This window comes from Scytonema sp. HK-05 (assembly GCF_963872035.1).
GTDB lineage: Bacteria > Cyanobacteriota > Cyanobacteriia > Cyanobacteriales > Nostocaceae > Kalymmatonema.
Genome location: NZ_CAWMYC010000144.1, coordinates 1 through 53,070 on the forward strand (window position 1 = coordinate 1; position 53,070 = coordinate 53,070).

Annotated in this window: 45 protein-coding genes and 1 pseudogene; 16 read left to right on the forward strand and 30 right to left on the reverse strand. The window is 43.2% G+C overall.

Translation table 11 applies throughout. The annotated features are described in order from the left end of the window. Positions 1 to 196: 196 nt before the first annotated feature. From pyrR to AACT52_RS32690, 3 genes are all read right to left on the reverse strand, one after another. Complete coding sequence (pyrR, locus tag AACT52_RS32680) at positions 197 to 745, reverse strand: bifunctional pyr operon transcriptional regulator/uracil phosphoribosyltransferase PyrR (RefSeq protein WP_073634776.1); 549 nt, start codon at positions 743 to 745, stop codon at positions 197 to 199. 145 nt (positions 746 to 890) lie between these two features. Continuing rightward, positions 891 to 1,850 carry an adenosylcobinamide-phosphate synthase CbiB gene (cbiB, locus tag AACT52_RS32685; protein ID WP_073634777.1) on the reverse strand — a complete coding sequence of 320 codons (960 nt, stop codon included), beginning with the start codon at positions 1,848 to 1,850 and terminating at the stop codon, positions 891 to 893. A 34-nt stretch (positions 1,851 to 1,884) separates the two neighbouring features. Continuing rightward, positions 1,885 to 2,328: an Rrf2 family transcriptional regulator gene (locus AACT52_RS32690; RefSeq protein WP_073634778.1), complete on the reverse strand. Its 444-nt coding sequence runs from the start codon at positions 2,326 to 2,328 to the stop codon at positions 1,885 to 1,887. Between the two features lie 31 nt (positions 2,329 to 2,359). On the opposite strand from AACT52_RS32690, the gene AACT52_RS32695 reads away from it, so the two are divergent. Next, positions 2,360 to 2,488: a hypothetical protein gene (locus AACT52_RS32695; protein WP_272937128.1), complete on the forward strand. Its 129-nt coding sequence runs from the start codon at positions 2,360 to 2,362 to the stop codon at positions 2,486 to 2,488. A 489-nt stretch (positions 2,489 to 2,977) separates the two neighbouring features. Next, complete coding sequence (locus AACT52_RS32700; protein WP_041038740.1) at positions 2,978 to 3,391, forward strand: AbrB family transcriptional regulator; 414 nt, start codon at positions 2,978 to 2,980, stop codon at positions 3,389 to 3,391. A gap of 209 nt (positions 3,392 to 3,600) precedes the next feature. On the opposite strand, the gene AACT52_RS32705 is transcribed toward AACT52_RS32700, so the two are convergent. After that, positions 3,601 to 5,541 (reverse strand): chloride channel protein, encoded by a 1,941-nt coding sequence (locus tag AACT52_RS32705; protein WP_073634779.1) that lies wholly within the window; start codon positions 5,539 to 5,541, stop codon positions 3,601 to 3,603. A 948-nt stretch (positions 5,542 to 6,489) separates the two neighbouring features. Between AACT52_RS32705 and AACT52_RS32710 the strand changes: the two genes are divergently transcribed. Next, positions 6,490 to 6,858, forward strand: a complete 369-nt coding sequence (locus tag AACT52_RS32710) for a hypothetical protein (protein ID WP_073634781.1) — start codon at positions 6,490 to 6,492, stop codon at positions 6,856 to 6,858. Between the two features lie 86 nt (positions 6,859 to 6,944). On the opposite strand, the gene AACT52_RS32715 is transcribed toward AACT52_RS32710, so the two are convergent. From AACT52_RS32715 to AACT52_RS32725, 3 genes are all read right to left on the reverse strand, one after another. After that, a complete protein-coding gene (locus AACT52_RS32715; protein ID WP_073634782.1) occupies positions 6,945 to 8,558 on the reverse strand; it encodes an ArnT family glycosyltransferase in 1,614 nt (537 codons plus the stop codon). A 1,237-nt stretch (positions 8,559 to 9,795) separates the two neighbouring features. Beyond that, on the reverse strand, positions 9,796 to 10,800 hold the full coding sequence (locus tag AACT52_RS32720; RefSeq protein WP_083630689.1) for a hypothetical protein: 1,005 nt from the start codon (positions 10,798 to 10,800) through the stop codon (positions 9,796 to 9,798). Positions 10,801 to 11,341: 541 nt separating this feature from the next. Then, entirely contained in the window at positions 11,342 to 12,640 is a 1,299-nt protein-coding gene (locus AACT52_RS32725; RefSeq protein WP_073634783.1) for a recombinase family protein, read from the reverse strand. Positions 12,641 to 12,917: 277 nt separating this feature from the next. Here AACT52_RS32725 and AACT52_RS32730 point away from each other — a divergent pair, with 277 nt between their 5' ends. Next, positions 12,918 to 14,138, forward strand: coding sequence for an RNA-guided endonuclease InsQ/TnpB family protein (locus AACT52_RS32730; protein ID WP_073634784.1), 1,221 nt, complete (start codon positions 12,918 to 12,920; stop codon positions 14,136 to 14,138). Here the strand turns inward: AACT52_RS32730 and AACT52_RS32735 are convergent. Next, on the reverse strand, positions 14,121 to 14,525 hold the full coding sequence (locus tag AACT52_RS32735; protein WP_073634811.1) for a VOC family protein: 405 nt from the start codon (positions 14,523 to 14,525) through the stop codon (positions 14,121 to 14,123). The genes AACT52_RS32730 and AACT52_RS32735 overlap by 18 nt on opposite strands. A gap of 232 nt (positions 14,526 to 14,757) precedes the next feature. Here AACT52_RS32735 and AACT52_RS32740 point away from each other — a divergent pair, with 232 nt between their 5' ends. Beyond that, positions 14,758 to 14,979 carry a hypothetical protein gene (locus AACT52_RS32740; RefSeq protein ID WP_073634785.1) on the forward strand — a complete coding sequence of 74 codons (222 nt, stop codon included), beginning with the start codon at positions 14,758 to 14,760 and terminating at the stop codon, positions 14,977 to 14,979. 2 nt (positions 14,980 to 14,981) lie between these two features. On the opposite strand, the gene AACT52_RS32745 is transcribed toward AACT52_RS32740, so the two are convergent. After that, on the reverse strand, positions 14,982 to 15,263 hold the full coding sequence (locus AACT52_RS32745; protein WP_073634786.1) for a DUF7219 family protein: 282 nt from the start codon (positions 15,261 to 15,263) through the stop codon (positions 14,982 to 14,984). 355 nt (positions 15,264 to 15,618) lie between these two features. Here AACT52_RS32745 and AACT52_RS32750 point away from each other — a divergent pair, with 355 nt between their 5' ends. From AACT52_RS32750 to AACT52_RS32760, 3 genes are all read left to right on the forward strand, one after another. After that, positions 15,619 to 15,795 (forward strand): hypothetical protein, encoded by a 177-nt coding sequence (locus AACT52_RS32750; RefSeq protein ID WP_158054869.1) that lies wholly within the window; start codon positions 15,619 to 15,621, stop codon positions 15,793 to 15,795. Between the two features lie 398 nt (positions 15,796 to 16,193). Next, a complete protein-coding gene (locus tag AACT52_RS32755) occupies positions 16,194 to 16,445 on the forward strand; it encodes a hypothetical protein (protein WP_073634787.1) in 252 nt (83 codons plus the stop codon). A gap of 213 nt (positions 16,446 to 16,658) precedes the next feature. Beyond that, on the forward strand, positions 16,659 to 17,573 hold the full coding sequence (locus AACT52_RS32760; protein WP_073634788.1) for an aspartoacylase: 915 nt from the start codon (positions 16,659 to 16,661) through the stop codon (positions 17,571 to 17,573). A gap of 149 nt (positions 17,574 to 17,722) precedes the next feature. Here AACT52_RS32760 and AACT52_RS32765 read toward each other — a convergent pair whose 3' ends face one another. After that, positions 17,723 to 18,361: a histidine phosphatase family protein gene (locus AACT52_RS32765; protein WP_073634812.1), complete on the reverse strand. Its 639-nt coding sequence runs from the start codon at positions 18,359 to 18,361 to the stop codon at positions 17,723 to 17,725. A 208-nt stretch (positions 18,362 to 18,569) separates the two neighbouring features. On the opposite strand from AACT52_RS32765, the gene AACT52_RS32770 reads away from it, so the two are divergent. Beyond that, a complete protein-coding gene (locus AACT52_RS32770; protein WP_073634789.1) occupies positions 18,570 to 19,970 on the forward strand; it encodes a carotenoid oxygenase family protein in 1,401 nt (466 codons plus the stop codon). 363 nt (positions 19,971 to 20,333) lie between these two features. On the opposite strand, the pseudogene AACT52_RS32775 reads toward AACT52_RS32770, so the two are convergent. Further along, positions 20,334 to 20,447, reverse strand: a pseudogene (locus tag AACT52_RS32775) (IS4 family transposase); the annotation flags it as partial. Between the two features lie 924 nt (positions 20,448 to 21,371). Here AACT52_RS32775 and AACT52_RS32780 point away from each other — a divergent pair. Continuing rightward, the gene (locus tag AACT52_RS32780) at positions 21,372 to 23,456 is read left to right on the forward strand and encodes an adenylate/guanylate cyclase domain-containing protein (RefSeq protein WP_233154136.1); all 2,085 of its coding nucleotides are present in this window, start codon (positions 21,372 to 21,374) and stop codon (positions 23,454 to 23,456) included. Between the two features lie 47 nt (positions 23,457 to 23,503). On the opposite strand, the gene AACT52_RS32785 is transcribed toward AACT52_RS32780, so the two are convergent. The 3 genes from AACT52_RS32785 to AACT52_RS32795 form a co-directional block, all read right to left on the reverse strand. Continuing rightward, complete coding sequence (locus AACT52_RS32785; protein ID WP_073634813.1) at positions 23,504 to 24,691, reverse strand: homospermidine biosynthesis protein; 1,188 nt, start codon at positions 24,689 to 24,691, stop codon at positions 23,504 to 23,506. A 158-nt stretch (positions 24,692 to 24,849) separates the two neighbouring features. Next, positions 24,850 to 25,371, reverse strand: a complete 522-nt coding sequence (locus AACT52_RS32790) for an O-acetyl-ADP-ribose deacetylase (RefSeq protein ID WP_073634791.1) — start codon at positions 25,369 to 25,371, stop codon at positions 24,850 to 24,852. A 70-nt stretch (positions 25,372 to 25,441) separates the two neighbouring features. Next, positions 25,442 to 26,299: a glycosyltransferase gene (locus tag AACT52_RS32795; protein WP_073634792.1), complete on the reverse strand. Its 858-nt coding sequence runs from the start codon at positions 26,297 to 26,299 to the stop codon at positions 25,442 to 25,444. A gap of 408 nt (positions 26,300 to 26,707) precedes the next feature. Here AACT52_RS32795 and cobO point away from each other — a divergent pair, with 408 nt between their 5' ends. After that, a complete protein-coding gene (gene cobO, locus AACT52_RS32800) occupies positions 26,708 to 27,370 on the forward strand; it encodes a cob(I)yrinic acid a,c-diamide adenosyltransferase (RefSeq protein WP_073634814.1) in 663 nt (220 codons plus the stop codon). A 48-nt stretch (positions 27,371 to 27,418) separates the two neighbouring features. Here cobO and AACT52_RS32805 read toward each other — a convergent pair whose 3' ends face one another. The 7 genes from AACT52_RS32805 to AACT52_RS32835 form a co-directional block, all read right to left on the reverse strand. Next, the gene (locus AACT52_RS32805) at positions 27,419 to 28,186 is read right to left on the reverse strand and encodes a hypothetical protein (protein ID WP_073634793.1); all 768 of its coding nucleotides are present in this window, start codon (positions 28,184 to 28,186) and stop codon (positions 27,419 to 27,421) included. Positions 28,187 to 28,928: 742 nt separating this feature from the next. Further along, a complete protein-coding gene (locus AACT52_RS32810) occupies positions 28,929 to 29,912 on the reverse strand; it encodes an RNA polymerase sigma factor, RpoD/SigA family (RefSeq protein WP_073634794.1) in 984 nt (327 codons plus the stop codon). Positions 29,913 to 30,454: 542 nt separating this feature from the next. After that, on the reverse strand, positions 30,455 to 30,703 hold the full coding sequence (locus tag AACT52_RS32815) for a hypothetical protein (RefSeq protein ID WP_073634795.1): 249 nt from the start codon (positions 30,701 to 30,703) through the stop codon (positions 30,455 to 30,457). Positions 30,704 to 30,712: 9 nt separating this feature from the next. After that, positions 30,713 to 30,937, reverse strand: coding sequence for a hypothetical protein (locus AACT52_RS32820; protein ID WP_073634796.1), 225 nt, complete (start codon positions 30,935 to 30,937; stop codon positions 30,713 to 30,715). Positions 30,938 to 31,083: 146 nt separating this feature from the next. After that, positions 31,084 to 31,329: a hypothetical protein gene (locus AACT52_RS32825; RefSeq protein ID WP_143172935.1), complete on the reverse strand. Its 246-nt coding sequence runs from the start codon at positions 31,327 to 31,329 to the stop codon at positions 31,084 to 31,086. Positions 31,330 to 31,644: 315 nt separating this feature from the next. Continuing rightward, positions 31,645 to 33,375, reverse strand: coding sequence for a helicase HerA domain-containing protein (locus AACT52_RS32830; RefSeq protein ID WP_073634815.1), 1,731 nt, complete (start codon positions 33,373 to 33,375; stop codon positions 31,645 to 31,647). Between the two features lie 132 nt (positions 33,376 to 33,507). Next, positions 33,508 to 34,305 (reverse strand): glutathione S-transferase family protein, encoded by a 798-nt coding sequence (locus AACT52_RS32835; RefSeq protein ID WP_073634798.1) that lies wholly within the window; start codon positions 34,303 to 34,305, stop codon positions 33,508 to 33,510. Between the two features lie 622 nt (positions 34,306 to 34,927). Between AACT52_RS32835 and AACT52_RS32840 the strand changes: the two genes are divergently transcribed. Then, positions 34,928 to 35,815, forward strand: a complete 888-nt coding sequence (locus tag AACT52_RS32840; RefSeq protein ID WP_073634799.1) for a fasciclin domain-containing protein — start codon at positions 34,928 to 34,930, stop codon at positions 35,813 to 35,815. 197 nt (positions 35,816 to 36,012) lie between these two features. Here AACT52_RS32840 and AACT52_RS32845 read toward each other — a convergent pair whose 3' ends face one another. Then, positions 36,013 to 36,948, reverse strand: a complete 936-nt coding sequence (locus AACT52_RS32845; RefSeq protein ID WP_073634800.1) for an NADP-dependent oxidoreductase — start codon at positions 36,946 to 36,948, stop codon at positions 36,013 to 36,015. Between the two features lie 41 nt (positions 36,949 to 36,989). Continuing rightward, complete coding sequence (locus AACT52_RS32850) at positions 36,990 to 38,252, reverse strand: NAD(P)/FAD-dependent oxidoreductase (RefSeq protein WP_073634801.1); 1,263 nt, start codon at positions 38,250 to 38,252, stop codon at positions 36,990 to 36,992. Positions 38,253 to 39,101: 849 nt separating this feature from the next. Between AACT52_RS32850 and AACT52_RS32855 the strand changes: the two genes are divergently transcribed. Next, complete coding sequence (locus AACT52_RS32855; protein ID WP_073634802.1) at positions 39,102 to 39,992, forward strand: helix-turn-helix domain-containing protein; 891 nt, start codon at positions 39,102 to 39,104, stop codon at positions 39,990 to 39,992. A 243-nt stretch (positions 39,993 to 40,235) separates the two neighbouring features. On the opposite strand, the gene AACT52_RS32860 is transcribed toward AACT52_RS32855, so the two are convergent. The 3 genes from AACT52_RS32860 to AACT52_RS32870 form a co-directional block, all read right to left on the reverse strand. Next, on the reverse strand, positions 40,236 to 41,411 hold the full coding sequence (locus AACT52_RS32860; protein WP_073634803.1) for an MFS transporter: 1,176 nt from the start codon (positions 41,409 to 41,411) through the stop codon (positions 40,236 to 40,238). A 598-nt stretch (positions 41,412 to 42,009) separates the two neighbouring features. Continuing rightward, positions 42,010 to 43,515 (reverse strand): phenylacetate--CoA ligase family protein, encoded by a 1,506-nt coding sequence (locus tag AACT52_RS32865; protein WP_073634804.1) that lies wholly within the window; start codon positions 43,513 to 43,515, stop codon positions 42,010 to 42,012. Positions 43,516 to 43,603: 88 nt separating this feature from the next. Next, the gene (locus AACT52_RS32870) at positions 43,604 to 43,942 is read right to left on the reverse strand and encodes a hypothetical protein (protein WP_073634805.1); all 339 of its coding nucleotides are present in this window, start codon (positions 43,940 to 43,942) and stop codon (positions 43,604 to 43,606) included. Between the two features lie 462 nt (positions 43,943 to 44,404). Here AACT52_RS32870 and AACT52_RS32875 point away from each other — a divergent pair, with 462 nt between their 5' ends. Next, positions 44,405 to 46,171: a serine/threonine-protein kinase gene (locus AACT52_RS32875; protein WP_073634816.1), complete on the forward strand. Its 1,767-nt coding sequence runs from the start codon at positions 44,405 to 44,407 to the stop codon at positions 46,169 to 46,171. A 164-nt stretch (positions 46,172 to 46,335) separates the two neighbouring features. Continuing rightward, positions 46,336 to 48,669 (forward strand): serine/threonine-protein kinase, encoded by a 2,334-nt coding sequence (locus AACT52_RS32880; RefSeq protein ID WP_073634817.1) that lies wholly within the window; start codon positions 46,336 to 46,338, stop codon positions 48,667 to 48,669. Between the two features lie 60 nt (positions 48,670 to 48,729). Here the strand turns inward: AACT52_RS32880 and AACT52_RS32885 are convergent, their stop codons facing one another. The 3 genes from AACT52_RS32885 to AACT52_RS32895 all read right to left on the reverse strand — a co-directional run bounded on the left by AACT52_RS32885 (position 48,730) and on the right by AACT52_RS32895 (position 51,974). Beyond that, entirely contained in the window at positions 48,730 to 49,071 is a 342-nt protein-coding gene (locus tag AACT52_RS32885; protein WP_073634806.1) for a hypothetical protein, read from the reverse strand. A gap of 997 nt (positions 49,072 to 50,068) precedes the next feature. Beyond that, the gene (locus AACT52_RS32890) at positions 50,069 to 50,686 is read right to left on the reverse strand and encodes an NUDIX hydrolase (protein ID WP_073634818.1); all 618 of its coding nucleotides are present in this window, start codon (positions 50,684 to 50,686) and stop codon (positions 50,069 to 50,071) included. An 85-nt stretch (positions 50,687 to 50,771) separates the two neighbouring features. Further along, entirely contained in the window at positions 50,772 to 51,974 is a 1,203-nt protein-coding gene (locus tag AACT52_RS32895) for a phosphoglycerate kinase (protein WP_073634807.1), read from the reverse strand. 89 nt (positions 51,975 to 52,063) lie between these two features. On the opposite strand from AACT52_RS32895, the gene AACT52_RS32900 reads away from it, so the two are divergent. After that, the gene (locus AACT52_RS32900; protein WP_073634808.1) at positions 52,064 to 52,471 is read left to right on the forward strand and encodes a universal stress protein; all 408 of its coding nucleotides are present in this window, start codon (positions 52,064 to 52,066) and stop codon (positions 52,469 to 52,471) included. A gap of 80 nt (positions 52,472 to 52,551) precedes the next feature. Here the strand turns inward: AACT52_RS32900 and AACT52_RS32905 are convergent. Next, a partial coding sequence (locus AACT52_RS32905; protein ID WP_337251744.1) for a type II toxin-antitoxin system VapC family toxin occupies positions 52,552 to 53,070 on the reverse strand: 519 nt, incomplete at its 5' end.

Genomic DNA, 53,070 nt, shown 5'->3' on the forward strand with positions numbered 1-53,070 from the left:
CAGTATTCAAGCCAACATCTATCACTGGTCAGTTATTTTTGCCAGCCTGCACTAGCCCGGTAATGCGGTGAAAAAAATGCGGGAGATGAGGAAGATGAGGGAGATGAGGGAGATGAGGAAGATAAAAAACTCACCTGTGGTCAATACTCGCTTCGTCTACCCTTATCCTCCTGATATCCCTTATGCCTAGTTTGCACTAATCCTCAATCAACTCAACAGCATCTCGTCCATCCCAATTATGTAAATGAACTTTGACAATTTCTTCTTTGGCGGTGGGCAACTGTTTCCCAACAAAATCTGGATGAATTGGCAACTCACGATGACCTCTATCTACCAGCACGGCTAAACGAATCACTTCTGGTCTGCCATACTCGTTCACAGCATTCAAAGCAGCACGAACTGTGCGTCCTTTGTAAATGACATCATCGACAAGCACAACAGTTTTCCCTGTCAAATCAAAAGGGATGTCGGTTTTTGCAGGAGTCCGCAACCCAATTTGGTCGAGGTCATCACGATAAAATGTGATATCCAAGGCTCCCATTGCTATAGGTATACCTTCAAGCGTTTCTATCTGACGCGCCAGTAACTGGGCTAGAGGCACACCTCGGGTATAAACACCTATTAGTACCAGTTGGGACAAATCACGCGTTTTTTCTACGATTTGAGAGGCAAGACGATTCACAGTACGACGGAGTTCTTCTGGTGAGAGAATCTCAACCACTTTGGTTTTGACAGACACAGTCATAGACCGATACCCTGAATAATGTAAACCATAGTTAAATCGGGAATAAGGAGAGTAGGCAGAGTAGGCACAGAAATGACTCCTTTATCCTCCTCATTTTCCTTATCTTTTTCATCTTCCCAATTCCCTACTTCCATGATGACTTGTTTCAGGCAAGTAGTAATAGAGGTATAGCAATCCCTAACCAGAGAAAAAAGCAATATCGAGTTAGTTGCAAAGCTTGATCAATGCAAGTTGGGGTGATAGGATGTGTCGCGTTTCCCAGCAGTGGTTTCTGTTTTGCTACCCCACGATACCAATTTGTACCTCCCACCTGCACACCCAAAATAGCAGCATAAGCGCACTCACTCCAGCCAGAGTTAGGACTTGGGTCAGTAACAGCATCTCGACGGCAAATTCGCCAAACGTGCCAAGGTTTGCCCGACAACAGTGCCAGAGTGATCACGGTTAACCGACAAGGAATCCAAGTCAAACAATCTTCCAACCGCGCACTAAACCATCCTAAATATGTATAGGGCTTTTCACGGTAGCCTACCATTGAATCCAAAGTACTGCTAGCTTTGTATGCTAAAGCTAGGGGAGTTGGACCGATAACAGGAATAAACGCACCAAGAATTGCATAAAAAAGAGGAGCCATAACTCCATCGGTGGCATTTTCTGTTACTGTTTCTAGAACGGCTCGTAAAATTTCTGGTTCTGATAAATTTTCTGTATCTCGCCCAACGTAGTTACTTAAAGTAGAACGGGCATCTAAAAGATGTCCTGCTGTTAATGGTTGTAAAACTGTTTGGGCGGCTAGTCTCAAACTTCTAAGAGCAAAACAACTAGCTAAGAGAATAATTTCTAATGTTACTCCCAAAAACGGATGCACCAATCTGGCACTTTGAATGAGTAGGTAGCCGATAAAGCCGCTACCAATTATTAGGATAATGCCTAACGCAATTCCAGCTAAGCGCTGTGTTAGGGAATTATGACAATATGTGAGAGCAAATTTGCTAAAGCGAGAAATGACCCACCCCATAACTTGCACTGGATGAAGCCAACCCCACGGATCGCCAATTAAGTAATCTAAAGTGGCAGCAATGATCAAGACAACAGCAGAGGTCATGTGTCTTAAGCTAATAATGACTAATGACTAATGACTAAACAATAAAACTTGCTTCTTCCCCAAGAGAAGCTTGCCAACTACGAGCATCGTAATAAAGATCTGCCAAGGTAATACTGTATAAAGCTTCTTTAAGCTTTTGGTGCAGCCTCTGCCAAAGGCTAAATGTTACCCAATCTTCTGCTTGTGTTGGGGAAGCTTGGTGATGGGGTAAAGGTTCAATACTTTCTCCAACTGCTTCTAATATTTCTCCTAGAGAGATTTCTGCAGGTTTTCGTGCCAGCTGATATCCGCCGATGCTACCGCGAATTGATTTGACTAACCCAGCACGACGCATTTCTATTAGCAGTTTTTCTAGGTAAGGAGCTGGAATATCTTGACGAGAGGCTATTGCCTTGGTGGACGCAGGACCGTACTCTGGCTGTAAACTCAAATCGAGCAACGCTTTCACACTGTAGTGTCCTCTAGTTGTTAGTTTCATTTTGCTCCCGCTTTGTCTTTTGTAATGACAAATGACCCTTTGGCTATCTCCTCCGGAGACACTGCGCTTTGGCGGAGCCTGCGCTTTGCGCTTACACCAGTCGCCGTGGCAGTTGGAAACACTCCTTGGCTGCGCTGGCTCACAAATGACAAATGATTAAGGATCAGTTTTGCTTATCATTTTGTATGCCAATGATCAAATTCAGCAAGTAGGTAACGTTTTTAGGTATGCTTTATGAAACTTAAACAAATAAAGTGTACCAGTCACCACCAAGCCAGAAGTGCCAAGTATGAAGTACCCAGTCAGATGAATTTGAGGGATTCAAATTCATCTGACTGCGCTGTTTGATTTTCTCCACGGTTCCATTGAGGACTTGTTTTCTCTTACTTCATGCATCATCCTTTATCATTCATCCTTTTTTTGGTCATTCATGTTCGTTACAAACTATAGTTATCACCATTGCCTGTCTTCTTTAAAATATATTCTATTGGCAATATTGCTAATCCGAGTCAAAATTCTGCTCTCTGGGTGTAATATACTTGCCAATAACACGCCTATAAAAAATAAATGATGGCGTTCGCACTTGCATAACCTCAGCTAAAATAAAATCGATTCATTGTATTCGACCATTCGTTTTTGAATTAAGTTGATGGCTAAACTGAAAAAAATTGAACCCCTAGTCGGTGAAGATCTGCTCAAAAAAGTCAAAGAGCTAGAAAACCTAAGCAAAGAAGAAAAAGCCAAACAGTGTGGCTACTACACCGTAACCAAAAACGGTATAGAGCGCGTCAACATGATGAAATTTTTAAATGCTCTCATTGATGCTGAGGGCATTCAGTTAGACAGCGCTCCTAGTGCAAATGGGCGGGGTGGACGCAGTGCAAGCTATAGAATTAGCGTGCAGTCAAATGGTAACTTACTGATAGGTTCAGCGTATACCAAACAAATGAACCTCAAACCAGGAGATGAGTTTATCATTACTTTAGGCAAAAAGCACATTCGTTTGAGACAAATAGACTCAGACGAAAGAGAAGATGCTGAGCTAGCGGAAGCTGCTGTGTAGAAAGTCATTAGTCATTAGTCATTAGTCATTAGTTATTAGTCATGAGACTGCTTTGGTTATTGACTAATGACTTTTGACTGCTGGCTATTGCAAAATGCTTACACCTGTTTTGCAAGCCATTAAACAAGAGTGCACTCACTTTTGCACTCAATCTTATTGCTTGTGAGGGAAGAACACAGAACACAGAACCCAGAACACAGGAGAAATTCTCAATTCTGAATTTTGAGTTCTGAGTTCTGACTACTTTCCTTGTGGATAGATGACTTTGGCAAGAAGTCCATTGGTAAATAGTGGCGAATTGCCCTGCGCGTCACAGCTATGTTGCAGGTTAAGGCAATTTGCTCCCTTTCTAGTAAACCTAAAATATGTTCTTGGTTGTCTCGCGCGACGACTGGTAACTGATGCAAACCTCTAAGTGCCATCCGATCTAAAGCCTCAGCTAGAGGTTCATCTTGGAATGCATAAAGAATATCACTGGTACAAACGTCCATCAGTGTTTGATTGGGTATATTAGCTTGGATTTCACTTGACGAATTTGGGTATTTTTCTTTAAGAGAAAGGGCGCGGTTGATATCTTCTAAAGAAACGATACCGATTAATCGTCCTGCTTCATCAATAACTAAAGCACTGCGGCAAAGATTTGCTGTCATTTCCAAAGCTGCTTCTATCACCTTCATGGTTGCTGGCAGCTTTTTCGGAGCAGAGTACATGGCATCTTCTACCAAGATTTGCTGCAAAATTTCAGCTTGCTCGTCTTTCAACTCAGAAAGACCGATTTGTTGTAGGTTTGAATTAGAGTTAGAAGTTGGCTTGATTCGTTCTATGAGCCAAACACTCAAACCTACCGCTGTCATCAACGGTAAAACAATCCGGTAGTCCCGTGTTAATTCAAATAGCAACAAAATTGCTGTTAATGGAGCTCTAACACTTGCAGCTAAAACTGCTGCCATTCCTACCATTGCGTAAGCTGGAGGTGCTGCCATAAACTCTGTGAACGCAGGTGCTATGCCCGCCAAAATTTTTGCATATGCTGATCCAAAAGAAGCACCTAAAAACATGGCTGGTGCAAATACACCACCAACAAAACCACTACCAGCACTGATAGCAGTCATAAATAGCTTCACGAAGAGCAGCACAAGCAACAAGTGTAAAGAAAACTTTACATCTTGAAGCATCGCTTCCACAGTTCCATACCCGATGCCCAAAATTTGGGGGAAGAATAAAGCAACAATCCCAACGATAGTTCCGCCAATAATTGGATGAATAGGCTCTGGTATTTGACCTAACCATTGTAAATAAGGTATTTGCCCTTTAAAACAGGCTTTCGCTAAACGAATCAATTGAGTATAAGCCAGAGACACTAAACTTGCTCCCAAACCCAAGCCCACATAAAGCGGTAATTCCAGAAGACTGCGGACTTGGTAAACGGGTAAGGCAAAGGCAGGCTGTGCGCCCAAACCAATTTGAGCAATTAATGCCGCGACGACCGCTGCAAGCAGCACCACACTCACCGCAGAAGTGGCAAAGGATGTAGCACCTAACACCACCTCTAAGGCAAAGAAAACTCCGGCGATGGGGGCATTAAATCCAGCAGCCAAACCAGCAGCAGCACCAGCAGCTAAAAGTAACCGCCGTCGTTCTTGAGAGACTTGTAAAACAACAGACAGCAGTGTACCAAAATTTGCGCCAATTTCTACACTTGGTCCCTCTGGTCCTAAAGAAGCACCACTCCCCAAAGACACTGATGCTGCCAGCATCTTGGTAACTGGTCGTAATGGTCGCTTGATCTCTCCTCCTTGAGAAGCAGCGATTAGAGATGAAAGTTCTGGACCAAAGTCTTGGGTGCGCCAGCGCATCAGCCCGACGATTAATCCACCAAGGATGGGCACACAGGCTAGAGTCCAAGCGCCCCAACCACCAATCGCACCCATAAAATTTTCCAGCATCAGGTGGTGAATCAGCTCGATCAAGTAGTGAAAAGTAACCACACCCATTCCACTGCCACCGCCTATAAGGACGGCTAAAAGCAGCACAACGGTTTCTGGGGATGGTTGAAAACGGTTAAGCAGATGGGTCAATCGGGCGGAAGGAGTGCTAAAAGCAGGTTGTTCCAACACCTTCCTCAGTTCAGTTGCAGGCACAAGCGTCATTGACTGGAGGATTAAATCTAATAAAAAATTTAAATTTTTATGTCTTACATTTCATTGTGAGTGATCATTTAGCAACCAGACAAGTGCATTGCATATGCTAGCTTTACAAAGCTTTGGTAAAAATATTCCCATTGCTCACAATTTTTGTAGGGACAATGCTTAAATGGGAAAGAATTGATGGTTAATGGTCTTTATTGAGCAGTCATCTAGAGTAGCGAGGAGCCCATTGAAGGTTAAAGAGTGTAGACGCCCGTTCGTCAGGTTGCCGGAGGTGATGATCAAGTATGAACCCAAGGCAAAAGTACATATACGCCTTGAGGGTGAATTCCCGGTAGGTGGTATGAACTATATACTGAAGTATGGAGTCATTCATCCTTTATCCTTTCTTGGTTATTCTCACAAAAATCTAGCTATACTCGTGTTGCAACCATTGAGCCATGCTTGTAGCACAGGCTGTTGCCTGTCTAAACATGAACACTGTATGCGTCAGGGTTCTCTAGTTGAGAAGCAACCCCATGCCTAAAAGCATAGGGTCTGCGTTTCGCTCTACCTGACCAGCCTAAGTCCTTAACTGGACTACGTTCAAGAGGAGTGTTAAAGTCTCACCTACGAATGCTTGCCAGTTTGTAGCTCTGAAACCTCACATATTAAACAGCCTTACGGAGAATAAAGCAGTGTATGTAGGAAAGTACCGCTCTTGAACTTTGGCGCTTGCTAACTTTACCCGAAAGGGGTTTCCCGGCAACGGGAGTTTACGGATAAGTCTTACGGGCTACCTTTCCCGTCGGCTTCATCCCTATAAATAATAATTTAAGGGCTTCCGCCCTTCGATATCGGTGATTCATGGCTGATTTCAGACTACACCGGTAATCTACATGGGTGCCCTCTTTGGAAATTCTCTGTAGCTATTGAGATAGAGCAAGTAAGTGGACTAGGCGGACGAGGTAGATGAATACACACACCTTTGATAATCATTATGTGACTTGCCCAATTTGCCAAAGAAATGCTACACCAAAGCCAGTAAAGGCGTGCATTGGGTTGTTTACCTGTCCGTATTGTCAGGAAAGGTTAGTCGTTTGTCAAAGCGGTCATTACGTCCGCGATCCGGTAACCTACAAACAGATAATAATATCGTCGGCACTCCGTCGTCAAAGCCGACCTTTAGCTAGGATTCTACGGGATTTCGTCATCCTCAAGCGCCCTGTAGTCGCTCTGGTTGTAGGAGGTGCTATTGTCTTAAGTATGATTGGTATAACCCAACAAGCTACAGATTACGACGATTATCCAAGCTTGCCAAAAATAGAGAAGCAACGTTAAGAATTGGAAATTGGGAATTGTTAGTGATTAGTTGTTGGTTGTTTACCTAACCACTAACTACTAACTGATTCCTTCTATGTGTAGAATTACTTAGTTTTTTTTGTAACTAGTGACCAATCCAAAGCATGGTCAAGTAACTTCACCGACTCCAGGTTAAGGTTTTTGAGTGCAGGTTCATCAAGCAGGAAGTACGGTTGTCCGTCAGATAGCCAAGAATGCTGTAGTTCAGTCAAAGAAGCGGGAACAATGGTGCGATCGCTATAAAAATCCAACGACGGACGATGGTAGTGAAAAGACGTGTAAATCTTGGTTACTGTTGGGTTTGCCCGGTGGATCATCTCTGCAACTGGTTTGACTGGATAAGCTTCGTTGAGTTCCCAAACCCAGTAATGAGATTTCATCAACAACAGTAGCGAAACATAACTACCCCAAAATAGAACTTTGAGGAATTGCCCGTCACCTCGCTGTGCCAAAACAGCGGCTAAACCCATTGTCGTCGCTACTGCTGCAAAAATCAGTTGTAAGTCAGATTTTGCTGTACTGACTAAACTGTAGTAAATGCTTCCAGCAGTTGCCACTATAGACAGGAATGCAAAAGATACTACCAAAGAGCGAGGATAAGATGACAGTAAGGGCATTTTTTCGATTTCTGCAACCTTGGCACCACAAGCTAAGGCTATGCCTGGGTAAATTGGGAATACATACCAAGGAAGTTTGGTTCCCATTAAGGAAATAGCAACCAGATAAACCAAACACCACACCAGCACAAGTTTTGCCCAACTCAGGTTGCGATTTTCCCAACACAGGCGCATTCCTGACGGCAAAAAAATCAACCAGGGCCATGTGTATTTGAGAATCTCCAGCAGATAATACCACACTGGTCCAGAATGACCCTCAACTGAATTCCAAACACGGCTAACCGATTGATCCATCATGCCGATTTTGGTAAAGGTAAAGCCATAGTGAATCCACTGAGCACCATACCAAAAAGTAACAGGTGTAATGCCAAGCAGCATTCCTGTCCACATATATCGACTGGTGAGGAGTCGCGGTGTGTCCCAAAACAGAAAAACAAGGGCGATCGCACCCAACAATAAGCCCAATATCCCCTTAGTCAGGCAAATCAATCCAAAACCGATGCCAACACCAAGGCAGTAACGTAAATTGCGGCGCGATCGCAACAAACACAATATCATAACCATGAAAAAACACACCGCTGCTCCATCCAACATTGCTAACCGCCCGTGACGCACCACGGGTAGCATTGTCAGGTAAATCAACGAGCTGTAAATTGCTGCCCAACGTTGGCGAAATATTTCTCGTCCAATGTAATACAGTAAAGGCACACAGATAGCTGTGAGCATTGCTCCGGGTAAGCGTGTTGTCCACTCATGCACTCCCCCCAAAGAGTAAGCCCAAGCAATCAGCAAGTGTATGAGCGGTGGCTTATTGTAATATGGTTCACCCCCTAGCGTCGGATACAGCCAATGCATTGAACCAGCTGGGGCACGCCATATTTCTCGTGCAACTTGTGCCACAGTACCTTCATCCCAATCTCGCAGCGGCAATTCTCCAAGATTGATGGTAAAGAGTAAAACTGCTGCCAAAAGCAGCACTATCACCCATACCCAATCAATCCATTTATCAACCGTGCGATACTGTTTTTCTAGACGACCCCAAATAAAGCTTCCTTCTTGCATATTCGGTGGATATTTGTTCTGCTAGCTGGTTCGATTAAACTCCAGACGCTCTGGAGTCTCGAATGTTGCCACTTGTAACAAGGAATCTTTTAAACAATCCCTTCATTTTAAATTAACTTACATTTTCTCGTAAAGGAATAATTTTTTTTCACATATTTTTCCTCTTTTTTTGCTCAAACTGCTAAAACTATTACTTATTAAAATCTTCAATTAAGTTACCACAGGATAAGATTTTCATGAATCTAGCTAATATCTTACATGTATAGCAATCCTAAATGATAAGCCCTTGGGCAGCCGTAGGCTATGTGAAATTCTCTGTTGTCTCTTTTCTTGGTGTTCTAGCCTGCCTCACCGCTGCTTTGTCTAAGCGTCTTAACAGTTAATAATTCTCATACAGCACATTCCAAGTAAATGAAGTACAATGCTCTTGTCTCAAAGCCAGACCAAAGCCCTTTTTACTTCTGACGAATGACGAATGACGACTGAATTCCTGCTTTAAGAAGAACACAGAATGTAGAACGCAGAACACAGTTGGGTCCCCACAAATAAAATATGTTCTATTTGGCAAGGAAAGAATTCTTTTTTTATCTATGAAGAAATATATATCCATGAAGAAATATAGCAATTTGGTTTTATTTTTGAAAAAATCTAAGTATCTTTCGGGTGGGCAATGCTCACCAAAACCGAGATATAACCCAGATAGGTAGGCATTGCCCACCCTACGTGTCTTTCAAAAATAAAATAGGAATTCTATACATATTTCCTTATACCAATACTCTCCACCCAGTTGTAGAGAACTTATACTGAAGGGCGCATGCGCGTTTTTTATTTTGAGTTCTGACAACTGTGTTCTGAGTTCTTTTTTTGGTAAATCAGATAGGACTGCTATAGTACTTTGGTTAATATTTATTTAAGCTTAATTTTATTCTTAAAAATAACTTAATCAAGACTAGAAAATTTTAAAACACAACGATTAGCGGAAATAAAAAAATCAGTCAATTGCAACAGTCGTCCACTCCAGATGAAATTTCTCGTACATTCATCAATAAAAATTCGAGTTATTTTAAACAATGAGAACAAGAATCTAGCCAAGTCGTTAATAGTTTTAAATGCGACAAAATTCTCTTAGAGAAAAGTAGGGTCTGTTAATCTGTAATGCACTATTGTTATGCGGTGCTTCGTAGTGCAAATTGAGTAGGGAATTCTTCAATAGCATAAAATGGGATTTTTGAGACAGTTAGAAACATCTTTTTAGTGCCGATGGTTCTACCAAATCGTTATGGTTTCCATAATCCTTTAGGGCAAATTGTATTTGTAACATCAAACGGTCTTTACGAGTTGGTATCATTGCCTTATGAAAACAAAAAGTATCTTCTGCGAATCCAAAACCAGCTTCTCCACAGATAGGTAGTACATTTTCAGCACCATAATAGTCAGCAATCTCTTCATCGGAACTTCGTCTAAAAAATGACAGCAGATGAGCAAGCTTCTTCTTTTTGTGGCTGCCACGAACACAAACGTGAGCACCACTATATACATCTACATCTGTCAGGTAAAAGAAAAATTTTAAAAATTGATAGTCATCAAGGTCGTAATGAAAAAAATAAGCTCCTTCTCTGGTACTTCCTTGTAATGAAAGAAACCTCATTTTCTCTAAAAGAAGGTGCTGCTCTTGTTCTTTCAGCGAAAACAACCACCAAAGACGACTTCCGGTATGCACGGGAGTACCGCCTAAATATTTAGCGGCAATCTCCAATAACTTTGGGTCACTTCCAAGTTTTTTGATAGCTGGACAAAGCAAATTACTATTGAAATAGTCACCACGTTTAAAAGTTCTCCCACACTTAGATTCTGCTTTTTCTTTTTCAGTGTAATAAAAGCCAAGGTGGTGTTCGCCATCACCATAACAATTTGTAGTGCTTGCAAATTGTAGTATTTCTTGTAGAATGCTTTGCGGCAAATTCAGCCCAAGGGAAAAACTATCTTTTTTCAAAGATTCAACGACATCATCTACTTCAATATCAAATAAAGAACGTGTTGCCTGATTTATTTCAATTCTCTGGGGTTGAACAAAGAAGCTTTTCAAAAGCGGCACAGCCTTAAATCGACTCATTATAACCATCAAAAACCATTCCGGATTTTCTAGCCGTTTCTTTAAGTATTGATAAGTGATGAAAAAATATTTTGCCCAAAAATTTTGGGAAACTAAAGTAGCCGCGATATTTATTTCATTATTTACCATTGCGATCTCCTGATAACTGACATCTTGCACCAATCTTAAAAAGCAGATTTTTACACAAAAAGAAAAACCTAGAAACAAAGGGTGCAGAGAAAAATTAAGTATAACTCATGAACCATGTTTTTCATCAGCATTTACACTTAATTAGTCTACAGTATTTTGTATTTTATACAAGCCTTAATATCAAAAATCAAAAAATTAGATAAGTCATATGAAATCTATTTGTTTACTTATCGTATCCGCGAAACTTTACCCCTACCCCTGTCCTTACAAAGGAGGGGTAGCGCAACCTCCGTGAGGTATGGATTATAGCGATTTACAACCCGTTGTAAAATACACCAAAGAAATAATGAACCACAGATAGACACAGATGGACACAGATGAAACAGATAAAACAGATAAATAATTACTTCATTTAAATGAGAAGCGCTATAGTAAGTACCAGATTTGATATCACCACTAAAAAAGGTGGTTTCTTCAAGTCAGCAGCTAACCCTGGCTACATATTGAGTTAAAGCCTGTCGTTCAAGTTCGTTTTAAAATTTTAAAAAATAAAAATAACTCGCAATTCCCACTCTTTATCCTGACGAATAATCTCAATTTGCCTAATAAATTCTCGAAAGTAAAATCGTCGCTCTGCTTCAGACAAGTCTAACCAAAATTGCGGAATGGAAACAGCTTGGGCAACAGAACGCAAATTAACTGGTGGTAAAGTTGCTAGTTTTGCTTGGAGTGCAGACATTTCTGTGCGGATTTTGTATGCTCTTAACTTTGCTGTTTCCACATCCAACACTCCAGTTTCCAACAAAGAGGGTAACTGATTGAGTACCTCTTGCTGGCGGGAAATAGCTTCATTTAAGCTATTTTTGACTGCATCCAACTGAGGGAAATTCATAAGCGCCACAGCAAGGGGTAAGTCACGGCAAACCGTTTGGATTGTCTGTTCTAAAACTTCTTGATAGGGAAGGGCGCGACACTTGGGGTGTTTGGGGCAGCTAATAGGACGTAAATAAAGATACTCTTTCTCTTGCTTGCGCATAGTCACACGAGTCACGCTCATGTGAGATTGGCACTCGTTACAGACAACCAACCCAGCCAGAGAACGCGGTGCGCTAGCTGTCCGAGGTGGTAAACGCCTGTTGCGGCGCAACAGTCTATCAACTTGGGCAGCTTCTTCCCTGGTAATAATAGGAGCATGAGTATTGGAAATGATTTCTCCGTTTTGATAAGCTGTATCACCGCGATAGACGGGATTTGTCAACCAACGACGTCCGGTGGTGACAGAAATTTTCTTGCCGTATTTTTTCACTAGGTGACGGACAGATCCTCGCAGAGAACCATAGAGTAAGAAGTGTTCAAAAAAATCTTTGACGACTGGGGAAGTCGTGCGATCGATGATATATTTTCCTTTGCCTCGACGGTAGCCGTAGGGCGCTTTACCAGGTGGTGGTGCAGCATCCAAACGGTTACGGGCATGTCCTTGGCGGATGCGGCGGCTACGTTGTTGATGCTGAATTTCGTACAGTAATTTCAGCAATTCGGCGCGGAGGTTGGGACTATCTTGGGAAGAATTGTAGTCTTGCTCAACAGCAATGAGTGTTATTCCCATGACTTCCAGTTCTGCAAGGCGCGAACTCACTTCCTCTAGAGTATCCCCCAATTCTTCTAAGCGGCGGATGAGGAGACAATTTGGTGGTTCGGTTTTACAGTCGTTGAATAATTTTTGTAGTTGAGAGCGTTTGCCTAAGTCTTGGTAAATACCGTCTAACTCCCATTCCCAAGTTGTGGGATCAGGAGTGGGTTCTAGTAGGGGATCGCTGTAGGTGTAGGCGAAGATTTTCATTAACGAACCGCCAAGACGCGAAGAACGCAAAGGTAAGATTTGAGAGGAGTGTAACGCACTTGTTTTGGAATTTGAACCGCAAGAGGCAATAAAGAAAGCAGAGTTAGGAAAAAATTTATCTTTCTACCTCATCTGCCTCATCTGGGCTTCTCATTGCTGACCGGAAATAATGGGATACAAGCCCCGCCCTTTAACGATAGTGGAGGGCGGCTTTTTCTTTGTTCTAAAAATTATGAATAAATGCAGCAGCGTTTGTTCATTATGTTATAGTAACTCCATGAGTATAACAGTAAACTACGAGTACAAACTTAAACCAACAGCGCAACAAGTTAAGACTTTCGAGGCATGGTTATCCGTGTGCAAGAAGGTCTACAACTTTGCTTTGCGAGAACGTAAGGATTGGGTCAATTCTCGCAAGTCTGCTGTTAATGCTTGTAGTCTAGTTTCCGAATATATACTTCCAGCGGATGCATCGCGACCAACCTATTACAGTCAATGTAAATCTTTAACGGCAGCGAAGAAAAATATCGAGGAACTCACAGAGCCACATATTCACGTTTTGCAGCAGACTTTAAGACAATTAGAAGCTGCTTTCGTATCAATGTGGGAACGTGGACATGGCTTTCCTAGATTCAAAAAGAAAATGCGCTCTTTTGTCTATCCAGATGTTAAACAGAGTGCTGTTGAATCAGGAAGAGTCAAGCTACCAAAGATTGGTTGGGTAAAGATGAAAATGTCTCGTCCACTGCCTCTTGGCTTTATCTTCAAGCAGATTAGGGTAGTCAAGAGAGCAAGTGGCTATTTTGTTATGCTCACTTATCAACTAGGTGTACAAGTACCTGATGTGCCATTCTCAGGACACCCGCTAGGAGTAGATATCGGACTAGACAAATACTTGGCTACTTCAGATGGGGAATTAGTTTCTAGACCGCGATTTTTTAACGCACTTCACCGCAAGTTGAAATTACTGCAACGAAGACTAAAGCACAAGAAAAAAGGTTCTAGTAATTGGCTAAAACTCCAGAGGAAAATAGCTAGAGTTCATCAAAGAATTAATGATACCCGAAAAGATTGGCATTTCAAATTAGCCCATCGTTTATGCGATAATGCCGGAGCAATATTTGTTGAAGACATCAACTTTAAAGCTTGGGCAAAAGGGCTATTTGGAAAGCACACACTTGATGCTGCCTACGGACAATTTTTCAATATTTTGTCTTATATCTGTTGGAAGCGCGATGTCTTTTTTCTTAAAGTCAATAAAGACTACACAAGTCAAATTTGTCCTAACTGCGGTACGCATACAGGCAAAAAAGACTTGAGTGAAAGAATCCATCGCTGCAATGTGTGTAACTACACCACCTATAGGGATGTCGCCGCAGCACAAGTAATTAGAAATCGTGGTGTCCTCGCTGTCGGACAGCCAGTGGGGTTGCAAATTGCTTCTGGAGGAGTTCTGTCGGGGGCTAGTAGCAATGCTAGTCTAGATAAGATCCCGTGAGAGAAGAATCCTCATGCCTTCAGGCTGAGGAGTGTCAATCAGTTCTATAACATTGCCATCTGGGTCTTTGGTGAAGAGGGCTGGGCGTCCGGAGGCGCTGGGTTGAATAAGGCAATTATGATCTAGGAGTTGTTGTTTGGCTGCGTCTAAGTCAGCAACGCACAAGGCGATGTGGGGGTTGCGTCCCCATTTTTCGTTTTGGTCTTCGGTAGGAACTCGAACGGCGGCTATCAGGTGAATTTGATAGTTTCCAACTTGATACCAAGCGCCAGGGTATTTCAGGGAGCGTTGTATTTTCGGCAATCCTAGCACCTTTCCATAGAAATGTTCGGCGCGTTCTAGGTCAGTGACAAGAATGGCTGTGTGGAGACACTGAGTAATCTGCATTGGTCTTGGTTCGTTGGGTATGATATCAATATCATGCACCTGCATTGACAAAGCTAGGAAAGAAATTTCCACTTCTTGTTAGCGAAAGTCCTGTTCAAAGGACAAGGACAAAGCTTTTGAGTCCATTCTAAATCCGTCCATGAGAAAATAGACGCGTTTTTGGCTAAGATTAAGAGCAGGTTATAAATTACCTCGGATTTCACTTACGTAGTTTCATTCTTGAAAGTTTCGGTTGAGGAGCGCTATTGACCCCAAAGTAGGAGACAAAGTTTTAATTCTTCGTCCAGCATACGTAGCTGGAAAAGTTGGAGTTATTTGTGGTCGAGAACTACTCTCTAGTGGTCAGTCTAGCGATCGCTGGTTGATTCGAGTAGATTCTAAAAATGATTCTGAAAGTATAGTGGTATCGCTAACTCCAAAAGAGTTTGAAGTACTCCTATTGGACTCTGATTAAGCTTAAGTTGCATCCGGTGGTGGCTCTGGTTCGTTTGGCGGCTCATCGCCAATCCCTAGTTCCTTTTTGCTACGTTTTAACTGTTTCCAGAGCGCCTTAATTTGCTCATAGGCTTGTTCAGGAGAGATTTTTCCAGAAGTTTCTAAATTGGTGATATAGCCAACTTTTTGAGCAAATTCTTGCAGATTGGCGTTAAACAACAGGTTTTGTGGCTTAACTTGACCGTAATAGCGACTATGAGGGTACAAAAAGCTGTCTTTGTCTCCCTGATCTGGCTGGCTCATAACTCACCCCTAATAAAGAATTTTTTGTTAAAGATATTTAATCTAACCTTAATTAAAGTATGTTTTTTTACAAAAAATTTTCAAAATTACGTATAATTGTCATCAAAGCATATTTTACCAAAATTTTTGGTAAAAATAACTTCTTAGACATTTGAAAGGTCATATATGAGGCAGGGTTCGTGCCATGAAATGCATACTTCGTACAACTTTTGCCTCTGGTAACACGAAACGTAACACTACCTCTTGTTGACAGAGAATTTGAGCATACGGAACTATTTATTGTTAACTTTAATTTAATTTTAACTTATAGTTAATTTTTAGTAAGCAGCCCGATTTACCGTAGTTTAAGTAGCTTATGGTCAACACTCACGATCGCACTAGCGTTTTGCTGCTGCTTTTCGGTGGTGTGATGCTACTTCTGTATGGTGTGCGGTTAACTAGCTCAAGTTTAACTTTTCGCCGTAATTCCCCATCCGTCAACGGGCGTGGGGATGTAAGGCTATGTTTGCTGAAAGTCTGGCGAAATTTGTAGCGAGTCAAGCCTAGTTTATCAGCACATCTGAGCGGATGTAGGGAGGGAACCTCATAAAAATTTGATTTGTATACATGATTACTTACAAACTTAACTTTAATTCATTCCTTTTGTACTGCAAGCTTAAGCTTAATTCATCCCTAAGGTGAAAACGATGCGCCTGTTAACAACGGTAAAGTCTGAAATACAACACTAACATCAAATCTTGAGTCTAAGAATAAAGTAAAAAGTTTTTTCTTAAAATTATTGCAAGGTTCTTTTGGAATGAGAATAACACCATATTATTTGTATACATCTGTCTAGAGGCGTTATGCCTTTTTTGTGTCAAATGCGGAGTATGCGCCGCTTGGCTAAAGCGGTTTACAGGTGCGCTTGAAAACAGCAACTCAGGAGGAATTATGAGAGAACTTAGTGAGAACGTTTCACCCTACGGTGACACTTTTGTTACCCATCGAAAATACAAAATTTTTTATAACTACCATAAAAAACATAATGAATGGTTTTTCATTGTGTATGGCACTAATAAAGCAGTACGGTATGGCTATCCCTGCCTTGGTAGTGACTGGCACAAAACCAAAGAGAAAGGAATCGACTGGGCGAAAGCATTAATTGATCATGTTCTCGAAACGCCGAAAGCTCAAAAAAAATAGAGGTTCAAACTAAATCTTTTAAATTTAATCTATAGCAGTCCTATTTGATTTGTGAGAAATGGAGGACCTAGAGGAGGAGACTTGTGTGCGGGGGTTCCCTCCATTGTAGAAAGTGTCCGTGAGAAGAAGGTCAATCAGCAGCAGGTAACTGGCAATCTGGAGGTGTTTAGTGCCTACCATCAATTTCCGTGTTACCTTGTAAGGAGTTATCATATGAACCAAATCAATCGGGTTGCGATCGTTGGCGGAACCCACGGAAATGAGTTCACAGGAACATACCTGATTAAAAAATTTGACCAGTTTCCCCATCAGATTCAGCGCTCTAGCTTTGAAACTTTGACGTTATTAGCCAATCCCAAAGCCTTTGAGGAAAAGAGGCGCTACATTGACAAGGACTTGAATCGTTGCTTCAAAAGTCAAGATCTGCTCGATCCAACACTCTGTGGCTATGAACAGATGAGGGCAAAAGCGATCGACCAAATACTCGGACCGAAAGGCAAATCCCAAGTGGATGTGATTTTGGATTTGCATACCACAACTGCAAACATGGGGTTGAGTATCATGCTGGAGAACCAGCATCCCTTCAGTCTGCGATTAGCTGCGTATCTAAGCTCGATGAATCCCTTGATAAAGATTTGTTCGACACCACCCGACCAAGAAAGCGCCCTTCTGAGATCCCTATGCGAATTAGGTTTTGTCATTGAAGTGGGTCCTGTGGCTCAGGGTGTCTTGAATGCAGACTTGTTTGCGAAAACGGAGAAACTGGTTTCTGTCATCTTGGACTACATAGAAGGATACAACAAAGGTTCAGTTCCACAGACTAACAGCACACTCACCTTGTATGAATATGTGGGAACTCTCGATTACCCCAGAAATGAGAAGGGAGAGATTCAGGCGATGATTCACCAACAGCTTCAGTTTAGGGACTATGAGCCTCTCAATCCAGGTGATCCAATTTTCCTAACCTTTGATGGTAAGGAGATTGCTTATGAAGGAGAATCAACAGTCTATCCAGTTTTCATTAACGAAGCAGCTTACTACGAGAAAGGCATCGCCATGTGTTTAACCAAGAAACAACAGGTACTATTGAGAGATTCAGGCGTTGGTAATCAAACAAAAACGTTCTGAGTCGCTCTCCATTGTTGCAATAGCATGCGTACTTGCCTCTACGCGGTATCTTGATGATTGGCGTTACAGTGTTGAGAGCAGAAAGCCCATCCCCTTTCAGGGGTGGGGACGCCTCTTGTGGGGCAGGCAAGATGCCTGCAATATCTCACTTAAGTTCCTGGTAAATTACGCAACCGCTCATTAAAATGAGTACGGTCAGCCAACGCCTTGAGTAGAGGACCATGTGAGCCAAATTCTACAATACTTACAGACCCTACTGGGCATCCCAATCGGTAGCGAAAGCGTCCCACATCAATTCCCAACAAACTGCATAGCATAATCCTGATGGTTGCTTTGTGGGAAACAATTAAAACATTCCCACTACTGTAAAGTTGCTTGATTTCTTCAATCACCTGCGTAGCACGAGATGCGATCGCAATTGCCATTTCCCCACCCGTAGGCGCATACCAAGCCGGATCTGCCAACCAGCGAATATAATCATCATGAAATTCCAGGTTCACCGTCTCTGGTGTTTTGCCTTCCCATTTGCCATAGTTGATTTCCTTCAAGCCATCCCGGAGTTCTGGTTGCATCCCGATTGCTTCATACAAAGGTTTTGCTGTGGCGATCGTTCGCTTCATTGGACTGCAAAAAATTGCACTCCAGGGGGTAGAACTGTATGCAGCAGCAAAAGCCTTAGCCATCTCCAAACCATCTGGCGTAAGTTCTGGATCTATCGAACCACAGAAGAAATTATTACGGCTGTATTGTGTCTGTCCATGACGGAGGAAATAAAGAGTTAGACTCATATCAATTAGGATTTTTGATTGGTCACTAGTCATTGTAGAGACGCGCTAGAGATGAAAGCGTCTGTACATCAGTCTCCCACGCCCGTCGCGCTTGTACTCCCATGTACTATTCCTAGTTCAAATTCCTGTAATTGTTATCTATAGTAAGGGCTATGGCTAATATAACGAAGTGCCGATAATATAGTCATTTCAGCTTCGGACAGGAATCATGGCAACAACAAAAGTCAATCCTTATCTCGATGGTAACTTTGCGCCAGTGCGTGAAGAAAGCACCGTTAACACTCTGGAAGTCATAGGTGAACTACCTCCCGACTTATCAGGAATGTTCGTGCGCAATGGTCCTAATCCGCAATGGACACCCATCGGAAAGTATCATTGGTTTGATGGCGATGGGATGTTGCATGGGGTACGAATTAGCAACGGCAAAGCTACCTATCGCAATCGGTATGTGCGGACAAAAGCTTGGAAAATCGAGAACGAAGTAAGTAAAGCTGTTTGGACTGGCTTACTAGAACCGCCCCAAAAAAACAGTCTTCCTAAACCAATGAAGAATCCGGCTAACACAGCTCTTGTATGGCATGCAGGTCAACTCTTAGCGCTGTGGGAGGGGGGTGCACCTCACGCAATTAGGGTTCCTGAGTTAAAGACTATTGGTGAATATACCTACAATGGCAAGCTCATTTCGGCGGTGACTGCTCATCCCAAGGTAGACCCAGTGACGGGTGAGATGATGTTCTTCGGTTACGGTTTCGCACCACCATACGTGCAATACAGCGTGGTTTCACCAGAAGGCGAACTTTTGCAGACGGAACCTATTGATATACCAATGGCGGTGATGATGCACGATTTTGCCATCACTGAAGACTACACAATTTTTATGGATTTGCCGCTGACTTTCAGTAAGGAAAGGATGAAACGGGGCGAACCAATGATGAAGTTTGAGCGCGACAAACCCAGTCGCTTTGGTATTGTTCCCCGTTACGGTAATAACAGTAACATTCGCTGGTTTGAGAGCCCCGCTTGCTATATCTTCCACACTCTCAATGCCTACGAAGAAGGAGACGAGGTCGTGCTGATTGCTTGTCGCATGAATTCTACCACTGTCTTGGATGTGCCGCAAGACACACACATCGATTCGCAAGCAGATATCCCCCGCCTGCATCGTTGGCGGTTTAACGTGAAAACGGGCAAAGTCAGCGAAGAGATGCTGGATGATATCGCCTCTGAATTTCCCCGTATCAATGAAAATCTGTTAGGGCAAAAAACCCGATACGGATACACTGCCAAAGCGGCGAAAGGTTCCATGCCTTTGTTCGAGGGTATCATCAAGTACGACCTCAGCGCTGGCAAGTCCGAAACTCATGCATTTGGAAGAGGGCGCTATGGCGGTGAAGCTGTATTTGTACCGCGTCCTGGTGCTAAGGATGAAGATGATGGCTGGCTGGTGACTTTCGTTTACGATACTGTAGAGGAGACTTCTGAACTCGTAGTCGTGAATGCTCAGGATATCACAGGTGAACCAGTAGCGCGGGTGTTAATTCCCCAGCGAGTACCATATGGGTTCCACGGTGCTTGGGTTTCTGAGGAACAGTTGAAAGCTTCTGTTTAGATTTATACTCAACTGCCTTCACGCGTATCACCTCACCCCCATCCCCTCTCCAAGGCATCGGCTATGCATTGCCCGGATCTTTCTTAACATTGCTGTAAGTTTGACAACACAATAATAGTCGATATTGGTAAAATTAAACGCCTTGACAGAAAAGCAAAAACGTGTTTAAGGGGAGATTGTCACAGGCTCGCCTCCTAAAGCAACGAGCTAAGTCGCGATCGCGACACGCTGCGCGATGCCTAGTGGGTACGGCCACGGCTACCGCCGTATGCGCAAAGCGCACGCCTTACGGCTAACGCGAAGCGTCTCCGGAGGAGATACGGCACGCTTTGTGCTTACGCTAACGTTAACACTAAAAGCTGATGGGGAATCACACTCGAGTAGTTTCCAGGTTAAGGCGATATCATGTAATCGTCGTAAACCTCTCCAAATGGTCTTGACTCCGGGTTCTCCATCAGATTTTCTGCCCAAGAAACCCCTGGACTGAGGAAAGCTCACTCTTGACCTGCAACTGACCTATCTACTCATAGAAAACCCCCTGGGAGCTTGGTTGCGGTAAACCATGACAAAACAGGACAACATCCCCCACAAGTACAATTACGGCACCCACAGATATCTGTGATGGGGGCAAAAAAGGCAGTAATTCTTAATTAACAAAAAGAACTCAGAACTCAGGAGTCAGAAGTCAGAATGAACTTCTGTACGACTGGGTGACTCCAGAAAGGGGTTTAAATAACGACAGTTAACACGGTGTCTACAATTGGTTAGGTGCTGCACCGATTCAATTGATTCTGAGTTCTGCGTTCTGACCTATGTGTTCTTCTTCAATAGTCCTTATTGACAGAAAAACCCGCCTTTAAAGCCAAGGAAGTCCTGTTTTGGAGAGGATTAATGTAGCGGCGGTCGTGTTTGAGTAATTTTCGTGAAACCCTGAGACAGGTAATTATAGTGATTTTTGAAAAAGGTAAATCCTTCACAAGAGATATTTTTAAATAAACATTTATGAGTGAATATATATTTAGTGGTACAAATTGTCGATAACAGCAGTCAAACCCTAAAATCATGTTCACGAGTTCTGAAAAATCGCAGATGTTCTGAATTTAGAGTCATCAACACCAATCTAATTCATCGTTTGCCAATAGGTAATTATTGACCGAAGAGCCAGGAGAGCAGGGGGCAGACGAGCAGGGGCGAAAGAGTTAAACCTAAGTTTTCCTGAATTTATAGGAATTGAAGATATCCTTAAATCTATAAAGGAGAGCAACAAATATTTAGATTCAAAGCAATTGGACGAGATTCTGGAAACCAATGCTATTTATATTTTTATCTATATTATTAAAGACTTCAGGGGAAAAATCTGACAAGAGATGAATGGTTATTTTTGAGAATGTAGCAAAAAAGATGATTTTAAAGCAAAGATTATCTCAGAGAATAAATGATGCGAAGTTACTATATAGTGTTTTAGCAGCATATAAAAACTACATCGAAAAAGTTATTAGCTCAATGGCAGATGCCTTACTAATAACGACTAAGTTAGGCGAAATAAAGAAAGTCAATACTGCAGCATTAGAATTATTTGGTTATAGTGAAGAAGAATTAATAAATCAACCGATTGATTTAATATTTGAACAGAATAAAATTTGGGAACCAGCTTTCCAACAGGTTTCTTTATATAAAAAAAGTTTTCAAAAGAGAGAAATTGTTTGTTGCAAGAAAACAAAAGAAAAAATACTGATTGCTTTTTCTTGTTTAGTTATTAAGAAAAAAATAGATGGGTTAGAAGATATTGTATACATTGGTCGAGATATTACCGCCAGACAGCGCAGACAACAACGTAACAATGCACAATATGCTATAACCCGTATCTTATCAAAGTCTCAAAGTGTTAAGCAGGCGATTCCGAAGATTATACAAGCAATTTGTGAAAACCTGGCATGGGATTTAGGAGAACTTTGGACATCAAATCAATATATAGAAGCATCGGTGCAGCGATGCAGTGTCAATCCAGTTCTCAGGTGTGTGGAAATTTGGTCGAGTCGAACACTTGCTGCGCAAGAGTTCAAAGCAATCACTTGGCAAACGACTTATACCCCTAGTGTAGGGTTACCTGGTCAAATTTGGGTGACGCGATCGCCCGTTTGGATGAGTCATATATCACATCATACTAATCATACTAATATTGAGCGATTGGGCAAGGAACAGGGCGCTGACGGGCGATGCTTCAACGAAGCCGCCTCAGAGAGGCGATCGCAAGCCGCTGTTGAAGCGGGATTGCATACAGCATTTGGCTTTCCCATCTTGGCTGACAATGAAATGTTAGGCGTGATGATTTTCTTGAGCCGGGATGTACAATCAAAAGATGCAGACCTGCTGCAAATGATGGTTTCTATAGGTAGCCAAATTGCTCAATTTATCAAACGCAAACAAGCAGAGTCAGCGCTACTGGAAAGCGAAGAACGGTATCGAGATTTGTTTGAAAACGCTAACGACTTGATTCAGTCTGTGACTCCCTATGGTCGTTTGGAATATGTTAATCGAGCGTGGCTTAAAACTTTAGGATATACTCAAGCTGAAATTCACAAGATAAATTTGTTTGACATCATCCATCCCGATTTTCAAGAAGAATCTCGGGAACTATTTTGTCGCGTGATGTCAGGGGAAAAACTCGAACAACTGACAACTGTATTCGTTTCTAAAGATGGTCAAAAAATCTTTGTCGAAGGGAATATTAATTGTAAATTTGTAGAAGGAAAACCAGTTGCCACTCGCGGCATTTTTCGTAACATCACTGACTCCATTGTAGCAGAGGAAGCACTACGCCATCAACAGCAAGAAACCGAACGCGTTTTGTTGGATATTTTACCAGAAGCAATCTTCAACCGCCAGAAAGAAGAAGCAGGTACAATTGCAGAAGACTTTGCTAATGTCACAGTTCTGTTTGCAGATATTGTAGGTCTTACTGAAATCGCCTCTCAAATAACAGCGGTTCAATTAGTCAACATACTCAACAAAATTTTTTCAGTTTTCGACCAACTTACCGAGCGATATGGTTTGGAGAAGATTAAGACTACCGGTGATGCTTATATGGTAGTTGGTGGTCTGCCTAGGGGATACCCAAACCACGCCCAAGCGATCGCCCTTGAGGACACTGGCACCTTTGCGATCGCCCAGATGGCGTTAGATATGCAAACAGCGATCGCCCAGTTCAATACTGAAAATAACAAAAACTTTAGCATCCGTATCGGCATTCATAGCGGTCCGGTGGCGGCGGAAGCCATTAGCATGAAAAAGTTTACCTACGACCTCTGGGGAGACACAGTAAAAATTGCCAGCTGTATGCAATCTCAGGGCTTGGCTGGCAAAATTCAAGTCACAGAAATTACCTACAAATGTTTACGTGATGAATTCCTATTTGAAAAACGTGGTGAAATCGAAATCAAAGGCAAAGGGAAGATGACGACTTATGTGTTAGTCAGTCGCAAGTGATGAGGAGAATATTGCTCCCTTATCTCCCTTATCTCCCTCATCTTCCCCTACTCCCCACCTCCGGTATTAGGAATCAACCTGCCTACAGGATAAGTTGCGACTTCTTGGGGAGAACCGCCATCAGTCACAGCAGCTGGTATTTCATCTACTGATTGGGTTTTAGCTGCTAAATAATCTGTCCGCAGCTTTTCTAGCATCTGTTCGCGCTTGTCATACAGCCGCTTCAAAGAACGAGGCTGACTTTGGTTTAAAACGTAAGCTGTGACTAACGGCAGTGCAATTGTGCTATCAGTATAACAAACGATGGTGCTGGGTAACTCATCTGGGTCAATCTTACCCCAACTTACAGCTTCCGAGGGTGTTGCTCCAGATAACCCTCCAGTATCTGGACGGGCATCGGTGAACTGGACAAAGTAATCGTGTCCTCGTTCTTCTAGTCCCAAAACTTCATGAATTTGCGGTTGTGTTTGTAGCAAAAAGTTTTTCGGACTGCCACCACCAATAATAACAGCTGCACTCTTGCCTCCTGTCTCCCGCGCAGAGTAGGCAATAGCTGCCGTCTCGTTGACATCTATCGAAGGGTCTAAGATTAGCTTGGAACCTTCCAACGACAATGCGGCAACGTTCATACCAATGGAACTATCACCCGGCGATGATGTATAAATCGGGACTCCACACTCATAAGCCGTAGCGATCAGGCAGGAATGCTTAACCCCCAGTTGCTTTTCTACTTCCCGGACATACTTGCCTAGTAGATGATGAAATTCCGCAGTTCCCATCCGTTTTTGGAATGGTTCTGCTTGCAAAACTTTACGGATGAAAGCATCTGTTTCCAACAGCACATCATAGCCAAAGATAATGTCATAAATACGGATAGTACTTTGCTGGCGGAGCTTCACATCATCCAAAAACGGATTGCCAGCGAACAGTTCAAAACCTAGCCCATAGTGCATATCATGGTAAAGGTTAGCACCAGTGCTGATGATCCAGTCAATAAATCCGTTGCGGATTAACGGTGCCAGTGCAGAAACTCCGTATCCTGCTGGTGTCATCGCACCAGAAAGGCTGACTCCTACCGTCACGCCTTCCTTAAAGACATCTCGACTAAGGAGATGACATATCTCCCGTAACCGTGCTGAATTGTAGGCGGTGAAGTAATTATCAATCAAATCGACGACGCCGATATCAGTTGGCATCGGTGCAGGTGAGATTTTTTTACCCAGCTGTTTTGACATTTTTTGGTAGCCCCCAAAGAAATAACTGATAAGTTTACTAGACATCCGTCACTGCTTGCAGTGAGCGCTGAGAGCATCACTTTCTAGTTAGCCCCAGACTTGTATTCTATGGACGACTAGATGTCAAATCTGAATAAACAGACAGGATACAATCGTATCTACCTTTGAGTGATTTCTTGCATCACCTGCAAGTAGCAATTGTAAGCGTTTTGCCCAAAACAAACGAAAATGGCTTGTTCTAGGGAATCATTGCTCTGTAAAAACTTATTAACTTCACTAACAGCAATTTTAGTAGCCCGGTGAAGCGGAAAACCATAAGCGCCTGTGCTAATGGCTGGAAAAGCAATGGTTTTTATGCCATTTTGCACTGCTAACGCTAGACTGTTGCGATAACACTGTGCCAATAGCTCATCTTCACCAGAATTCCCACCTTCCCATACAGGACCAACGGTGTGAATGACCCACTTTGCCGGAAGTTTATAACCAAAAGTTATCTTTGCTTGCCCAGTATCGCATCCGTGTAACTTGCGACACTCTTCCAAAAGTTCTGGTCCGGCGGCACGATGTATCGCGCCATCTACACCGCCTCCTCCTAACAGGGTGCTGTTGGCAGCATTCACAATAGCATCTACCTGTAGTTGAGTAATATCGTCTTGGATAACGGAAGCTCTATTTTCCATAAATCAGCCGTCGTTGCATTCTTAAGTGTTTTGGTTGATCATATCTCCTAGACCAGAGATGGTAGGTTGATTAGGGAAGATACTTATACTTTATGCAACCGTGCAAATGTCCTGCAAACCAGGCAAAATTTAATAACCACCTCACTAAACTTTCTCTATCACGAACTCTCAGCATAAATTTCAAAGCAAGAATGACTGCGTCTTTGACAAACCCCTGCCATTTGATCAACTTAGGCATACCCACTTGTTGATGCTTTTTATGTAGCAAAACGTCGTAACAAGCTAATTTCCAAGATCGACGGTACAAACCTTCAATGGTGTTGCGAAACCGGAAATGAACGAGTGCATCTTTTGCAGAGTCAAGTGTTTTCCCTGCCTCTTGAATCCTCCAGCAGTAGTCAACGTCTTGGAGTGAGAGCATTGTTTCATCGAAACCACCGACCATTTCATGGACTGAACGCTTGACACCAAGATTACTGGCACCTGCATATGGAAAATATGGATGTTTGTTAACTCCATTGCCCTCTGCGTATGCACAGCACTCAATGACCCACGGTTGATTCAGTTTCGAGTACTCGTTGCAACCTGCAACTAAGTCGTGTTTGGAGAGTGCTTCAATCATAGCTGCTACCCATCCTGGGGCAACTTCGTCGTCAGCATCGCAGAATGCAAAGGCAACACCCTTGGCAACATTTGCACCAACGTTGCGCGCGTGGGCAGAACCTCTGCGAGCAGATGCTTCGACAAAACGAAGATGAGGTATGCGGTGCTGATATTGTTTGATGATCGCCACTGTGTCATCAGTTGAGCCGTTGTCGGCAACAACAATCTCCCATGGATCGGAGCATTGCTGCTTAGCCAACGCCTCCAATTGAAAAGCGATGGTATCCGCAGCATTGAAACAGGGTACGATCACACTTAATTTCATAAAAATTTGATATTCCCTTCAATTCGTGCTTTTTCAGCACCTGACGTTGTTTATCAAAATTTTTTATATATATTTTTTCTGATACTACTGAGGTTGCTGTGTGACAAATTTTTCACTGGTCATAGTACCAAATTTTGAGATTTTTTTGTTATATAATTAACATTTCTATCAGTGAATTTAAGGGAATGCCTTGGGTAGTGTAACGGAAGCTGCAATCAAATGTAAACTAAACTAAACTGTTTAGTTTAGTTTTTCCTGTAGCGATTGTTCACAATAGCATCTACCTGTAGCTAAGTCATATCGCCTTGAATAACAGAAATTCTGTTTCGCGCAATTGAGTTCGCTTGCTTCAAATTGACTGTTTTGGTTCATCCTAGTAGTAATGACACTGAATTCAATGCCAGCGCCATGCAAACCGATGAAACTTGGGCAACCACTAGTGATGTAGCTGTTGGGGAGAATTCCTCCCTGACGTCAGAACAGTACCGCAAAAAGATGGAGCGACGCAAACAAGTGCAGGAGGTGCGAGTTACTAATGCCTCTACTGAAAAAGGGTTAATTATCGTAAATACTGGTAATGGCAAGGGAAAAACCACGGCGGCGCTAGGAATGGTGTTGCGTGCGCTTGGTCATGGTTATAAAGTCGCGATTATTCAATTTATCAAAGGAGCTTGGGAACCTGCGGAAAAAAGAGTTTTCAGTATTTGGCAAGATGATTTATTAGAATTTCATGCTATGGGCGAAGGCTTCACTTGGGAAACCCAAGACCGCGATCGCGATATTGAAAAAGCTGTCGAAGCTTGGCAAAAAGGATTAGAATATATCCGCAACCCAGATTTCAAGCTGGTGCTGTTGGATGAAATTAATATAGCTCTTAAACTTGGTTATTTAGGAGTTGAAGAAGTTTTAGCCGGGTTGGCTCAAAAGCCACCTGACAATCATGTTATTCTCACGGGCAGAGGTGCTCCCACGGCATTGATTGAACAAGCCGACTTGGTGACAGAAATGTCTCTCATTAAGCATCCGTTCCGCGATCAAGGCATTAAGGCGCAACCAGGAATTGAATATTGACAAACGTGTCAATTTGTGTATTGCAAATTGTCGGTTATTTTTGATTTCCTACTGACTGATACCGCTTTGACACATTTGTAAAACTTGGCGATCGCTGCTAGCGATTCCATTGACCGGATAATAATCTTGCAGCGTGACAGAGTGGGCATAATTACTGGACTCATCATCCATAACCCGAGGCAATGTATTGTTTGTCGCTACCTGAGTAGGGCTTTTATCACCAGGATAACCTGTTACCGTCATTGCCAACTGTCCTGAAGACTGGAGTGTCCCATTAAAACAACTAAACTCAGAGCTTGGCATATAGAGCGCACCAATCACTTTGCTCTGCCGTTTCTCAAATATGATATAGCCCTGCCCGAGTTCACCTGATTTTGGCGATTGACCATAAAGGTAAACACCATCTTGTTGGGGAAATTTAGCTCCTGTAGCCGCAGCTGTGGCTTTTTTGGCAGATGTTTGGGGTTCTACAACCTTTGCTGTGGTTGTTGTAGAGACCATTTCTAAATTATTTGGTTGAGTGATATTTGGTTGAGTGACATGACCTAGAACACTCACTGATTTTGTCAGTGCTTTGCGCAAACGGGCTTGCTTGTCCCCACTGAATTCTGAAGCAGGCGAAGGATGACTTTGCAACCAAGTGTAAGTTGGTAACTGAGAATCTGTAGAGGACACCGTGGATGGATCAACGTATGCAGTTTGGTTACTGAGTACTGGTTTCGGAAAATTAGCAACAAAACCAAGGATGAGAAGTCCGCCTACAAAGGGGATTCCTAATAAACTTGAGGAAACAAACTTTTTGATGTTGTTAGCCACCCTACTACTCCTGTAAAAAAATTATCTGGGTTTTCTACAACTTACTTACAACTTACTGAAGTATTGATATATAAAGGCTCCGTCAATGGTTTGATTTATATTGTCTGGAGAAATCTTTGCCAACAAATAAATTTTTCATTGAATTTTCGGCGATGATCTTAACCTACCATTATTCGGTCTATTCGCGCTTCACCCATTAGGTTCACCCCATAGGATGATTGTTTGGAAAAATGAAAAATAAAAAATGAAAATCTAATTTTTAGTATTTTTCTTTTTCATTATTTAATTTCAAAAACAATTGACACCTTTTTCCTAGAGTCATCTCTCTAATGTATGAACAAGCTAAACTACACAAGCAATTCTGTTCATTCCGGATTTCGTCCAGAAATTTTGGCAAAGATCACGTGAATATAGGGAAGTAGGGGAAAATGGTAACGCATGACCAAGAAAGCACTTCAATACTCAGCTGGTTTAACTTTAAGCTGCAATTGTGAAGAACTTGGGAATTTTTAAAGATAACCCTCAAAAATTCTCTTGTCTTAAGTTCAGACTTAACGAGCGTCCCACTGTACCAGGCTTGATATAAGCTCACACAGCAAGTGGATTCATCTGTGGAGGTCATTGTTAAGTTCTGTGTTCTGAGTTCTGTGTTCTGTGTTCTCCTCATAAAAAAATCGCCCCCTGAATTCAGGAGGCGCGTTGCCATGATTCATTCAAGAGGTAGCAATGCTACGTCTTTCGATTAGCTAGCAACGTATTCTTTAACATTGGCACGACGACGACGCAGATGAGCAAGGGCTTGATGCTCTAACTGACGGACGCGTTCGCGGCTGAGGTTCAACCGTTCGCCAACTTTCGCCAAAGACATTTCGTTTCCATCCAGTAAACCAAAGCGGAGGGCTAAAACTTCTCGCTGTTGCGGGGTGAGTTCTGCCAGCATATTGTTTAAGTCTTGGCGCAAGAATTCCTGGGTGGTGTAATACTCTGGTGATGGTCCTTCATCTTCGAGCATTTCTTGCAGTTCGGTATCTTGGTTATCGCCAACTTTTACATCCAAAGATACTGGCTGACGCGCCATGTTCAGGTACTCGCGGATCTGGGCTGGTTCTAACTCAAGTTCTTTGCCAATTTCCGCAGGAGTTGGCGATCGCCCCAACTTCTGAGCCAGTTCACGCTGCACTTTTTTGATTTTGTTCAGCTTTTCGGTAATGTGGATCGGTAAACGAATTGTACGACCTTGCTGAGCGATCGCCCGTGTAATCGCTTGACGAATCCACCAGTAAGCGTAGGTTGAGAACTTATAACCACGCGTTGGGTCAAATTTCTCCACACCCCGCTCTAATCCTAGTGTTCCTTCCTGGATCAGATCCAGAAACTCCATGTTCCGCTTCTGGTACTTCTTGGCAATGGCAACAACTAAGCGCAAATTCGCTTCAATCATCTTCTGCTTTGCCCGCTTGCCTTGGTGTACTATCTGTTTGACCTCAGTCTCAGATTTGCGAACATGAGCAGCCCATTCTTCTAAGCTAGGTTCCTGGCGCAATTTCTTCGTCAAAGCCTCCTTAGCATCCAGGAGCGTCATCATTTGTTGTACCTGCTTCCCAAAGACAATCTCTTGCTCACGGGTTAGCAGCGGTACACGACCAATCTCGCGCAGATAGGTTCGCACCATATCAGCCGTGAATTTGGCGTTAAGGTTTTCGGTTTGGGTGTCAACAGTAGGCATTGGTGCGTTTTCCTCTACTCCGTAAACAAAAATTAATACTTAATAACTAGGGCGGATTGGGAAAGTTAGTACACGTAATACGCATCCAGGGGAACTATCAGGAGAAAATTGATTTCTACAGAATTTGTCAAGACGGTTACTCTTTTCGATAGGTTCCCCTACCTTCCCTAAATTTTGAAATCGTTTATAACCATACTGGTTTGTCTTCAATAATTCTTTTAATCCTTAAAATCCCTGATGGCGAGAATCATAATCCGAAGTCAGTATGACTTCTAGATCTTCTATAGTACGATATATCATGTTAATCGTAAAGTACTTTAGTTAAATCTTTCTATTATAATGCAAATCAATCTTATTGTACGAATAGTCTAATACTCATTTTGAAAAGTTACACTATCTATAGTGACTCTAAAATCCCGTAATCATTCCTCCATCCATAGCCGGATAACCGAACTGAAATGGTTCTCATCATGGAGGGATGTCACGAAATCTAGAAATCGGGAATTGGAAATTGAGAATTGGTAGTTGAGATGTTTTCTCCCTTAACCTGGGTTTAGAGCTATCACTTTTTTCACCAAAGACTCAATAGCCGAAAAGGGCGCTCCAGGCTTGAGAGCCACTTCAAAAGCCATGTAACTATCTCTTTCGTAAGTTTTGAGCCAGTTCCAACTCTCCTTTGAACCGAGATACCACTTCTGACGTAAGGCAAAATAGTCTTCAAGCACCGTATATAGCAGCCACACACGACGGTAATCAGCTTCAATGTCTCGTTGGGAGATGCGCTTTAACATCTTGTAGCACTAAGTGCGCCGCAGTTGAATTTCGTTTGCTGATAGCGCCGCAGGACCAGTGGCAAAGAACTCGTCTACTTGCTTGAGCAAGTTTTGCCCGAAACCTTCCCGTTGCAATACTACGCCCCCGAGAATCCGCAGGAAGGAACTATCTACGATTATAACATCTTTCTCGTTATAGATGAAAATATCTAGATAGTTATTATCCCAGAAACGGGTATCCCGCAGACTCAAAGCCAGTTTGTCTCACAGCAATCAAGTCGTAGTCACTCTTGGGGTGTCACTAATCCCTTGTGTTGGCACGTCCAAAGTCTCAGAGTTAGGAGGAATGGGAACAGGAGTGTTGAAGGTATAAATCTTAGGTGGTACCAGTAACTTGTTCAGGGCGAGGCGGGACTGGGCGCGAGCTGGGTTGCTTTGGCGTTCAATCCTAATGGAAAAGTTCCGCCCTTTTCCACATCCAAACCAGTATTAAAGACAAGTCCTTTTGGAAAAGTTCGACTGCCTATCTTTATATCTTTCTGGAGAATGATGGATAAGTTACTGGTTGGTTGTCCACCTAAGGTAGCGATCGCACTTTGAAGTTCCTCTTGGAGGATCGCAACACCTGCGCGAAAACCAAACACTTTTTGAAAGCCAAATGTGTCTCCTATTTTGCGTTGAAAAAATATATTTTCACCTTTTTTGAGCAAATGCGGAGGCAGGTTTTGTCTGTATAGCCGCGATTTCTAATCGCCTGGATACATAAAAATAAGCTTTTCAAACATCCTCTTAAACAGCCCAAATGTTCCTTACTACATAATTGCCATCGCGAAAACTTAAACCGAGACTCAGCGCTCCTTTGCGTTTACCTCAGCGCTCCTCTGCGTTTCAAAACATTACGAATTCATGAAATACTGTACTTAGCGACTACCAATTGTCAAATTTCAAATCGAAAATTTCTAAAACCCGAGATCCGCTTTAGCTAGTTCAGCAGCAGCGAAGACTTCTTCATCTGGTTTTTCGTCCCAAGCAGTTTCGCCAATTTCTTCGTAGAATTTGATATCGTAGGGACGGGTACGCACAACCACCGGCATGGGAACGGCGTGACCTAAAATCAAGGCTTGTTGCTTAGAGTCCAATTTTGCCAACACAGACCGTAAGGCACCTCCACCAGACACCCCTGTAAAAATCGCTTCAATGTCTTTTTCATCGTTGAGTAAGGCGGTGATGCGAGTGCCAATCTGGGACATAACTTCATTATCTATCCCTGATGGACGTTGATCAACTACCAAGAGCGTTACGAAATATTTCCGCATCTCCCGGGCAATAGTACCAAAGATTGTACTTTGTACCGTCGCTGGGTCGAGGAAACGGTGCGCCTCCTCAATCGTAATCATCAGTTGCGTTGGTTTATCGTTCGGATTTTTTGTTTGTAAAAACTTTTCTGCCTTACTGACATAGTGTTGGTGAATCCGCCGGGTAATCATGTTGGTCACCAACATATAAGAAAGCATATTCGATTGAGAGCCAAACTCTACAACAATATTCTTCCCAGCTTCTAGGGAACGCAACATTTGATTGACGTAATTTTGGGGACACGCCGCACGCATATACTTTAAATTCTCCAATCGCAGGAGTTTGCGCTGCAGTGCTGTAATCGAACCTTGGTGTCCTCGCTTCTCTTCACAAAAGAGCTTGATTTCCTCGTTGGTCATATTTATGAGTTGGAGAATCCAAGACTTGCCAAACTCAGCGAACAAAATATTGGCGTTATCCAAACTCGCTTCCGAAAGTCCTAAATCTCGACTACATAACTTAATATCTTCTACTTCAATTTGGTCGTAACTTAAGTAGAGTTCTTGAGCGTGAGAAACGCCTCGGCGCTTGGTGGATTCGGGATCGAGAGTGTAGACTTCAACAAGACTAGGAAAGAGCTGTTTTAAACCTTTAACAGTGCTAAATTGTTTGCCTTCTGAAACAGCTTCCCAGCCATATTCTGAGTGCATATCAAAAATCAAATTTACCGCAGCATTTTTGCGGATTGTCCCAGCTAAGAGTAACCTTGTTAAAAACGATTTGCCAGTTCCTGATTTCCCAAAAACGCCGTTGCTTCTTTCTACAAAGCGGTTTAAATCGAGGCAAACTGGTACCTCCATATCCAGTGGTTGACCAATGGAAAAATTTTTCCTTTGAGGATCGTCTTCCCAACCAAAGACTCTACGAAAATCTTCAACGGATGCTTCATAAACTTGGCTAAAGTGGCTGGGAATCGTTTTCACTGGGAGCAGTTCCATTGTCGTGCTGGTTTGCGGCTGAAATGATGCCAAACCTGTCGTCGATGGAACAAAGGGATTTGCAGATTTGCCGTTTGTTGGTGAAAAAGATTCTTGAGATTCCGGGGTAAACATCAACATAGGCGCGAGGTTGATGGTACCGTATGTCCCGCCTCCTGCTAAAATCTCTCGCAAAAAAGTGTCTTCCCAATTAGGAGGATTAGCAATAATTCTTTGGTTGGCAATTCCCAACGCTACGTCTGTGAGCATGCAGAAAAAACGCGATCGCACCCCTTGGACAACTAAAAACTTACCCACCCGCATATCTTCTACCGAAACATCGGGGTGCAATCTAACTTCTAATCCCCCTGTGAGAGAGCCTTGTATAACCGAACCTAATGGAGCGTCCAAATTCATTTCATTAATCACATAGTGATGAGCTTTCTCATATGTTGCATTGTAATTGTACAAGACAAAATTGGCGACAAAAGTTTTGTCATTTGTCATTTGTTAAGAACCAATAACTAATGACTAATGACTATTGACTCATTACTCAATTTGAATTGAAGTAGGCGCATTTGGACTTGCTGTGGTGGTACCACCTATGAGTGGTTTGCGATATTGCGCGTAGAGGCGATCGCGCCAAGCAAAGAACGGTTGGTAAGCTGGATTTTCAGCCAATACGGGGACTCCTTTGCCTCTGATGGTTTCTGGTAAATTTAGATAGGGACCATCCGGGAACTTCAACAATATCGACATACCCGCCACGGTAAAGTCAGCTAAGGTCGGTTCATCTCCTACTAAATAAGGACTATCCGCCAACAATAACACGAGCGCTTCCAAGTCTTGTTTCAAGTCGGCGATCGCGCTACGTATCGCATCTGGGCTATAACCCACCCCTAAACCCAAAACTGTCAGTACGTCGCTGGGTACTCCTTCTACCAGATTTTTGAGCACATCTGGTGTGTTGCTTGGGAGTAAGGACTTGCGAAAATTCTGGTTTTGACTAATGGCAGAAAACAGTGCTTTGCGACCTTTAATGCCAATTGATTCATCCGCCCATTCTTCTATTAATAAACATACACCCCGCTTCTTTGGATCGGTTGGTATCAAAGGGCGTTCTGGATACTGTGAGTCTAAATACTTGGCTATCTCCGTTGAATCCGCTATATATCTACTACCGTCCTTCAAAACTGGTACTTGACGCTGACCAGTCAACCGGAATAGTTCTACCTGTCCAATCCCTGGCGTCACCTCGATTTTGCGGTACTCCAGCCCTTTATAATCAAGGATCAGACGCACTTTTTCTGAGTATTGAGATAATTCAAACTGGTATAATTCCAGCATTCTTCAGTTCCTGTAGGTGGTTCCCTTATAAATTTTACAATGATGAAAGCAGAAAGCGCACTCCAACGAGCGTGTGGGACGCAACTCGCCTGCACTGGCTTCTTTGTCGGAGAGCGCACCACGAGTGAATGCGTAGCACATGCGCGGTGCTGCTCATATGTTTTCTAATCAATTGCTCAATATATTCACTTGCGCTTATTCCTTTTTCTTTTGGCTGGAATTATGCAATTATGCCGGGATTTTCATTTTCAGGGAACGCAATAAGTAATTCAATAGTCTATAAATGTTTTTTCCATTCAACTATATTTGATATAGACTTTGATGCGGGTGGGAAATTATAGCGATTTTCAATTTCATAGAATACGTTTTGAAAGAACAAGAGAACACAGAATTCATTTTCATTACCTAGCTGATGAGTTGAGGAATTTTATTTGCCCTAGATCCACTTCATTCATGCCTTGAACGGCTATAAACTCATCAATAGGAAAATGTTCAAATTTTTCCATAATAATTTATGGCTTATTTGTGACAAAAAATCTTACTTCTTTAGTTAGATTTTCTGTCTACCAAGATGATATAAATCATTATGGTAATGTGTGGAAATTAAAGCCAAACAAAGTTTATGAAGGTTGAACACAGCAATTTGCTGACCAAGTTGGCTGGCATAGTAGGAGTAACGGGCATTAGTCTCCTTATGGGTCTACCTACTGGAGCAAGCGAGATATTAAATTCTAATCCTGGTATTTTCAAGGAAGCAGCGTATAGTGATGCTCAACGCCTATTAGTAAATGCAGGTTATTCTACACCTAGTGAACCTGTACTACAAGCTACATCCAAAAAAAACCCAGCTAAAAACACAACAGTGGCACAAGGACGACGAGGAGTAAACCCCAGTCCTAGTATTTTACAGGAGTGTCCTTATAACCGTGCTGCTTGTCCTGGTGGAGCTGGGACGACGAGTCCTTCTACACCTCCCACATCTCCCCCTGGAAGCACACCCACGCCGCCTGGAACAGAAGTACCTACAACACCAGGTACACCCACAACACCAAGTACACCCACCACGCCTGGTGCACCTGGAGCAGATACAGGCAGCAAAAATTTGGTAGCAGTTGCAGAGTCCAACGGCTCCTTTACGTTTCTAACCAAAGCTTTAAGGGCAGCTGGACTAGCAGAAACCTTGCAAGGTAAAGGTCCTTTCACAGTCTTCGCACCTACTGATGCAGCATTTGCCAAACTGCCACAAGATGCGGTACAAGATTTGTTAAAGCCAGAAAATAAAGAAGTCCTGGTGAAGATTTTGCAATATCATGTGGTGAAAGGTTCAGTATCGTCCGGTGATTTGAAATCTGGAGAAGTCAAAAGCATTGAAGGTGGTCCGATTAACGTCAAGGTTGATCCGAGCGCTGGGGTAACAGTGAATGATGCTAAGGTAGTTCAGCCTGACATCAAAGCCAGCAATGGCATTATTCATGTGATTGATAACGTGATTTTGCCTCCTGATTTGTAAGTTGTTGGCAGATGTAAACTTTGTAACATAAGTCAGTTGTAATAAGTTTTTAGGAAATGGGTAATAGGTAATCGGTAATGGGTCTTCCCCCTACCAATTACTTGTTACCCATTCCCGTATTGTTCTGTTTGTCAATTAAAGTGTATTAGTGAATATATACAGAAATAAATTGAATTTTGTAACATAACAATATCTAATTAACACTCATTGTCTACTTGCAACACGATTTTGCCGTGGGTGCCGCTTTGAATCAGTTCGTGTGCCCTGCGGGCTTGCGTAAGCGGTAGAACAGTTCCAACTCGTGCTTTTACCCGCCCAGAATCAATCAGACTGCCAATTTCACTGAGATGAGTTCCACTGGGGTGAACCATCACCATTTTGCCCTGAACCCCGTAGAATGCTGTGGCGTCTCGTGATGGAGGGCTAATTGTTGATACCAAAGTGGCTTTCTCCTTCATCACTTCCAAAGAGCGTTCCTGTACATCGTTACCTATAGTGTCTAGAACAAAGTCAATCTCCTCAATCAGATCCTCAAACGGAGTAGCTTTGTAGTCAATGACTTGATCAACCCCTAGCTTAAGTAGGTAATCTCTATCTTTAGCTGAGGCGGTTCCAATCACCTGCGCCCCTTGCAATTTGGCAAACTGTACCGCAAAAGAACCAACACCGCCTGCTGCACCGTGAATCAGTGCAGTCTGCCCAGGAGACAGTTTACCCGTGTGAAACAGCGCTTGCCAGGCCGTTAGTCCAGTCATGGGAACGCATGCTGCTTGCACCGGATCGAGGGAAGTTGGTTTGGGGGCAACATCTGCTGCACGAACAGCGATAAATTCAGCGTAGGCACCATCTCGCATCATGTCTGCCAATGCGTAGACTGCATCAGCAATGTGGAAATTAGAAACTTGTGAGCCAACCTCAACAATCTCACCCGCCACATCCCAGCCTAAGATGAGAGGCAGTTTGTGAGGCATGACTCCTTTAAGATAACCTGCTCGAATTTTGCAATCGAGTGGGTTGACAGCAGCAGCCTGAACGCGGATGAGAACTTCATCTGCTGCAATATTGGGTCGTACTGCATCTTCGTCTAGGAGAACGTCTGGTTCACCGTAGGAGTGAATACGAACTGCTTTCATTGTTTCTGTTAGTATTCTGGTCAACTTAAATGCTTAAAGGATTACCCCGCAATCTGTCGAAACATCTCTTCTGTGAGCCATTCTGTTCCGGCGACAAAATTACGTCCTGGCGTAGGGAGTAACTCTAAATAAGCGCCTTGACGAATCAGATGACCGAGTTTGCCTTTCACCTCAAAGCGATCAAAGATTTCAGCAGCACTCTCGTCCAAACCCAACTTGAGCAGTGTTCCACGTAAATGCACCTGGGCGGGAAGAGGTTGTTTACCTTCAAGCAAAGCTTTGATGTTGTGGGCGATCGCTCTTCCCTGCTGATAAGCAACTTGAGCCGTAGCAGGCTGGGGGTTTTGGGGATCTATAGAACAATCTCCCCCAGCAAAGACTTCTGGGAAATCTGGCAGTTGCAGAGTTGAGTGTACTATGAGGCGACCTCGCTTGTCTCGATGCTCAGCTGCAATAGGTAATGCTTCAATTAAAGGATGAGTTGCTGTGCCAGCTGTCCAAACAATTGTGGCAGTTTCCAGTACATGAGTTTGTCCATTTTGCTCAAATTCCACTGCATCGGGCTGAACTCCACGGACTCCAGCGCCCAATAATAACTCAACATGCGCAGTCCGCCGACTTAGTGCTGAGTGTGCCGTTTTGCGCAGACGTTCGTTGACAGCGTCTTTAAGAATCTCAGTCCCGCGTTGTAGAATAACGATGCGAATATCCTGAGCATTACCGCCGAAAGGCGTGTACCAAGTAGGCAACAAATCTGCCAAAGTTGCAGCAAGCTCAACACCAGCAGGACCTGCACCAATGATGGCGATAGTAAGTAGCTTGCGGCGCTGTTCTGGGTCTTCAGTTTGGCTTGCCCGTTGAAGACAGCTTCGTAAATGTTTACCTAAGGCAAAGACATCTTGATCAGTACGAAACGGTAAGGAATATTCTTTTGCGCCTGGAGTCCCAAAATAGCCTGTAGTACTGCCCAACGCTAAGACAAGATAGCGGTAATTGTAACTTAAACCAGAGTTGAACCTGACCTGTCGCTGTTGTAAATCAATCGCTTGAACGGTATCTAGAAGGAACGTGATACCGCTTTTGTGGAGTAACTCATCGTAGCGGGGCAAAACCAACTCTAGATTGATTTCGCTGCTGAGAAGTTCATAAAGCAGGGGTTTGAAAACGAAGCGCCATGATTGGTCTACCAAGATGACAGGACAAGAGCATTGTAAATGCCTCAAGTACAGTGCTGTGAACAATCCAGTAAAGCCGCCACCCAAAATCAAAATGGGGAGATTCGTGTTGCTAGTTTGGACTTGCATCAGTTGCTCAACTCCTCTGCTCAAAGGTTTTGCTGAAGGTTCTGAGGTAATGGAAAAAAGCAGCAGTGGGTAGGATTGCCGTTGACATAATCAATCAGGCTGTCTACCAATAGCTGCTGTTGTTAAGGTTCAATGGGGAAGATATCCAGTTGTGCAAAGACAGGTTTGTTTTTGGACACTGTAAGCATTTTGATACCTTGTTATTCGTCAAAAGTGCATGAAGAAAATTGAGATAGGGCGGATAGCGGCTAAACTTGCTAATCTCATCGCTACTCTTCCAAAGGGCGCATGAGAGTGAGTTGAGATTGAGTTTAGGGGTTGCTCCTCACCGGTGTCTTATCTTTTCTTGCGAAAAATATCCTGATATTGCAAACTTCTGCAAAAGGTTCTGATTTTTCTATGACTTTCGATACTTGATTTCAATCAAGGAATTTTTAGGAGTTTTCATTCTAAGATACCTAAAGATTCGGAGAAAATTTTTAACAAAATTAAATTTTCTTAGTAAAACATGAGAGTAAAGTTATCTACTGAGTAACTGAGGTAATAACTACTTTTAAGTATATTTGCTGTTACAACTAGGAAAAAAGGCTATGGAAGCAATTACGCGGCTCATAGCTTAAGTAAGTTAACGTTTACTGAGTAAAGATTTAAACCCTTTTTCAGGGTTTGAGCTTGAAGCTTGTAGGAATCTACAAGGCAGCTTCCCGAAGAGTATTTTAGTTCAAGGCTCACTGCAAGAATTGCTGAAGTTGCTTGTCAATATAGGTTTATCAGCCAAAGCCACTTCACCAAGTAAGTTCAAAATTTGACACAAATCACACTTAAAACCTAGGCACAGAGGCAAGAACCATGCCAAATGAGCAGGTCAAACTGATTGATTTTCGGCAGGAAGGAGCATCAAATCTACTGTTTCCTAAGCCAGCAATCTTGTCGAGTAATAATGCGAACTGGACAAATATCCATTTTGAGTATCACCAACAGCCTGGACATGATATAACTTCTTCACACACAATGCATGTAATCGTTACTGCACTTTCTTCTACTACAGTAGAGCGATGGATAGATGGATGCTTCCAAAAGGAATTCCTAAATAAAGGAGATACTGCTGTTATCCCTGCTAGCACTCTGCATAGAAGCACATGGCGGCAACAGATTCAGTTCATGTTTGTGGCGTTTGAACCAACTCTCATGAGACAGGTAGGACAGGAGTTGGTCAATCCTGATTGCATAGAATTGATTCCCCATTTTGCTACGGTGCAAGACCCACTGATTCAAGGCATACTGTTGAATCTCAAAGAGGAACTCGTATCGGGAGGCATTGGTGGTAGGTTGTATGTGGATCAGCTCAAAACTACGCTAGCGCTTCATCTGCTGCGAAAGTACTGCACCTGCACACCTCGGATTGCAACTTACTCGGATGGGCTACCAAAGTATAAGTTACAACAGGCACTTGAGTATATCAACGCCCATCTTGAACAGGATATCCAACTGGCTGACCTTGCCGAATTACTGGGTATGAGCCGGTATTACTTTGTGCGTTTGTTTAAGCAATCAATGGGGGTAACGCCATATCAGTATGTACTTCAGCAACGGGTGGAACGGGCAAAGGTGCTGTTGAGGCATCGGGAGAGGGCGATTTCTGATATTGCGCTTGAATGTGGTTTTGCAAATCAAAGTCACTTTACCAAGCACTTTCGACAATTTACGGGAAGGACTCCAAAAGCTTATCAAAACAGGTAAAAGCCATGTCAGAAGCAAAACCTTTTTCCCCCTGCTCCCTGCCCCCTGCCCCCTTGCAGTCTTAATGATAAGTCTTTAACCGGACACGATATAACCCCCCAGCCCCCTTCTACTGCATCCAAGGATGATCATAAAACCCCACCCCTAACCCCTCCCCGCAAGCGGGGAGGGGAACTTTAGCGTAGCTAAAAGTGGGGTGGGGTTTTCTAGATATGGGGAATTGAGGCTTTTGATTTGCGTGTGTTACTTCCAGCGCGTCATCACCCCAAAGGTCATGACAGCCAAAACCAGCATTAATCCCCCAGCCAAGCCATAAGCGGTGCCTAAGCCAACCGATTGACTTAAGGGTTGACTGATGATAGGTGAAATGAACTGACCGAGGAAAAAACAAGTCGTCAATCCGCCCAACACTCGACCCCGCGAGACAGCAGGAATGACGGAGGTTAAACAAACATTCAGGTTTGGCATCAACAGTCCTAGTCCGAAACCACCAACTGCTAACCCAACAAGAACGATTCCATATGCCGGGGCAAAGCCTATTATCATATAGCCAATGCCCATGAACAAAAAGGCGATCGCGTAAATATTAATGAACGACAGACGTGCTTTGATGCCCTGATATCCAAAAGCAGTCGCAGAATTGAAGAGCGTGCATAAGGCGATCGCTAATCCACTCTGAGATGCATTAGCATTGCCCAACTGTTGCAGATAGAAAGGTAATTGTACTGGTATCATGTAGAACACTACCTGGGTGACAAAAGCAATTCCGTAAGTCAGCACCAGCAACACCCACGGAAAATCACTTGGTTCTGGCGGTGTATCTTTGAGTTGAGTAGAGGAATTACCTGTGCGACTAGGTTCCGGCAAAAGCAAGATAAACGGCAAAAGCACTAGAGCAACTAGGTAAATTAAAAACGGCATCCGCCAAGAGATATCTGCCACAAAACCGCCGACAGTGAGGAAAATCACGCCTCCCAAACCCATAAATGCTGCCTGGAATCCTAGAAACTGGGCGCGGGTTGCACCAATGTAGTAGTCTGCAATCAGAGTTGTAGCTGTGGTCATAATCCCCGCTACACTCAAGCCCAGCAGTGCCCGTCCTACTAGAATAACTCCTAGGGAGTTCAATACAAAGCCTGAGCTACCAGCCAAACCATACACAACCACAGCTATGCTCAGCAATGGTTTTCGTCCAAAGCGATCGATGATTAGGCCTGCAAAGGGAGCGCCTATTGCAATGCAGAGTGCTGGAAACGTCAAAACCAACCTCACCCAGTAGTCCACATTTGCGACACTGGCAAAATGCTCGCGCATTGCAGGTAGTGAAGGTGCGATCGTTGCCCCTGCCATAATAGTCAGGGTGCTTGTCACGAGCAGAGTTGCTTTGACCAAGAAGGAATCAGTTTTTGCCTGCCGCATAATGTAATGACATAATGGTGAGGTTTTTGTGTTATTGCAAGCCTAGTTTTCTTCAGCGCTTATGGTCAGGGACTCCCAGTTGAGTGCAAACCCCACGAATAAATTCGTTGGCTCTGCGGTTAACGCGACCTGACCATAAGCGCGTCCATTAACTGGACTACGAAAGCGAGGAAGTGCTAAAAGTCCTACCTACGAATGCTTGCCAGTTCTGCGCTTGAGACCAAGGGATTAAACAAGTTTATGGGAGTTAAGCTAGTGTCTCTTGGATACGCCGACTCTAAACATTGGCGTTAGCGAAGCGGAACCTTTTAGGTTCGGCAAACTTTACCCAGAAATGGGGTATCTCGGAAACGAGAATCAGGGATAAGTGTGAAGGGAAATAAATTTCCCTTCGGGCTTCATCCCCATAAATAGAATTTATTTGCTCTGCGCCCTTTGATTTTGGTGAAGATGCCATAACCTGGCTGATAGTTTTTGTCTCTACTTAATGTGAAAGTTGAAATTGAGTTTAGGTGATACCCCTCACCATTGTCTTTTCTTTTCTTGCAAAAAGTATCCAAATATTGCGAAGTTACTGCAATTGTGCTAAATAACCCCACTACTTACGGGTATAACGATGCTTCACCCCAACAGGGAAATATTCTGGATCGCCTGTTGGAGCTAATGCAACTTGTGGTATTTGGTATTCTGGGGGAACGTAGTTCGCAAATTCGCTGTTGAGGCGCTTGAGTTGGGTAAGAATCGAGGATGTTATGGCTTCCCTTTTATCTTCACTATCTTCCACGCCTGGTGCTAACTCCACAACCACAGATAAAAATCGGTTCTTGTCTGCATCTTCTTGCACTTGCAACACGAATTTACCCGTCACCCATTCTCTAATGACTGGTTGCTCTAATCCCACTGTCACATTTTCTGGGTAAATATTTGCCCCAAAGTAAGAAACTGTAAAATTAGAACGTCCAAAAACGTAAACGAAAGGTAGCGGACGAACGCCTCTTCCACCCTGATTTTGTAACTCTGCCACTGGGTCGAAGCCATATTTTGCCAAAAACTGGAGCATGGCATCGTAACTCACTATTCCCCCAGTATCTAAGATGTTGTATCGCAGTAGGGGAATGCCATTGTCTCCAGAAAATAGCAATGTGCCATCTATCACTTCAAAAAAGCGACTTACGGGGTCATACTGTACCAGCGTAGGTAAACGAGATTCCCCAAACAAAGCACGCGCTGCCTCTGGGTTATTTGCTAAAAACCGCCGAATGCAGATACTTAAAGGTGTTTCGTTACCCAATACACCTGCATCCGCTGTGCCGTAGAGTGATACTGAGTCGTAGCAGGAATGTTGGGAACCAACTCTTTCACCCACCAAACTACGCCATTCTTCACTGAACACTTCTCCCGCCATCACCAACTTTATCTGATATCGCTGCCACTCGATACCACGGGCAATTCCAGTATCAATAATATCTTTAAGAAACGGAGGATATCCTAACAGCACAACCTGTTCAAAATCCGAACCAAGTTCCTGCACGACTCGAAAGATTTCTTCTTTATTGTTGCCGGGAGTCACCACAGTGATAGGATAACCTTTGCTGCCAAGATAGCGACAGCAATTGGTGGTGTACATTCCGCCTACCCAGGTTCCTAGACTGAAACAAATCACAGCTAGAGTACGTTTAGTATCTGCATAAAAACTGTCATGAAATACCTGCTCAAAACGGGTGGCAATTTGCATTTCATCTGCAAAAAAACGCGGCCAAAATGTGGGTTTTCCTGTGGAACCAGAGGAAACAGCTATCATGTCGCAGGTTTGTAACTCTCCGTGGCGGCACAATTGGGCTAAAGGATAACGTAGCAGGTAATTTTCTTTGGTGAGTTGCGGTAGTCTTTGGAAATCCTGGAAGTTTTGGTATTGATCAGGATTTACCCCATGATGTGCTAAGAAATCTTTGTAAGCGGGTACAGTAGCAGCCATCTCATGAAATAACGCCAAAGCGGCTCTTGAAGTATCTGTGTTGAGATGCTGTTGTAGTAGTGTTTCTAGGGGTGTAGTTAAAAACTCTTGAAATGCCGTAATTGCACGCTGCTGTTTTTCTGCTTTCATTTGCAAAAATCTGAGTATTTTTCTCTATTTTCTCCTTATTTATGAGGATTGCGACGTAAAATTTGCGAAGTGACCTGGAAATACTCATTTAGTCGCTATGAGTAGATTTAGCAACTGTTATGTCTTTGTCCACCTTACCATTTTCGTTTTGCGTGGTGGTGTGTTGTTGAGCTACAGAGGAAGTTCCGTCCTGAGTTCCATTGTTTCGGGGTGCTTGAGCGATACCCGCTCCTGCTGTTATTGCACTACTTACGACTCCCAGTATGGCAGTCCATTTCTCACCACTTAATTTTGAATTTGGAATCGCTGAAGCTACCGTTGCCACCACCATTATTATGCCTGCTAATCCAAAGCATACTATAGGGTAAGAAGCTTTTGTTAATTCAACTTTTGCTTTCGTTAATTGGATTTTTTCATGCTCACTCATTGGAAAACCTCTATTATTGTTCACAAACTATCAGACTCAGTTCATATGTTTTTGTTTTGAGAAAAGCTAATTAAAGTAAGTTTCTAAAACTTTTACTTTATTGTTGATAGCTTAAAAAAATGTTAATGAGCTTCTCAATAATGTTGAGACATTGATTTTGATGAACTCAGTTCTAACACTTTCTTCAAATCGATAAAAGGTATTTCCAGAAATCTCCCATTTTTTTTTTCAGCTAAACAAAACAGGGAAAGTATTCTTGAATTAAATTAAGTATAAAATATTCTCAGTACCAAGCCAAAGATCTTGATTATTCTTCAATGCTATAAAAATCAAATATCAAGTTTTGGCTCACCCATAAAAAAAGGAGGGCAAAATAATAAGGATAAAGGGCGAGATATGCGTAATCGCGGCTTTCCACTTTGTAGCAACTTAATAAAAACTTTTTATTCATCCTTCAGCGCTATGGATGTTTATTGCAGCAAACAACACGTAAACAATGAGAAGAACCGCTTTTGCACTCAATGCGGTGAGCCGTTACCTCTTCCGGTAGGGCAAATTATCAATACTAAGTATCGGATTATACGTTATTTGGGTCAGGGAGGCTTTGGACGTACTTATTTAGCTGAGGATTTAAATCAATCGCAACTACAGTGCGTGCTGAAGGAATTTGCACCCCAAGTTGAAGAACAGCAAGATTTAGAAAAAGCTAAAGAACTGTTTGAACGAGAAGCAAGTGTGTTGAAAAAACTTCAGCATCCTCAAATTCCACGGTTCCACGCCTCGCTACAAGTACAGTTGAGCAACAAAGATTTTTTCTTTTTAGTGCAAGACTATGTGGAGGGTGAGAACTACTGGGATTTATTAGAAACCCGCAAAACTCAGGGGCAAACTTTTAGTGAGGAGGAAGTTGTCAAACTGCTACAACAGATGTTGCCCGTTTTGTCTTACATCCACTCTCTCAATGTTATTCACCGCGATATTTCTGCTGATAATGTGATTTTGCGTACCCCCCAAGAGGGGGGTTTGCCTGTGCTGATTGACTTTGGTGGTGTAAAACAATTGCCAGCCTCTCAGGGTTTTTGGTTTACCCAACTCGGTGGAATTCGTACTCTTTTAGGTAAAAAAGGATATGCACCAGAAGAACAATTACGGCAGGGAAAAGCATTTCCCAGTAGCGATTTGTACTCTTTAGCAGTGACGGCGCTGGTGTTGTTAACTGGACAGGAACCGCAAAAACTCTACGACAGCTTTGAGGGAACTTGGCGTTGGGGAGAAGAAATCAAAGTCAGCCCCAAACTAGAAGCTGTGTTAAAAAAGATGTTGGCTTATAAACCAAGCGATCGCTATCAAAAAGCCGATGACGTTCTCAAAGATTTACAGTCTTACACTCCTGCAGCCGAACCTGTAAATACCAAACCTGTAAATACCAAACCTGTAAATGCCAAACCTGTAAATGCCAAACCTGTAAATACTTATATGACAAAGCTCAAGACAATGGTAGTTGCTCCTGGGCGAAAACGTGTCAATACCGTTGTCAGCAAGCTTCATAACAAAACTCAAATGGTTGCTCAAGCGCTCCCTTTACCCGTTTGGCTTCGTCCTTTTGCTTTCAGTCTTGTCAGTACAAGCGTCATTGTTTTAACTTTGGCTGGGACTTGGGCGATAGTAAATGTCGTTGTTCAAGCTGTATCATCTATTTCTATACCAACAATATCATTACCTAAAATTCCGGGAGGATCAGATTCTCCGGAAAAACCAACTGCTAGCAAAGAAACAAGTCGCAGCAACCAAATTATCCGTCGCCGTCAACAGCTAGAAATTCCACAAGTATTTTTTATACAAATGGTAGATAAAATTTTTTATACTAAAAATCCTGGAGCAAAAGGACGGACTCTTACAGGTAATTCAGAAGATACTGCTTTACGAAATCAATGGTACGCGATCGCCGACGACTTGTTGAATAACTTAGAACGGGCTAATCTGAGCACCTCAGCGCGTCGCAACCTGGGAAACTACAGTGCGCGAGACTACGACAATTGGAGACGTCAAGCACAAGCAGGACAATTGGGTAACTATACCATCGACCAACTCAACAAAGACACAAACAAAAAATTTGATAGATTGTTTCCGGGGCAACGACGTGAGAATGAGAAACTGGATAAACAAACATTTGGTCAAATATGGTATGCGCTTGCTGCGGAGCAAGTCAGTAAACTAGATGGCAACTAGGAGTAGGAGGAGATGAGGAGATGCGGTAGAGAGCGAAGCGAGTATTGGGGAGATGGGAAATGGTTGGTTCTTAGTAGTAGTACTTTTTAACAACTAACTAATGACTGATGTACAGACGCTTCAAACAGCGCGTCTCTACAATTATTGACTATTGACTAATGACTATGAATTCTGCTTATTGCTCCAAAGGACATGAAAATCCAACTGGTAGTCGCTTTTGTCTACATTGCGGCGAAAAGTTAGATTACCCGGTGAGTCAAGGTATTCAAGGCGGGCAAACTTTGGGCGATGGCGCACATCGCCCGTCTGTTTGGGGCGATCGCTATCTTATTTTGCGTCAACTCGGACAAGGAGGTTTTGGACGTACATATTTAGCTGAGGATGTTAACCGCTTCCGCGAACTTTGTGTTTTAAAAGAATTCTCCCCTCAAGTTCAAACGCCTTACGTTCTCCAAAAAGCTGAAGAATTGTTTCAGCGAGAAGCCAGTGTTCTCTACAAGCTGCAACACCCCCAGATTCCTCGGTTCCGCGAACTTTTCCGCATGAACTTGGCTGGTAAGGAATATTTATTTCTGGTGCAAGATTATGTACAAGGGGAAACTTACCGCTCTTTATTAGATGCGAGAAAACAGCAAGGTTTGCTGTTCACAGAGGCAGAAGTACGTCTGCTATTGCAACAAATTCTCCCTGTTTTGGAGTATATCCATTCTATGGGGGTCATTCACCGCGATATTTCTCCAGATAACTTAATTTTACGCACCCCCCAAGCCTCCCCTTACCAAGGCGAGACAGGCAGAGCGGCGGCTTCCGCCGATCTGAACTGGCGTGAGATTGAGGCGGGTATGCCAGTGTTAATTGATTTTGGCGGTGTCAAACAAGTTGCTGCAACAGTCGTCTCGCAATATTACCAACCCGGTGCTGCTGCTTCCCCACTTCCAACGTTATTGGGTAAAGCAGGTTACTCTCCCCCAGAACAAATGCAAACGGGGTTAGTTGAGCCTCATAGCGATTTGTATGCTTTAGCAGCAACGGTACTCGTTCTGCTGACAGGCAAACAGCCTCAAGAACTTATAGATAATTATACCCTTACCTGGCAATGGCGACGGGAAGTTAACTTGAGTCCAACTTTCGGGATGATGTTGGATAAAATGCTATCGCCAACACCAGCACACCGCTACCAAAGCGCTCATCAAGTTCTACAAGCACTGACTGTATCACCTGTGGGCTATCCTCCACCACAGCAGATTCCCCCTCCAACACCGCCACCGCCACAAACAGAACAAACCCTAGCGGTAGCCTCATCCCCGACTCCCCCTACTCTCCCCACTCCCTCCACTCCCCCCACTCCCGCGACTTCCTCCAGAAGCTGGTGGACACCTGGTAAAATCATTGTGATAGCAATGGTAATGGCTACTGCTATTAGTGTGGGTATGTGGGGAGCAACTCAATTGCTTGACTCATCTTCACCCATAATCTCGTCTGACGATCCAAAACTTCCTCCAGAAGAACAACAGCGCAAGCAAAGATTAGATGAGCGGCGTCAATACTTAGGTATTAACGAGAAATTCTTTATTACTTTAGTTAATCAAGTCTTTTGGGATAGAAATCCGAGTTTACGGAGCCGCACCTTGACACAGAAGCCGGAAGATGCACAACTACGGGCAGAATGGGATAGCATCGCAGGCGAATTGTTGGAAAAGCTGGCGGTATTGAGTTCAGATGCACGTAAGAAATTGGGTAGTTTTACGCACGCAGAACGCGATCGCGCTAAAGTGGAAGTTAACCAAGTCAACGTTGGTAGCCGTTCTTTATATGATTTAGGAGATGCGGCATTTTTCCAGCAATTTCCTGAACAGCGCGGCAAGAATTTTATCGATCAGCCTATTGGACAAATCTGGCACGGATTTATCAGCGACAAACTCAATGCCATCCTTGCGGGTAGCGCTTTCAAGAAAATAGTTTTTGACAAAGGGGCAATTAGTACCAGAGTCAGTGGTACTCTCAAACCTGGAGAAGGTAAAGTTTTTATCGCCGCACTTGACGAAGAACAATTGATGAAAGTGAAGCTGAGTGCGAATTCTAAAATTCTGCTTTCCGTGTATTCCCCCAGTGGAAAAGTTCGATTCTTAGAAGATTCAACACAACGTAGCTTGTCCGTTAAACTTCCAGAAACTGGATTTTATGAATACGTCGTTGTTTCTACGGCGTCAAAAACATCAAATTATACACTTTCAATCACAGCAGAAAATCCTGCTCCACTCCCGTCGCCTACACCAACTCCTACAGAAACTATTACACCCACATCCACACCAACTCCTACAGAAACTATTACACCTACATCCACACCAACTCCTACAGAAACTATTACACCTACATCCACACCAACTCCTACAGAAACTATTACACCCACATCCACACCAACTCCTACACCGACACCAACATCTACACCAACAGCTTCGCCTACACCTACACCCACACCCACGCCGACACCATCATAAGCAATACAAAATTCAAAATCGCCACTTTTTTCTCAGTACACACTTAGTGTCCCAGTCCCTCTAACTACCTTTTTGTGCAACCCAAGCACTGGCACATAATGATGTAAAAAAACGCCTTACTTGATGAAAACCTGCTTCATTTAAAAGCTCTAACAGTTCGGTTTCTGACAACGGATAAACCGAGGAAAATATTTCTTGAAATCGAGTTTCAATCCCCTCACTGAATATTCCCTGGCTCGCCCATCGCATTTTCCATGCATCTATTAAGACACTATCTCCACGCAAATCTCCAAATAAACCAGCCGCTAAGATGAATGGTGCGTTTGGTTTGAGTCGCAGGGAAATATCCCGCAGCAGTTCAAGCGGCGCATTCCGCTCGTGGATAAAGTGCATTACCAGCATTAAATAGAACAAATGTCCTAAAACGAAGTGTGGGCTAGCAAGAATCTGAATGCTATCCTTAGTGGCTTGACAAAATACTGGTGTTAATAATAACTAATCATTTTCTATAAGCAGTAAACTTTTGAACAAGAAAATTTATAAGAAAATATTATACACTTAGCAGATTTTTGGATGAGCGAATACAATAGTCCCCACCTTCAAGCGTATAGCCAGGGTGGGGAATCCCAATTATGACCATCTTTTAAGTTAAAAGTCAAAAGTAAAAAGGCACTCACAAAGAATGTTGAGTATTGGTGTAATCTTTATCTCAAGGGATACAAGCCCCCAACTTACGGCATGGAGAAAGATAAAGATTTCCTTGTTTGGTGCCCCCAACGCGCGTCATGGGGATTTCTTTTTACTTTTATCTTTTTACTTTTATCTTTTTACTTTTTACGCTTATTGACAAGTTGATTGAAGACTAAAAAGCCCCACTTATTGATATACTAATATAGGTAAATACACCCTATAACAATAGCTAAATATACCCTATAACAATAGCTAAATACACCCTATAACAATAGCTAAATACACCCTATAACAATAGCTAAATACACCCTATAACAATAGCTAAATACACCCTATAACAATAGCTAAATACACCCTATAACAATAGCTAAATACACCCTGTAACAATAGTTAAATACACCCTGTAACAATAGCTAAATACACCCTGTAACAATAGCTAAATACACCCTATATCGCAGAAGAGGAGAACACCCTGTGACTGAAGAGGAATATCTAAAGTATGCAAAACCTCTTGGAAAATTTTCTCACTCCAAAGTAATATTTAATACATCATCCGAAAGATATATTCAGTTCATGTTAGGGTGTGGGTGATAGCTAAGTTTTTGAAGTTTTTTTAAGAAAGGGTTGAATCAGATGAAAATATCTTTCTCAAACCCGCTTTGGTAATACTTTTTAGCTGTCGCGTGGGGCTTCGTTGCACCGTAACAACCTAATCGAAGTCTGTAGGCAAATCTGGATTTCGGTGATGCTGGAAAAGTCGGGTGATTTGAGCTGGCGTCACACGTCCAAGTGACAGTTCCGGAATCGCATCTTCAGCAAAGAACTCGACTTCCTCCGTTTCGATACTTGGCGATGGAGAACCACTCACAAGTTCGCACAGAAAAAAGAGCTTGTAGATGTAATGCGGATGCGGTGGATGTCCCTGTCTGTTTCTGTCATAGACAGCTAGCAGTTTTACAGCGCGTGTTTGATAACCAGATTCCTCATACACTTCTTTAACAGCTACCTCACTTGGCGAGTCACCAACATCAGCCCATCCGCCTGGTAAAGTCCAGCAGCCGTCTTCTCTTTCCTTCACTAACAATATGGTATCGTCGCGAAACACTGCTCCCCGCACGTCAACTTTGGGTGTTGCGTATCCCACTTCTTGGGCGAATAAATCGAGGATAGAGCTGTGTTCGACGTTCGAGTACGTCGCCATGATTTCAGCGGCGATCGCCTGTAGCGCTTTGTAACGTTCTATGTCAAAAGCATTTTCCGAAAAGGTTAGACCATTTTGGGCGATCGCTTGTAATTTCTGCGTCCATTCCAGCCATTTAGGTTCCACAATTTTCTCCCTATTTGTGTAGAGACGTGCCATGGCACGTCTCCACAGTATGCTACGTCTCTACATTGGTTTTACCTATCAGCTTTTATGCTTCATCTAGCGCGACGATACCAGGTAATTGCTTACCTTCAAGTAACTCCAAGCTAGCGCCGCCGCCAGTGGAGATGTGGCTCATTTGGTCGGCTAAACCAACTTTTTCCACAGCCGCCACAGAGTCACCACCACCGATGATGGTGGTAGCACCTGTTTTGCTGATTTCGGCGAGAGTGCGGGCGATCGCCTCCGTACCTGCAGCAAACTTATCAAACTCAAACACGCCCATTGGACCGTTCCAAATGACCGTTTTGGTGTCAGCAAGGGCTTGTTGGAAAAATTTCACCGAGTCAGGTCCGATATCCAACCCCATCCAACCATCAGGGATGTTTTCCACACTGACGGTTTGAGAATTGGCATCAGGGGCAAAATTATCAGCGACAACCACATCGGTGGGAAGCAGCAAGTCAACACCGCGTTCTTTTGCCTTTGCTTCCAAAGACTTCGCCAGTTCTAGCTTGTCCTCTTCCACCAGTGACTTACCGACATTCAAACCACGTGCCTTAAAGAAGGTGAAAATCATTCCACCGCCGATGATCAGTTTGTCGCACTTTTCCAGAAGCGTTTCAATCACGCCAATTTTACTGGAAACTTTGGAACCACCGATAATCGCTGCCAGAGGACGTTGAGGATTTTCGATCGCGCTTTGCAGGTACTGCAATTCTTTTTCAATCAAATATCCACCAACCGAGGGACTAAGGTATTTAGTCACACCTTCAGTAGAAGCGTGGGCGCGGTGTGCGGTACCAAAAGCATCATTGACATACAAATCAGCATTTGCTGCCAGTTTTTTGGCGAATTCTGGATCGTTTTTTTCCTCCTCTTTATAGAAACGGACGTTTTCCAGCAACAGCACTTGTCCGTTTTGCAAAGCCCCCACTTTAGCGGAAACTTCATCGCCGATAGAGTCGTTAGTTTTAACGACTTCTTGGCCCAATAACTCAGATAGACGCTTAGCAACCGGGGTTAGGCGCAATTTATCATCTACACCCTTAGGACGCCCAAAATGGCTCACTAGAATCACCTTAGCTCCCTTCTGCGTCAAATCCTGTATGGTCGGCAGAGCAGCACGGATGCGAGTATCATCTGTAATGTTGCCGGCATCATCCACAGGTACGTTAAAATCAACTCGTACCAGGGCGCGTTTACCAGACAAGTCTTCTGCAGATAAATTTGCTAAAGTTTTCTTTGGCACGGCACAAACCTCCTGATTGCCTTTTTGTTATGTTTTTTAAGTAGATCCATCCAGATTTTACCGAGTCAGGGGGGCGGAGGTGAATCAGAATGTTTAAAACAGTTCTATTTCCAATTGATCAAAGTCGGGAAACACGGGAAGCAGCCGATATGGTTGTCAAACTCGTGCAAAAACATAGCAGCCGCTTAGTGCTGCTGAGTGTGGTTGAGGAACCCGTCGCAGACTCGCCCAACGGGGATGTAATGTCCTCACCAGAGACAGTTGCCCAACTGCTAGAAACAGCCAAATCTCTGTTTTCTGGGCAAGGCATTCCAGCCGAAACCATTGAACGGCAAGGCAAACCTGCTTTCACCATCTGCGATGTTGCAGATGAAATAGGGGCAGATTTAATCGTCATGGGGTGTCGGGGACTAGGCTTAACTGATGAAGGGGCAACTGATAGCGTTACCACTCGTGTGATTAACCTTTCTCCTTGCCCAGTATTGGTTGTGCCGTAAAGAAAGTTACGAGTTATTTACCTGTAGGGTGCGTTAACGCAGTGTAACGCACCACTTTAAACTAATTTGAAAATTCTTGCTTATTGAGCAACTTTTTGAACAACTTTCAATTCATCTAGCACCAAAATACGTAATTCTGTAACACGCCTGAATGTCACATCATTAGTCAAAAATGCCTCACAACCTGCTGCTAAAGCTACGGCAATCTGAAAGGAATCAGGTAATTGTAAGTTATATCTGGCTCGGATTTGAGCAGCTTCTAGTGCTAAGCTTGAGTTAGTAATCGGCTGAAAAATCATGTTATTACTACCAAGCATGAGGTTGATGAAGTTTTGTTGTAACTGTGTTTGTCCTAGACGATAAGGACGTACTAAACATTCAGCCAATGTGACTGGTGAAGTGACACCGAATATTAAACTACTTTGAATACGCTTGAACACCACTCTAACAGATGGAAAGTATTGTGGGTGTTGTTCGACAAAGTAAATGACTGGTGCGCTGTCCAAAAACAAGCGCGTTACACCCTCTAGACTCTCCTCAATAGTCACCGAAAATAAAAGGGCGGAAGCCCCTGTTTTCCAAACATGGGGAGGAAGCCC

Excerpts from the sequence above, each read along its gene's own strand:
- pyrR (WP_073634776.1), bottom strand. The coding sequence starts at position 745 with ATGACTGTGTCTGTCAAAACCAAAGTGGTTGAGATTCTCTCACCAGAA.
- cbiB (WP_073634777.1), bottom strand. The coding sequence starts at position 1,850 with ATGACCTCTGCTGTTGTCTTGATCATTGCTGCCACTTTAGATTACTTA.
- AACT52_RS32690 (WP_073634778.1), bottom strand. The coding sequence starts at position 2,328 with ATGAAACTAACAACTAGAGGACACTACAGTGTGAAAGCGTTGCTCGAT.
- AACT52_RS32695 (WP_272937128.1), top strand. The coding sequence starts at position 2,360 with ATGACCCTTTGGCTATCTCCTCCGGAGACACTGCGCTTTGGCGGAGCC.
- AACT52_RS32700 (WP_041038740.1), top strand. The coding sequence starts at position 2,978 with ATGGCTAAACTGAAAAAAATTGAACCCCTAGTCGGTGAAGATCTGCTC.
- AACT52_RS32705 (WP_073634779.1), bottom strand. The coding sequence starts at position 5,541 with ATGACGCTTGTGCCTGCAACTGAACTGAGGAAGGTGTTGGAACAACCT.
- AACT52_RS32710 (WP_073634781.1), top strand. The coding sequence starts at position 6,490 with ATGAATACACACACCTTTGATAATCATTATGTGACTTGCCCAATTTGC.
- AACT52_RS32715 (WP_073634782.1), bottom strand. The coding sequence starts at position 8,558 with ATGCAAGAAGGAAGCTTTATTTGGGGTCGTCTAGAAAAACAGTATCGC.
- AACT52_RS32720 (WP_083630689.1), bottom strand. The coding sequence starts at position 10,800 with ATGGTAAATAATGAAATAAATATCGCGGCTACTTTAGTTTCCCAAAAT.
- AACT52_RS32725 (WP_073634783.1), bottom strand. The coding sequence starts at position 12,640 with ATGAAAATCTTCGCCTACACCTACAGCGATCCCCTACTAGAACCCACT.
- AACT52_RS32730 (WP_073634784.1), top strand. The coding sequence starts at position 12,918 with ATGAGTATAACAGTAAACTACGAGTACAAACTTAAACCAACAGCGCAA.
- AACT52_RS32735 (WP_073634811.1), bottom strand. The coding sequence starts at position 14,525 with ATGCAGATTACTCAGTGTCTCCACACAGCCATTCTTGTCACTGACCTA.
- AACT52_RS32745 (WP_073634786.1), bottom strand. The coding sequence starts at position 15,263 with ATGAGCCAGCCAGATCAGGGAGACAAAGACAGCTTTTTGTACCCTCAT.
- AACT52_RS32750 (WP_158054869.1), top strand. The coding sequence starts at position 15,619 with ATGGTCAACACTCACGATCGCACTAGCGTTTTGCTGCTGCTTTTCGGT.
- AACT52_RS32755 (WP_073634787.1), top strand. The coding sequence starts at position 16,194 with ATGAGAGAACTTAGTGAGAACGTTTCACCCTACGGTGACACTTTTGTT.
- AACT52_RS32760 (WP_073634788.1), top strand. The coding sequence starts at position 16,659 with ATGAACCAAATCAATCGGGTTGCGATCGTTGGCGGAACCCACGGAAAT.
- AACT52_RS32765 (WP_073634812.1), bottom strand. The coding sequence starts at position 18,361 with ATGAGTCTAACTCTTTATTTCCTCCGTCATGGACAGACACAATACAGC.
- AACT52_RS32770 (WP_073634789.1), top strand. The coding sequence starts at position 18,570 with ATGGCAACAACAAAAGTCAATCCTTATCTCGATGGTAACTTTGCGCCA.
- AACT52_RS32780 (WP_233154136.1), top strand. The coding sequence starts at position 21,372 with ATGATTTTAAAGCAAAGATTATCTCAGAGAATAAATGATGCGAAGTTA.
- AACT52_RS32785 (WP_073634813.1), bottom strand. The coding sequence starts at position 24,691 with ATGTCAAAACAGCTGGGTAAAAAAATCTCACCTGCACCGATGCCAACT.
- AACT52_RS32790 (WP_073634791.1), bottom strand. The coding sequence starts at position 25,371 with ATGGAAAATAGAGCTTCCGTTATCCAAGACGATATTACTCAACTACAG.
- AACT52_RS32795 (WP_073634792.1), bottom strand. The coding sequence starts at position 26,299 with ATGAAATTAAGTGTGATCGTACCCTGTTTCAATGCTGCGGATACCATC.
- cobO (WP_073634814.1), top strand. The coding sequence starts at position 26,708 with ATGCAAACCGATGAAACTTGGGCAACCACTAGTGATGTAGCTGTTGGG.
- AACT52_RS32810 (WP_073634794.1), bottom strand. The coding sequence starts at position 29,912 with ATGCCTACTGTTGACACCCAAACCGAAAACCTTAACGCCAAATTCACG.
- AACT52_RS32815 (WP_073634795.1), bottom strand. The coding sequence starts at position 30,703 with ATGTTAAAGCGCATCTCCCAACGAGACATTGAAGCTGATTACCGTCGT.
- AACT52_RS32830 (WP_073634815.1), bottom strand. The coding sequence starts at position 33,375 with ATGAATTTGGACGCTCCATTAGGTTCGGTTATACAAGGCTCTCTCACA.
- AACT52_RS32835 (WP_073634798.1), bottom strand. The coding sequence starts at position 34,305 with ATGCTGGAATTATACCAGTTTGAATTATCTCAATACTCAGAAAAAGTG.
- AACT52_RS32840 (WP_073634799.1), top strand. The coding sequence starts at position 34,928 with ATGAAGGTTGAACACAGCAATTTGCTGACCAAGTTGGCTGGCATAGTA.
- AACT52_RS32845 (WP_073634800.1), bottom strand. The coding sequence starts at position 36,948 with ATGAAAGCAGTTCGTATTCACTCCTACGGTGAACCAGACGTTCTCCTA.
- AACT52_RS32850 (WP_073634801.1), bottom strand. The coding sequence starts at position 38,252 with ATGCAAGTCCAAACTAGCAACACGAATCTCCCCATTTTGATTTTGGGT.
- AACT52_RS32855 (WP_073634802.1), top strand. The coding sequence starts at position 39,102 with ATGCCAAATGAGCAGGTCAAACTGATTGATTTTCGGCAGGAAGGAGCA.
- AACT52_RS32860 (WP_073634803.1), bottom strand. The coding sequence starts at position 41,411 with ATGCGGCAGGCAAAAACTGATTCCTTCTTGGTCAAAGCAACTCTGCTC.
- AACT52_RS32865 (WP_073634804.1), bottom strand. The coding sequence starts at position 43,515 with ATGAAAGCAGAAAAACAGCAGCGTGCAATTACGGCATTTCAAGAGTTT.
- AACT52_RS32870 (WP_073634805.1), bottom strand. The coding sequence starts at position 43,942 with ATGAGTGAGCATGAAAAAATCCAATTAACGAAAGCAAAAGTTGAATTA.
- AACT52_RS32875 (WP_073634816.1), top strand. The coding sequence starts at position 44,405 with ATGGATGTTTATTGCAGCAAACAACACGTAAACAATGAGAAGAACCGC.
- AACT52_RS32880 (WP_073634817.1), top strand. The coding sequence starts at position 46,336 with ATGAATTCTGCTTATTGCTCCAAAGGACATGAAAATCCAACTGGTAGT.
- AACT52_RS32885 (WP_073634806.1), bottom strand. The coding sequence starts at position 49,071 with ATGCTGGTAATGCACTTTATCCACGAGCGGAATGCGCCGCTTGAACTG.
- AACT52_RS32900 (WP_073634808.1), top strand. The coding sequence starts at position 52,064 with ATGTTTAAAACAGTTCTATTTCCAATTGATCAAAGTCGGGAAACACGG.